The organism is Streptococcus sp. 3.1 (genome assembly GCF_016648915.1).
GTDB classification, from domain to species: Bacteria; Bacillota; Bacilli; order Lactobacillales; family Streptococcaceae; genus Streptococcus; species Streptococcus salivarius_E.
In genome coordinates this window covers 1-57,671 of sequence record NZ_JACLQV010000009.1, presented here as the reverse complement: position 1 = coordinate 57,671, position 57,671 = coordinate 1, and the positions used below count along the sequence as shown (strand labels likewise).

The window sequence follows — 57,671 nt, the reverse complement described above, 5'->3', positions numbered from 1 at the left end:
ATGAAATCAACATGATTCTCCATGCCCCATTTATGGGAGCAGGACTCTGCTTTGAAGAGGGTGAGAATGAGGAGCAGGTTAAATATCAGGCTGCTCACCATGAGTTGGTAGCCTCAGCTATGGTGACGAAATTGGCTCATGAGATTGACCCTGAAAATAAGGTCGGTTGTATGTTGGCAGCAGGTCAATATTATCCAAATACAGCCCATCCACGTGACTACTGGGCAGCTATGCAAGAAGACCGTAGTAGCTATTTCTTTACTGATGTTCAAGCTCGTGGAGAGTATCCAAATTATGCTAAGAAACAGTGGGAACGTGATGGCATTGAGCTTGAGATGACGGAAGAAGATTTGGCCCTTCTTAAAGAGCATACTGTTGATTTCGTTTCCTTCTCTTATTATGCAAGTCGTGTGGCTTCAGGTGATCCAGAGGTTAATGAAAAGACTGCTGGCAATATCTTTGCCTCTATTAAAAATCCATATTTGGAAGCTTCAGAGTGGGGTTGGCAAATTGACCCACTAGGCCTTCGTATTACCCTCAATGCTATTTGGGATCGTTACCAAAAGCCGATGTTTATCGTTGAAAATGGTCTTGGTGCTGTGGATACGCCAGATGAAAATGGTTATGTTGAAGACGATTACCGTATCGACTACTTGGCTGCCCACATCAAGGCTATGCGTGATGCTATTAATGAAGATGGTGTAGAGCTTTGGGGCTACACAACCTGGGGCTGTATCGACCTTGTTTCTGCTGGAACTGGTGAAATGAAGAAACGTTATGGCTTCATCTATGTGGACCGAGATAACGATGGTAATGGTAGTCTTAAACGCTCTAAGAAGAAATCATTTAACTGGTACAAAGAAGTTATCGCAAGTAACGGTGCCTCTGTAGAATAGTGCATTTGAGTTGTGTGCTGGTCTGGCTATAATTTTACGAATCTAGCAAGCACAGAAAGCAAATTGATCTCCGATTGAAGTCAGCCTTTGGGCTGGCTTTTTTGTAAGGGGTAGAAATTGTAATGTTTTCTAAAAAATGATATTCTTATTAGAGTTTGAGAGGAAGAAAACATGGGTAAAAAATCAGTTGTATTTGTAGCTGAGCTATCCTATATGGAAAAGTTAGAGGTAGCTCTTAAATCTTTGTGTGCACATCAAGGGCAGTGGAAAATTTATGTGCTAAATGAGAATTTACCAACAGAATGGTTTACGCTAATGAATCGTCGTTTAGAGGCTATTGATTCTGAAATTCTTAATTGTCGTGTGTCTGCAGAAAGCTTTAAACAATTTTCGCTTCCAAGTGCGCATATTCATTATGCGACTTTTTTCCGTTATGCGATACCTGAGTTTGTTCAAGAAAATCGTGTTCTCTATTTAGACTGTGACATGATCTTCACGCAGGATTTGTCACCACTTTTTGAAGTAGATCTGGGCGGATTTGGTATTGGAGCGGTAGTGGATCGTCCAACGACGACAGATGGTTTTAACGCTGGTTTGATGATTATTGATACCGATTGGTGGCGACAACACAAGGTGACAGAGTCTCTTTTTGAATTAACTAAGGAACATCACCAAAATGTTTATGGGGATCAAGGGATTTTGAATCTTTATTTTAAAGACGCCTGGCACCAACTTCCATGGACTTATAATCTCCAAGTAGGCTCTGACAAGGATCAGTACAGATATGGGGACTTGGATTGGTATGATGTTTTTAAAGGGGTGCCAGCGGTTATTCATTACACCTCTCACAATAAACCTTGGACCTCTAAGCGTTTCAATCGTTTCAGAGATATTTGGTGGTTTTATTATGCCCTATCTTGGGAAGACATCTTATTGAGAAAGCCATCCTTAAAGCTTAGCTTTAGTGATATGGTCGGTGATTTTCCTTACCATACGACTATTTATACTAATACGGCAGACATCTTTGAATTGGAACATTTACTGCAGGCTCTTCCAGATGTAGCTTTTCATGTTTTGGCTCATTCTCATTTCGGGTTTAATTTGGTGAAATTGGAGCAGTATCCAAACCTTATTCTCTATCCGTCCTTTGATCCATTGACCAGTCGAAAGGTTTTGGAAAAAATAGATTTTTATTTGGATATCAACCCATTTGACGAGGTTGATCATATCACAGAAACGATTCATCAGTTGGGTCTTCCAATTTTCTCTTTTGAAGGGACCAATCATGACCACACTGGAAAAAATCAAGTGTTCAAGAATGACCAAGTAGACCAAATGGTAGAGGCAGTTCGAGACTATATAGATACGATTGAGAGATAGACCATGGAAAATAAAGAAGTAGTTAGTATTGTGATTCCCATTTATAATGTGGAAGCTTACCTGAAGCAGTGTTTGGAAACGATAGTGAATCAGACTTATTCAAACCTTGAAATCATTCTTGTCAATGATGGTTCTCCTGACAATTCAGAGGAGATTTGCAAGGAATTTTTCAAGCGAGACCAACGTATTCGCTATGTGCGACAAGTTAATGGGGGCTTATCTGCAGCCCGAAATACAGGAATTGACTTGGCCACAGGTGATTACATCACTTTTGTAGACCCAGATGACTGGGTAACAGAGGATTATGTGGAGACCTTATACACTCAGCTTAAAAAGTATGAAGCAGATGTTTCTATTGCTAACTATAACTTGTTCAATGAGAGTACAAGTAAGTTTTTGATTAAGGTAACGGAGAACGATTATTCTGAAACCCTCTATGAAGGAAGAGATATCATAGATCAGGATGCCATTCAAGAGACACGAGATATGGCTTGGGCTTGTGCCATGATGAAACTCTACAAGATTTCCTTATTCGAGGATCTTCGTTTTCCTGTTGGTAAGAATGTCGAAGATAACTTCCTTATGTATAAACTATTGTTAAAAGCAAATCGTGTTGTCCATACTGAAAAATGTATCTACTGGTATCGAGTGGGACGTAAAGATACGCTGTCACAGGTCTGGACTGAAAAGCGTGTTTTAGATGAGATGGAAGCCAAAAATGAAAAATTAGCTTTGCTAGGTATGTTGGGCTATGATTTGACCTGGCACCGTTATATTTATAAGACGCGTCTAAAACGGGCGATTGAAAAAATGGAAGAAGCTAATCTTCAAGATACTGAGACCTATATGACGGCACAGGTTAACTTGAGATTTTTGGAGCAATAAAGGTCGAGGGTTAAGCTATTTATAGCTTGGATTAGTCAGAAAGGATAACTATGCTCATTATTGCACAAGAACCCAGTCAGGCAACGGAAAAACTGAGAAGATCACTAAACTCCTTTGGTATTCAGTCGCGTGTGTTTTACACGAATTTTGAAACGGATATTGATAAGGACACTATTAGTTTAGCATCGTCATTTATTTATTCCTCTGAGGAAGATTATCAAGGGAAACCACTCTTTTTTAACAATTTGTCAGTTCCTCTATATTGGGAATTGTGGACTTTGGGGATTACGACCTATATTTTTGATGGTCAAGACCGTCGTGCTAGTGTCATTTTTCGTGACAATCTAAAGGAACGTACGGTCAAACAAGTCCAATGGTTTGGACAAGGGGAAAAAGTTCTTGCGATAGACGATTATAATCGCTATGGCTGGCGTACCAAACAGCGTCTTCTGGATGATCAGGGACAAGGCATTATGGATATTTACTTTAATCGTAATCAAGAAGAGGTCTTGCTTCACTATATTCAAGATGGGTACTTGATTGATCAGGGATCTGAAGGAAGAGATAGGATTTTCTTGGGTAGGGAAGAATTAACTAAGGCTGTTTTGAATCGAATCCTAAAGTCAGACGAAGCTATCATCTGTATGGATTCCAAACTAATCTCGATTTTGCAGACCTTGAATGCTAATCGTCTGGTCTATTGCTCCGACAGTCATGATGGTCTTGAGTTTATTCAAAATCAAGTGAATCATGTTTTGATTACTAATTATTATCCACAAGAGGAACGTAGGTCAGGCATGATTTATTTAGCCGGTGCGGAACAAGAAGGTTCTCAGACTTTTGTGCCTCAGGCTATGGTGATGACTGCTTCTGAAAATATTGAGGGACTAGCTGACTTGGTTGATGCTTTTCCGGATATTGACTTTCACATCGGAGCCCAAACTAGTATGGGACCTAAATTGACTTGTCTCGAAGATAAGGGAAATGTCCATCTTTACCCAGGGATTCGTCAGGAGAAATACCAAGAGCTACTAAGGAAATGTTTCATTTATTTAGACTTGAATTATGGAAGTGAAGTGTCTGATGCAACATTGGATGCGATTGAAAATGGGCAGCTACTTTATGGCTTGGAATCAACGGTTCATCGTCACTACTATAAGGACTTACCAACGGTCTATACTTCCTTAGAGGAACTAGAGCAAGATTTCCGACAACTCTTACAGCAACCAGAGTTTTACCCTAAGTCTCTTGAAAGTCAGAAAGAGGTTTTGAAACTCGCCGAGAGAGAAGAAATCTTAGCTTTCTTTACTAGATTGAAGGGGGAAGAAGATGACAATTTACACCTTTAACCTATTGGTGGGCTTTGAGCCTAATGGTGTGGATGTGGCCCAGGCGTCGAGAGCTTTGATGCTACGTGAATTAAATGAGCCTGCTAAGTTTGTCTTTACGACCTGGCCACAACCCTATAAATTAGACTATTATCTTTCTTTAGGGCATCGCTACGAGGAACTCCTCCATGCCTATCTTAGCTTTACAGATCAAGACAGTCATATCCCATCCTTGACAGTGGGGGCCTTACAGCAAAAATTTAAGTTGACACGTCTAGATTTGAAGAGTCAAAGCGAAACAGACTCTGTTTATGTCTGTTCTGATGGCACTTCTTTAGTCTTCAAGATGGATTCCTACCAAAAAGGTTGTGTGCGGTATGTGGATTACCACGTCAATGGTATGCTTTTAAAGCGTGAGTGGTATGGAACAAGTAAATTAGTCACAGAATACTTTGAAAAAGGCATTACCATCAGGAGAAGTTATCACAATAAAGATGGTCGTATCGCCTTTGAAGAACTCAAGCAAGGGACCAGCTGGTTATATAGGTTGGGAACTGAGATTTTAGTAACAAAAACAGAGGTCATGCGTCGTTTTCTAGCAAGACTTCCGCTGACAACTGCGGATACCTTGTTGCTGGATAGGGCCTCCTTGATGGAGTTTATGCGACCGATTTATGAATTGGATACACCTGCAAAGTTAGGCTTCGTTTTTCATTCAGAGCATGAGTTTGAAAATGGCGACCTCTACTATGAGTATTATTACATCTTTAAGTACGCCCAACGTTTTGATTTCTTCATTACAGCTACAGAGGCACAAAAGGCTGTTTTAGAGAATACCCTGAAAAAGCAAGGTGTAACAGATGCTAGTATTCATGACCTAGCAGTGGGACATTTGGATAACCTTAGTTTTCCAGAGGAGCAGAGGAATCCTCTTAGTTTGATGACGGCTTCGCGATTGGATCCACGTAAACGCTTGGATTTAGCTATAAGAGCAGTCGCCCTTGCTCATGAAAAAGAGCCAAATCTTCACTTTGACATCTACGGCAAAGGTGGCGAGCAAGAGAATCTACAAGATCTGATTGATACTCTTGGGGCCGGTGACTTCATCCAACTTCGGGGTCATGCGGATTTGCGTGATGTCTACCCACAGTATGAACTTTATGTCACCGCCTCTCAGTGGGAGACCTTTGGCTTGACTCTGATGGAAGCGGTGGGAGCAGGTCTAGCCTTGGTTGGTTTTGACGCCCGTTATGGCAATCCAACTTTCATCAAAGATGGTAAAAACGGCTTTCTGGTTCCTTATAGCGAAACTATGGATGAGAACCTACTTGTTTCTCAGATGGCAGACAAAATTGTATTTGCCTTAGAAAGTGATCTTGAGTCTATGCACCAAGTCTCATATGACCTGGCAAAACAGTATTTGAAACCAGAAATCCTAGAGGCTTGGAGAAAGCTCTTGATAGCCATACGATAAGTGTTTTGAAAAAGCTCTATCTCTGTAAACTGTAGTAACAAAAAAGTTACTACAGTTTTTTTATCCTCCAAGCAAAATAGGCCTAATTATGGTAAAATAGAACGTATTGAAAAATCATCATTTCACGAAAGGAAGCAAGATGAAAATTACGCAAGAAGAGGTAACCCACGTTGCCAATCTTTCAAAATTGAAATTCTCTCCAGAAGAGACAGCTGAGTTTGCGACAACCTTGTCGAAGATTGTCGACATGGTGGAATTGTTGGAAGAAGTGGACACAACTGGTGTGGCCCCAACAACGACTATGGCTGATCGTAAGACCGTATTGCGTCCGGATGTTGCTGAAAAAGGGACAGACCGTGACCGCTTGTTTAAAAATGTACCTGAAAAAGATAACTACTACATCAAGGTGCCAGCTATCCTAGAAGATGGAGGAGATGCCTAATGTCATTCAACAATAAAACCATTGAAGAGTTGCACGACCTCCTTGTCTCTAAGGAAATTTCAGCAACCGAATTGACACAAGCGACACTTGACGATATCAAGGTGCGTGAAGAAGCGGTCAATGCCTTTGTGACGGTGGCTGAAGAAGCAGCACTTTCCCAAGCTAAGGCTATTGACGAAAAAGGAATTGATAAAGATAACCTCCTGTCAGGGATTCCACTCGCTGTCAAAGACAATATCTCAACAGATGGTATCTTGACGACTGCGGCTTCAAAAATGCTCTACAACTACGAGCCTATCTTTGATGCGACAGCTGTTGCCAATGCAAAAGCCAAAGATATGATTGTCATCGGGAAGACCAACATGGATGAATTTGCTATGGGTGGATCTGGTGAAACATCTTACTATGGGGCGACTAAAAATGCTTGGGACCACAGCAAGGTACCTGGTGGATCTTCTAGTGGTTCAGCAGCTTCTGTCGCTTCAGGGCAAGTTCGTTTGTCTCTTGGTTCTGATACCGGTGGTTCTATCCGCCAACCAGCTGCCTTCAACGGGATTGTTGGTCTCAAACCAACTTATGGAACTGTTTCACGTTTCGGTCTTATTGCCTTCGGTAGCTCACTTGACCAAATTGGTACCTTCTCACCAACCGTTAAGGAAAATGCCCAATTGCTCAATGTCATTGCCAGTGAAGATGCCAAAGATTCGACTTCTGCACCTGTTCGTGTAGCAGACTTTACTTCTAAGATTGGTCAAGATATCAAGGGCATGAAGATTGCCCTTCCAAAAGAATACCTTGGGGAAGGAATTGACCCAGAAGTCAAAGAAACTATCCTTAGTGCAGCTAAGCACTTTGAGAAATTGGGAGCAACTGTCGAAGAAGTCAGCCTGCCTCATTCTAAATACGGGGTTGCCGTCTACTACATCATTGCTTCATCTGAAGCTTCATCAAACTTGCAACGTTTCGATGGTATTCGTTATGGTTTCCGTGCGGAAGATGCCAAGAACTTGGAAGACATCTATGTGAACACTCGTAGCCAAGGCTTTGGTGATGAAGTCAAACGCCGTATCATGCTGGGCACCTTTAGTTTGTCATCTGGTTACTACGATGCTTACTACAAGAAAGCTGGTCAAGTCCGTACCCTCATTATCCAAGATTTTGAAAAAGTCTTTGCGGATTACGACCTCATCCTTGGTCCAACAGCTCCAAGCGTGGCCTTTGATTTGGATTCGCTCAACCATGATCCGGTTGCCATGTACTTGGCGGACTTGTTGACCATTCCAGTTAACTTGGCGGGTCTTCCAGGAATTTCGATTCCTGCAGGTTTTGCGCAAGGACTTCCAGTTGGTTTGCAGTTGATTGGTCCTAAGTATTCGGAAGAGACCATCTACCAAGCCGCAGCGGCCTTTGAAGCAACAACGGATTACCATAAGCAACAACCCCTTATTTTCGGAGGTGACAATTAATGAACTTTGAAACAGTCATCGGACTTGAAGTCCACGTTGAATTGAATACAAACTCAAAAATTTTCTCACCAACCTCTGCTCACTTTGGAAACGAGCAAAATGCCAATACCAATGTGATCGACTGGTCTTTCCCAGGGGTGCTTCCTGTCTTGAACAAGGGCGTTGTGGACGCTGGTATTAAGGCTGCTTTGGCCCTGAATATGGATATCCACCAGCACATGCACTTTGACCGTAAGAACTATTTCTACCCTGATAATCCAAAAGCCTACCAAATCTCACAATTTGACGAGCCAATTGGTTACAATGGGTGGATTGAAGTGCAATTGGAAGACGGCTCAACTAAGAAAATTGGGATTGAACGGGCCCACTTGGAAGAAGATGCCGGTAAGAACACCCACGGAACAGACGGTTTCTCTTATGTAGACCTCAACCGTCAGGGGGTGCCATTGATCGAGATCGTCTCTGAAGCAGATATGCGTTCTCCAGAAGAAGCCTATGCTTATTTGACAGCTTTGAAAGAAGTCATTCAATACACAGGTATTTCTGACGTCAAGATGGAAGAAGGATCAATGCGGGTCGATGCCAACATTTCCCTTCGCCCATACGGTCAAGAGGAATTTGGTACCAAGACGGAGTTGAAAAACTTGAACTCTTTCTCAAACGTCCGTAAAGGTCTTGAATACGAAGTGGAGCGTCAAGCGAAAATCTTGCGTTCAGGTGGTGTTATTCGTCAAGAAACACGCCGTTATGATGAGGCCAACAAGAGCACGATTCTTATGCGTGTCAAAGAAGGGGCAGCGGATTACCGTTACTTCCCAGAACCAGACCTTCCCTTGTTTGAAATCTCAGATGACTGGATTGAGGAAATGCGTACATCATTGCCTGAGTTTCCAAAAGACCGCCGTGCTCGCTATGTGGCAGAGCTTGGCTTGTCTGACTATGATGCCAACCAATTGACAGCTACTAAGGTCACATCTGACTTCTTTGAAGCAGCCGTAGCCCTTGGCGGAGACGCTAAACAAGTGTCTAACTGGCTCCAAGGTGAAGTCGCTCAATTTTTGAACGCAGAAGGTAAAACGCTTGAAGAAATCAAGTTGACACCAGAAAACTTGGTTGAAATGATTGCCATCATCGAGGATGGAACCATCTCTTCTAAGATTGCCAAGAAAGTCTTCGTTCATTTGGCGAAAAACGGTGGAGGTGCGCGTGAATACGTCGAAAAAGCTGGATTGGTACAGATTTCAGACCCTGAAGTCTTGATCCCAATCATCCACCAAGTCTTTGCAGACAATGAAGCAGCTGTAGCCGACTTCAAGTCAGGTAAACGTAACGCTGACAAGGCCTTCACAGGCTTCCTTATGAAAGCAACCAAAGGCCAAGCCAACCCACAAGTAGCTCTTAAACTACTTGCCCAAGAATTGGCGAAGTTGAAAGAAGAGTAATAGATAAAAAACCAGCCGAGAGGTTGGTTTTTTATCTATTATTAGGGTATACAAAAACTCCTAACGAGTGGAGTTCGTAGGAGTTTTTGAAAAAGACTAAGTGGCTTTAGAAATGAGGAAGAGCTGAAGCAACCTTCATTTCTTCAGGAACAGTGACAATAACTTGATGAGCTTTTAAATGATATTCATCAATAATCCATTGACGAAGTTTTTCTTTAGAGACATTAGCAGTTCCTCGGAATTCATGTCCGTTATCATGGACAGTCCAGTCTCCCATTTTCTTAAAATCAGTATTCTTAAGTAAGTCAGGGTATTGATCTAGCTCTTTAAGATGAATAATAGTAAAGGTATTACTATTACGTACAATGACGTTTTTCTTCAAAGTCTTACTTAAGTACCAGAAGAGTATAGCAACAGCGCTAACTCCAACAACAAGTCCTGCAAAAGCAATTAAAAACTGTATGAAATTCATATTATTGCCTCCTTATGAGACATAGTATACTCTTTATCTAAAACGTTTTCAAGCAAAGGATGACCTATTACTTTCCGTAGTATTATGGAAAAAGAATGCGTTTTCATTACCGCTTATGGAGTTTATAATAGAAGTATCAAAGTCAGGAGGAAAAACGATGACTACTTTTAAAGATGGATTTTTGTGGGGTGGTGCTGTTGCTGCTCATCAACTTGAAGGTGGATGGCAAGAAGGTGGTAAAGGAATCAGTGTTGCTGATGTGATGACTGCTGGTCGTCATGGAGTTGCCCGTGAAATTACCCCGGGAGTTTTGGAAGGTAAATATTATCCAAACCATGAGGCTATAGATTTTTACCATCGTTATAAAGGAGATATTGCACTTTTTGCTGAAATGGGATTTAAGTGCTTCCGAACATCGATTGCCTGGACACGTATTTTCCCCAAAGGTGATGAGTTAGAGCCCAATGAAGAAGGTTTGCAATTTTATGATGATCTTTTTGATGAGTGCTTGAAGTATGGAATTGAACCTGTAATTACGTTATCTCATTTTGAGATGCCTTATCATTTGGTTACAGAATACGGTGGGTGGAAAAATCGAAAATTGATTGATTTCTTTGCTCACTTTGCGGAAGTCGTATTCAAACGTTATAAAGATAAAGTTAAATACTGGATGACCTTTAATGAAATCAACAATCAGGCCAATTACCAGGAAGATTTTGCACCATTTACGAACTCTGGTATTGTATATGAGGAAGGTGACGACCGAGAAGCTATTATGTATCAAGCAGCACACTATGAGTTAGTAGCTTCTGCTCGAGCAGTAAAAATTGGTCATGAAATTAATCCAGATTTTCAAATTGGTTGTATGATTGCGATGTGTCCTATTTATCCTGCAACTTGTAATCCTAAAGATATTTTAATGGCTATGAAGGCTATGCAAAAACGTTATTACTTTACTGATGTACATGTTTTGGGGAAATATCCTGAACACATTCTCAAGTATTGGGAACGTAAAGGAATCTCAGTTGATTTTACAGATCAAGATAAAGAGGATTTACTTAGAGGAACAGTAGACTATATTGGATTTAGTTACTATATGTCTTTCGCTATCGATTCTCATCGTGAGAATAATCCTTATTTCGATTATCTTGAAACAGAAGATTTAGTTAAAAATAATTATGTTCAGGCATCTGAGTGGGAGTGGCAGATTGACCCAGAGGGCTTACGTTATGCATTAAACTGGTTTACTGATCACTATCATTTGCCACTATTCATTGTTGAAAATGGTTTTGGTGCTATAGACCAAGTTGAAGCAGATGGCATGGTTCATGATGATTATCGGATTGATTACCTAGGGGCTCATATTCGTGAAATGAAAAAAGCTGTAGTTGAAGATGGTGTTGATTTGATGGGATATACTCCTTGGGGCTGCATAGACCTAGTTTCAGCTGGTACCGGTGAGATGAGAAAACGTTACGGATTTATCTATGTGGATAAAGATGATGATGGACAAGGGACTTATGAACGCTCACCAAAGAAATCATTTAATTGGTATAAAGAAGTTATTGCATCTAATGGTGCAACGGTGGAATAAAACTAAGAAGCTGGGTGTATTCCCAGCTTCTTTAGTAAACATAGGAGAATAAATATGATTGGTAGTATTGCAGCAATTTTAACAACATTTGCCTTTTTGCCGCAAGTTGTGCGTTTGGTAAAAACAAAAGATACTGAATCAATTGCCTTAGGGATGTATGTTATGCAGGTTATTGGTATTGCTTTGTGGCTTGCTCATGGCCTTCATATTGGTGACTTACCTTTGATTTTGGCTAATAGTGTTTCCTTTTTACTATCTGGTATTATTTTGATTTATAAATTAAAGACAAATAATTATTTTCCGTATCGTTGAGGAAAAATCAGAAATGGTAATTGTAAGCGCTTTATTTTATAATTAAAGTGTAAATAAGAAGTAACCCAATCAGGTATCAATTTGATGGGATTAGATTAAAGGAGAAAATCTTATGGCAAAAGCATTGATTATTTGTGCAGCTGGAATGTCCTCATCACTTATGGCAAAGAAAACAACTGAGTTTCTAAAGGGGAAAGGTCAGGATATTGAGGTTGACGCTATTAGTGCCACTGAGGGCGGAAAAGCTATTGCAGCATCAGAATTTGATTTATACCTTGTAAGTCCTCAAACAAAAATGTATTTTAAACAGTTTGAAGAGGCAGGGGCTAAAGTCGGAAAACCAGTTGTTCAAATTCCACCACAAGCTTACATTCCAATTCCAATGGGAATTGAAAAAATGGCTAATTTAATTGTAGAAAACATCTAATTTTTGTTAAAGAAATAGTGTAAAAAAATAGATGTTAGTTAATATTATCTGTTGACTAGATTATAAATGATTCATAATGTAACTTATGCTCGATAAAAAGAAGTAAAGGTGTGAAAATATCCTATAATAGAAGGTGAATATATCATTTTTAGGAGGATATGTGATTGTCAAAAACTAGGGAAAAAAGCATCCTTCAATTCTTGATAAAGCATAGGGAACGTTATGTTACGAGTAAAGAGCTTGCTGAATACTTGTCCTGCTCGGATAGGACTGTACGTAGTTACTTAAAATCAATTGATCAAACCTTAAACCTTCAAGGTGTTAGCTTAGTATCAAAACAAGGACAAGGTTATAGACTGTTTTTTGAAAGCCAAGAAGCTTGCCAAACTTTTCGTCTGATTTATGAATTAGGAGATGATTATAATACAAAATCTTCCATGTCCCAAAGTGATGATCGGCTAGCCTTCATTTTAAATAAGCTCTTGTTTGAACAGGTTCCAGTTCTTTTTGATGATTTAGTTGAGGAGCTATATGTCAGTCGCTCAACCTTGTCTAATGATTTTAAAAAGATACGCCAGATGCTGGCTGAGTATAACCTAACTATAGAAAGTAGAGCGAATAAAGGTGTCTACGTTTCTGGTGAAGAACGAGACAAACGTCGCTTTATTATGAGTTATTTCTTGGAGAACCAGTTTTTTAAAGCATTGCACTCTTATGTGAAATCAAATTTTTTTGACCAAAATCTTCCATTAGAGGAATTGGCAAAGATTGTTTTAGAAGAATGTCAGGAAGCCAATCTAAAGTTGTCGGATTTTGTTTTACAAAATTTAGTTGTTCATATAGCTTTAGCAATAGGCCGTATCAAGTCTGGTTTTGAAATTAGTAACTTAGATTGTCAGATGGCAGATAATGATATTGAACGCCGGGTTGCTAAGAGGATTCTTTCAAGAGTTAGCGAGGTAACCAATCAGGAATTTCCAGTTCAAGAGATTGATTATGTTACCCTACATCTGTTAGCTAAAAGTCAGTTGCCCCAAAACAATCAAACAGAGTTTTCTAAAGAGGCACTGAGAGACTCGGTGGTCCAAAGCTTTAAAACCTTAGGGTTAGAGGACATATATCACTTTTCTTCGGATTTTCAACTTATTGAGAGTCTTATAACTCATTTGATGACCTTACAGGTACGTTTAGCCAGTCATATTAATCTTAGTAATCCATTGGTAGATGAGGTTAAACAGAATTATAGTGACGTATTCTTCATGACCAAGGAAATTCTTGCAAATATGGAAGCTTTTTCACAGGCTACTATATCTGATGATGAAATAGTTTATGTCTGTCTTCATTTCTTGGCTGCCATCGAACGTCGAAAAGAAAACCATAAATTTTCAGTATTGGCGATTTGTGCGACAGGTTTTGGAGCTGCTCAAATGCTCCGAAATCGCCTTGAATCTGAGCTTGGGAATCGTATAGAGGTGGTTGATGTCATAGGTTACTATGAGTTGAACCAAGAAAAGATAGAGGGGATTGATTTTATTGTATCGGCTGTTGATTTATCGAACCTTTACTTTCAGATACCAGTTTTTACGGTGAGTGTCTTTCTTAAATCCGAGGAAATATCTCAGATTCGTCATGCTATGAATCAGATGCAAGTCTCGAAAATTAGGAAACGTTCAGAAGTAGCCCCTATTGAAGACGACAATTTTAAACAGTACTTTAGTCAATATAACTTCTTTGTTTGGACGAAAGGCGATAAAACACGACTATTGGAAGAAATGGTTGAAGGTCTATCTGTCGGTGAATCAGATGATTTCAAACAATCTTTACTTTACGAAATTAAACAGCGTGAGGCATTAAGTTCAGTTGTTTTTTCCAAAAGAGTCGCGGTTCCACATCCCATTAGACCTTTGGGGAAAGAAGTTAAAGTCTCGGTTGCTATCTGTCAAGAACCTGTATCTTGGGATAGTCAAAGCTCACATATTCAACTTGTTTTTCTTTTATCACCATCATTATATGGAAATGATGGATTGAAGGATGTGACGAAGAAAATAGTTTCCTTAACAGAAAATGATGACTTACAAAAGCAATTAATTAATTGCAAGAAATTTGAAGAGTTTATTACAATATTCGAAAAAATAACATAGGAGGTTCGTATGAATCAAGAAGAACTACAGGTTGCAGCCTTTGAAATTATTCTTCATTCAGGTACTGCTAGAACAGAAATTCATGAAGCGTTTGCTGATATGCGAGAAGGTCGCTTTGACGAAGCAGAAGCTAAGTTAGACCATTCAAATGAAGAAATTTTAGAAGCACACCATGCACAAACAAAACTTTTGCAAGACTATGCAAGTGGTGTGGAAATCAAGATTGAAATTATCATGGTGCATGCTCAAGACCATTTAATGACCACAATGACTCTATTGGAAGTGGCAAAAGAAATGCTAGTTCTTCATAGAAAGGTTGGCTAAATAGATATAGTTAAACAAGGAGGAAGACAATGACAAAAAAAGAACAACTAGAAATCGAGCGTCAACGTCGGGAGACAGCATTAAAAAATACTTTCTTTAATCGTTACCTTCTTCTACGTTATACAATAGCACTCTTCTTTTTTGGCAATATTTATTGGCTTTTGAATCAATTTATTCGTCCTTCTTTTGTTATTGTTCTCCCTGTTACGTTAATTGTATTAGCGATTTTGGCTACTGTTGAGCAGTTTCGATTGTATGGCAAGCGTGATGAACGTTTGAAAGTGACTCAGATGTTTGTTCGCTCGCAAGCTGTTATTCAGGTGGGACTACTTGTTCTAACTTGGACAAGTCTGTTTACAACTCTTTTCCCAATTTTCGAAAATAATCAAGCTGCACGTTTCTTTGTTTTTGTCATTCTTTTACTAGGCTTGGGTCTATGCTTGCTAAATCTTAAAAGAATTCAAGAAATATATGAACGTAAAGATAAGGCTTATCAACGCTTTATCCAGTTAGAAAAGAGTTCTATAACCTTATAACATCTTTTAAAAGGATTGCTATTGAAATAAATATATAATTATTATTAAGGAGGTCCGATTATGGATCAACAAAACGGATTGTTTGGTTTCCTTGAAAATCATGTCATGGGACCAATGGGAAAACTTGCCCAGTTTAAAGTTGTACGTGCAATCACGGCAGCAGGTATGGCAGCTGTACCATTTACTATTGTTGGGTCAATGTTCTTGGTATTTAGTATTCTGCCACAAGCTTTCTCATTCTGGCCAATTGTAGCTGATATTTTCTCAGCTTCATTTGATAAGTTTACTTCTCTATACATGGTTGCTAACTATGCTACTATGGGTTCCCTCTCTCTTTACTTTGTTCTCTCACTTGCTTATGAGTTAACTAAAATCTATGCAGAAGAAGAAGAACTAAATATGAATCCTCTTAACGGTGCTCTTCTTGCGCTCATGGCGTTCATTATGACAGTTCCACAAATCATTTTTGACGGTGGAATGATGAAAGCTGTAGGTAGCCTTAAAGAAGGTGCAGTCGTTGTTGACGGTTGGGCAATGGGCAATGGCGTTACTCGTTTTGGTACTACTGGTATTTTCACAGCTATTATCATGGCTATTGTGACAGTTCTTATTTATCGTACATGTGTAAAACGTAATTGGGTTATTAAAATGCCTGAAGCTGTTCCAGAAGGGGTTTCTCGCGGATTTACAGCCTTGATTCCAGGATTCGTCGTTGCATTTGTAGTTATCTTTATTAACGGTGCACTCGTGGCGTTGGGAACTGACATCTTTAAAGTTATTGCTATTCCATTTGGGTTTGTTGCTAACCTAACTAACTCATGGATTGGATTAATGATTATTTATCTTTTAACTCAACTCCTCTGGATTGTAGGGATTCATGGTGCTAACATTATCTTTGCTTTCGTTAACCCTATCGCACTTGCTAACATGGCAGAAAATGCTGCTGGAGGACACTATGCTGTAGCTGGTGAGTTCTCTAACATGTTTGTTATCGCTGGTGGATCAGGTGCAACTCTTGGTCTGTGTCTCTACATTGCTTTTGCTGCTAAGTCAGAGCAACTCAAAGCGATTGGACGTGCCTCAGTTGTTCCAGCATTGTTCAACATTAATGAACCTTTGATTTTTGGTTTGCCAATTATCTATAATCCAGCATTAGCGATTCCATTTATCTTAGCTCCAATGGTTACAGCTACTATTTACTACTTTGTTAATGCATTGCATTTGATTAATCCTGTTATTGCACAAGTTCCATGGCCAACCCCAGTGGGAATCGGGGCCTTCTTAGGAACAGCAGATCTCCGTGCTGTCTTAGTTGCTCTTGTCTGTGCAGTTGCTGCCTTCCTTGTTTACTTCCCATTCATTCGTGTTTACGATAAGAAATTGTTGAAAGAGGAACAAGAAGCTTAATTTATGATTAAAGATCTTAACTTTGTTAAGGTCTTTTTTGTTATACTAATGGTATTCAATAAAACATCTATTAAGTAGGAGGCAACCCTATGAACAAATTCTTAAGAGTCCTATTTATCCTAGTCATCCTGGCCATGACTGGTGCCATTATTTTTCAGCTATTTTTCCCAACCTATATGGGAAGTCATTCAGGATATGGCATTTCCGTTGGCTGGCAGAGAGAGATTGGTATTTGGAATGTGGCGGTTCTGGTCATCCTCCTTGCCGTTAATCTCAAATACGATTGGTTTTATCTGAGAGCTGTACTGATAGCTTTGATTATTGGAGGCCTGGGTATTGGGACCAATCATTTCCTTAGCTATCTTCAACATCATCACTCAGTCAACGCCATAGGTGCTCTTGAAAATTATCTTTTAGTCCTTGGCTGGGTTGTAGGTTGGTGGCTAGAGGTGTCTCGAATCAAAAAGAAATAAGGTAACTATTGTTTAGATTAGGGAGGTACTTCATAGGATACTTCCCTTATTTTTTTGGTCTCTTTTTCCTTGACAAGTAAAAAGAAAACGTTTACAATTTGATGTATAATGTTTCCTGAAAAGAAAACCAAAAATTGTGAAAACAAGGAGATCATCATATGGCTACTATGAAAGCAGCTCGCTGGCATGCAGCGAAAGACGTTCGTATCGAAGAAGTGGAAGTACCTGAAGTACAGCCTCATCAAGTAAAAGTGGCAGTCAAGTTCACAGGAATCTGTGGTACAGATTTGCATGAATATTTGGATGGACCAATCTTCATTCCAACAGAAGAACATGTGTATTCTGGTCAAAAAGCACCGGTTACTTTGGGACATGAATTCTCTGGTGAGATTGTAGAAGTCGGAAGTAATGTGACTCGTGTCAAAGTTGGCGATCGTGTAACCATCGAACCAATTCTTGCAGAGCACAACTTGATTGGCGATTATAACCTTGATCCAAACTTGAACTTCGTCGGCCTCGCTGCAGATGGTGGTTTTGCGAAATACTGTGTCCTTGATGGTGATCTTGTCCATGTGATTCCAGATAGCTTGAGCTATGAACAAGCTGCTCTTACAGAACCTGCTGCTGTAGCTGTGTATGCAGTCCGTCAATCTGCTTTGAAAGCTGGGGATACAGCTGTTATCTTTGGCTTGGGTCCAATTGGTCTTTTGATCGTTGAAGCCCTTCGTGCAGCAGGCGCATCAAAAATCTATGCGGTTGAATTGTCTCCTGAACGTCAAGCGAAAGCAGAAGAATTGGGAGCAATTGTTGTTCGCCCAGAAGAAGGGGAAACAGTCGTAGAGGCTATCCATCGTTTGACAGGAGGTGGAGCAGATGTTTCTTACGAAGTTACTGGGGTTCCGGTTGTTTTAGGCCAAGCCCTTGCAGCTGTTCATAAAGCTGGGGAATGTATGGTCGTATCTATCTGGGAACGTGAAGCCAGCATCAATCCAAATGAATTCGCCATCCAAGAAAAATCTCTCAAAGGAATTATTGCCTACCGTCACATCTTCCCTAAAGTTTTGGAATTGATGGAACAAGGCTACTTCCCTGCTGATAAATTGGTTACTAAGAAAATTAAATTGGAGAATATCGTTGAAGAAGGTTTTGTTGAATTAACCCAAGATAAATCTCAAATTAAAATCTTGGTTCAACCAGAATAAGTTTATAAATGTCGAATGAATAGATAAAGGTCGAAACCGTTTTGTTTCGACCTTTTTGTGTTACAATAACAGAAACAAATAGATTTGGGAGGCGACTATGTCAAAGACGCTAAAAGGTAGTCTGATGGTCATAACTGCAGGAATTGCCTGGGGATTTTCAGGAGTTTCTAGTCAATACCTAATGGCTCATGGTGTTAATGTCAATCTTTTGACGAGTTTACGTTTGCTTCTGTCTGGTATTTTACTAACGGCTTCGGTCTTTTTTAGGCAGCGAGACAAATTAGTACAAGCTATTAAAGATAGAAAAACCTTAGTAAGTATCGCCTTATTTGCTCTCTTTGGTCTGGTACTAAATCAGTACGCCTATCTTAGTGCTATTCAATACACTAATGCTGGGACAGCGACGGTCTTGCAGTATGTCACCCCAGTTATCATCCTGGCTTTTGTATGTGCAAAATATCGTAGGTTCCCAACAGCAGCAGAGCTAGTGGCGATTATCATGGCTATTGTGGGAACCTTTACCATCGCAACGCATGGTCAGATAAGGGAGCTGGCGATTACACCTCTGGGCTTGTTCTGGGGTCTCTTTTCGGCGGTGACCTATGCACTTTATATCTTACTGCCTGCTAAGGCTATTGAAAAATGGGGTAGTTTGATTGTCATTGGTTTAGGCCTGTTGCTCGGTGGTTTAATCTTTCCGATTGTTATCCAAGCCTGGAAGTATAAGCTTCCTTTGACTGGCGGCAATCTCTTAGCGCTTTTTGGTTTGGTCTTCATTGGGACAGTCTTTGCTTACACTGTTTTCCTTAAGGGGACAATCATGGTTGGAGCTGTCAAAGGGAGTCTCTTGGCTTCGGTAGAACCTGTAGCGTCGGTCATTTTGACCGTATTAATTATGGGGGACCGCTTCTTTGCCATTGATGTGGTCGGAATGTTTTTAATTGTTCTTGCTGTTATCATCATATCGCTTAAGAATTTAGTTGCCCTTAAAAAACAAGAAAAAATTCAAAGATAAGAATGGAGCCTGAGTGATTGTGGCTCTTTTCTTTATTGTTCTGTAAAGGATGTTCTTAAAAAATAGGACTTAAGTCCCACACATAAACCTTAAAAATATGGTAGAATAAGAGGTAAACTAACATTTTGGAGAGAAAATGACTATAGACGATTATAGGCCCCATTTTATGGTGGAGGCTGTTTATGATTTGAAACCTGACCAGCTACGTGAACACGGTATTCGTGCCGTCTTGGTCGATTTGGACAATACCTTGATTGCTTGGAACAACCCTGATGGGACTCCTGAGCTACGTGCTTGGTTGGATGAGATGACAGAGGCTGATATTCCGGTAGTTGTGGTCTCTAACAATAAATATGAACGTGTTGAACGTGCGGTTGCCAATTTCCATGTTGATTTCGTGAGTCGTGCCATGAAGCCTTTCACTAAAGGCATTAATGAAGCGATTGAGCGTTACCACTTTAACCGAGACGAGGTCGTTATGGTGGGAGACCAGCTAATGACTGACATCAGAGCTAGCCACAGAGCTGGAATTCGATCGATTTTGGTCAAGCCTTTGGTGAAATCAGATGCTTGGGTAACCAAGTTTAACCGTTGGCGTGAACGTCGCATGTGGAAAAAGATTGAAAAAGCATATGGTCCAATGACCTTCAACAAAGGAATTTAATGGAAGAATTATTTTGTATTGGGTGTGGAGCCCAAATTCAAACAGAAGATAAAGAAAAAGCAGGTTTCACACCTGCTAGCTCTATTAAAAAGGCCGAAGAAACAGGTGAGTTATACTGCCAACGCTGTTTCCGTCTTCGTCATTACAATGAGATTGTGGATGTCCACATCACAGATGATGAATTTTTAAAATTGCTTCATGAAGTTGGTGATAGTGATGCCCTCGTTGTCAATGTCGTTGATATTTTTGATTTTAATGGATCAATCATACCAGGCTTATCACGCTTTGTTTCGGGTAATGATGTGCTCTTGGTTGGAAATAAAAAGGATATCCTACCTAAATCAGTAAAAGATGGTAAGGTAACCCAATGGTTGACAGAACGTGCCCACGAAGAAGGCATGCGTCCCGTGGATGTCATGTTGACGTCTGCCCAAAATCACCACGCCATTAAAGAGTTGATTCAACGTATTGAAAAACTCCGTAAGGGTCGTGATGTCTATGTTGTTGGTGTTACGAATGTTGGTAAATCAACCTTAATCAATGCCATCATCAAAGAAATTACTGGTGATAAAGATGTTATTACAACCTCTCGTTTTCCAGGAACGACCCTTGATAAGATTGAAATCCCATTGGATGACGGTAGCTATATTTTTGATACACCAGGAATTATTCACCGACACCAGATGGCACACTATCTGTCAGCGAAGGATCTCAAGTACGTTAGTCCTAAGAAGGAAATTAAGCCAAAAACTTACCAGTTAAATGCAGGACAAAGCTTATTCCTAGGCGGTCTTGGACGTTTTGACTTTATTGATGGGAATAAGCAAGGTTTTACAGCCTTCTTTGATAATAACTTGAAGCTACATCGTACCAAACTTGAAGGCGCAGATGCCTTCTATGATAAGCATGTTGGAAGTCTTCTCATGCCTCCTGGACCAAAGGAATTGGCTGATTTTCCAAAACTTGTTCGTCATGAATTTACTGTTAAAGATAAGACAGACATTGTCTTCTCAGGATTAGGATGGATCCGTGTCCAAGGAAAAGCTGACCAACCAACCATCGTTGCTGCTTGGGCACCAGAAGGTGTTGGCGTTGCCGTACGAAAAGCGATTATTTAAACTTAATTAAGTAGTTAAAAGGAATAAACATGTCATTAACATCAAAACAACGTGCCTTCCTCAAATCGGAAGCACACACACTTAAACCTATTGTACAAATCGGGAAAAACGGTCTTAACGACCATATCAAAACTAGCGTTCGCAACGCCCTTGATGCCCGTGAATTGATCAAAGTAACCCTACTCCAAAACACTATGGAAGATATTCATGAGGTTGCTGAAATCTTGGAAGAAGAAATTGGCTGTGATACAGTTCTTAAGATTGGACGTATCTTGATTCTCTATAAAGAGTCAGCTAAAAAAGAAAATCGTAAGTTGTCACCAAAGGTCAAAGCTATTCAAAAATAGTTGCTGACTTTGCTTGGTGAAGGATAAACTGAAGTATAGGAACACTTTTGAAGCATCAGCTAGCCTTAAGTCAGTTGTATAATGCTTGAAAAAGAGGAGGCGTACATGGCACTGGATCTCGTAACCCCATTTACAAAGGTTCAACTAGAAGAAGAAATCAAAGATACTGGTCGTAAGCAGGTGGGAATTTTAGGTGGAAATTTCAACCCTGTTCACAATGCTCACTTGGTTGTTGCGGACCAGGTGCGTCAGCAGTTAGGTCTTGACGAAGTTCTTCTCATGCCTGAGTTTGAGCCACCTCATGTCGATAAAAAAGAGACTATTGATGAACAACATCGCCTTAATATGCTTATGTTGGCTATTAATGGTATCGAGGGTTTGGATATTGAAACCATCGAGTTGGAACGCAAGGGAATCAGTTATACTTATGACACCATGAAGCTTTTGACAGAGGCCAATCCTGATACGGATTATTACTTTATTATTGGAGCGGATATGGTCGAATACCTACCAAAATGGCATCGTATTGATGAACTAATCGAGATGGTCCAATTTGTTGGTGTTCAGCGTCCTAAGTATAAGGCTGGAACCTCTTACCCAGTTATTTGGGTGGATGTGCCCCTTATGGATATTAGTTCGAGTGCAGTCAGAGCCTACATTAAGAAGGATCGTACACCTAACTTTATGGTGCCCCAGTCTGTACTTGCCTACATCAAGAAAGCGGGGCTCTATAAATGACCTATGAAAAATATCTAGACTATTCTCGTGAAGAACTCCTTGAAAAAGTTCGAGCAGTCATGAGTCCTAAACGCTTCAATCATGTTTTGGGTGTTGAGCGAGCTGCTATTGCTCTTGCTGAAAAGTATGGTTACGATACTGAAAAAGCTGGTTTGGCTGGCCTCCTTCATGATTATGCCAAGGAAATTCCGGATCAGGAATTCTTAGAGCTAATCGATAAGTATGAGCTCGACCCTGAATTGAAAAAATGGGGGAACAATGTCTGGCATGGCATGGTTGGGATTTACAAAATCCAAGAAGATTTGGGTTTGACTGATTCTGAGATTCTACGCAGTATTGAGATCCATACCGTCGGAAGCCATGAAATGTCAACCCTAGATAAGATTGTCTATGTGGCTGATTATATTGAGCATAACCGTAATTTCCCTTTGGTAGAGGAAGCTAGACAAGTAGCAGAGCAATCCTTGGATAAGGCAGTTGCTTTTGAAACCGTCCATACGGTAGAACACTTGGCTCACCAAGCTCTACCGATTTTCCCACAAACCTTGGAAACCTATAATGCTTTTGTGCACTGCTTGAAAGAGGATTAGTAAGTGAAAACAGCTTTTATTATTATTGATGTACAAAATATCTTAGTAGAAACAGGTTTTGAAACACAAAAGCTGTTAGAGAAAATCTCTTATTTACAAGATCAGGCTAGAAAACAGCAGATTGAAATTATCTATATTCAGCATATTGAAACGGAAGAGGCTCTAACCTCGGAAGATTGGAAATTATCGCCACTATTAAAGAGACAGTCTGATGAAAAGGTTTTTCAGAAGCGATACAATAGCATGTTTAAAGAGACTGGATTAAAGGAATACTTGGATCAACAAGGAATTGAGAAACTAGTCTTATGCGGTATGCAGACGGAGTATTGTGTTGATACATCCGTTAAAGTTGCTTTCGAACATGGCTACAAGCTAGTCGTTCCCGAAGGTACTGTTACAACCTTTGATGGAGAGGACATTCCAGCAGAAACGATTAATGAATTTTACGAGAACATTTGGGATGAACGTTTTGCAGATGTCTTAGATTACAAAACGATTTTTTAATGAAAGAGGATTAAATGAAAGAAGAATTACTTGAATTGGTTGTCAAAGCTGCTGATGAAAAGCGAGCTGAAGACATTGTTGCCCTTGATTTGTACGGCCTTACAAGCCTAACAGATTATTTTGTTATTTTGAGTGCAATGAACAGCCGTCAGTTGGAAGCTATTGCCGACAACATCCGTGAGAAAGTGAAAGAAGCTGGCCTTGATGCTAGTCACATGGAAGGTGATAACAAGGGTGGTTGGATTCTTTTGGATCTTAACGATGTCGTTGTTCACATCTTTACAGAAGATGAACGTGCTCACTATAACCTCGAAAAACTCTGGCATGAAGCACCAATGGTGGATGTGTCAGCTTATTTGGCATAAAAATTGAACTCAGTTGGCGACAACTGGGTTTTGTTGCTTAAACTAAAGATTTAATAGGAAGGATAGAGCCTTGTGTTTGGTTGGTTTGTCAACTGAACACGAGCTAAAAGCTGTGAGAAAAAGATAAACTTTCTTTGTATCTAGCAATACGGCAGAAAGTTTCCTATTTTCTCTGTGCTTTTGACGCTCTTTGTATCTTAGAAAGGATTTGAACGCGTCCTGTAATCGTCGGAAAATAGACAGTTCTATGTCAAATTATCAATATTAAAATTTATTATTTGGCGCAGTAGCTGATTGGACTCTTCATTCGCTTTTCAAGCTCGGAAGAGTACCTAATCAGCCTTGCGGGGGTGAGACAACGAACGATTTTTTTAAGAAAGCTCGTTCTGTCTCACTCCCCCTAATTTTCATTCCGATTACGGACGGACTTGGTATCATCATTATGGCTACTTATGAAACTTTTGCGGCGGTCTACGACGCTGTTATGGATGATAGTCTTTACGATTTGTGGACGGATTTTTCGCTTCGTCATTTGCCAAAGACTAAGGACAAAAAGAAATTGCTTGAATTGGCTTGTGGAACTGGGATTCAATCTGTACGTTTTTCTCAAGCTGGTTTTGATGTAACTGGACTCGATTTGAGTGCTGATATGTTGAAGATTGCGGAGAAGCGTGCGTCTTCCGCCAAACAGAAAATTGACTTTATTGAAGGCAACATGTTGGATTTATCGCAAGCTGGTAAGTATGACTTTGTGACTTGCTACTCAGATTCAATCTGCTATATGCAGGATGAAGTAGAGGTTGGGGACGTCTTCAAGGAGGTTTATAATACACTGAATGAAGATGGCGTCTTTATCTTTGATGTGCACTCAACCTATCAGACGGATGAGGTTTTCCCTGGCTATTCCTACCATGAAAATGCAGAAGAGTTTGCTATGCTCTGGGATACCTATGAGGATGCGGCTCCGCATTCTATTGTCCATGAATTAACTTTCTTTGTCCAAGAGGAAGATGGAAGCTTTAGCCGTCATGATGAGGTGCATGAGGAACGTACCTATGAGGTCTTGACTTATGATATTTTGTTGGAGCAGGCCGGCTTCAAATCTTTCAAACTTTATGCCGATTTCGAGGACAAGGAACCGACTGAAACTAGTGCCCGTTGGTTCTTTGTGGCGCAAAAATAAGAGCTATGACAGTTACAGGTATTATTGCTGAGTTCAATCCTTTTCATAACGGCCACAAGTATCTCTTGGATCAGGCTAAAGGCGTAAAAATCGTTGCCATGTCTGGGAACTTTGTTCAGCGAGGTGAGCCAGCTATTGTGGATAAGTGGACTAGGGCTCAGATGGCTTTGGAAAATGGGGCAGACCTCGTGGTTGAGTTGCCATTCTTGACGGCAGTCCAGTCTGCCGATTATTTTGCTGCTGGAGCCGTCAATATCTTGTCCCGACTGGGAATTGATAGCCTTACTTTTGGAACGGAAGAAGTCATAGACTATCAGACTTTAGCCGATGTCTATGCTGAAAAGTCAGAGGACATGGAAGCCTTTGTGGAAAACTTGCCGAGTGACCTATCTTATCCACAAAAGACACAAAAAATGTGGGAGAAATTTACTGGTGTGGACTTTACTGGCAATACACCCAACCATATTCTAGGATTAGCATATGCCAAAGCTTGTGCTGGTAAAGGCATTAAGTTGAATCCTATCCAGAGACAAGGGGCAGGCTATCATTCCTCAGATAAGGAAGTATTTTTCGCTTCAGCAACCAGCCTACGTCTCCACAAGCAAGATAGTGATTTTGTGGATAAGTTCATGCCCAATAGCAAACTTTTTCAGAATTCTCCACAGGTCTCTTGGGATAATTATTTCCAATTGTTGGTTTATCAGATTCTTACAAACCCTGATTTGACTAGTGTTTTCCAGGTGAATGAAGAGATTGCCAGTCGTTTAAAAGCTGCTATCCGTGAGGCCTCTTCTGTGGAGGAATTGGTGGATAAGGTAGCAACCAAACGCTATACAAAAGCACGGGTACGTCGTATTTTGACTTATATCCTAGTCGGAGCTGTGGACAACCCTCTAGCTGAATCCATTCATGTCCTTGGGTTTTCTCAAAAAGGGCAGTCTCATCTCAAATCTGTGAAAAAGTCTGTGGATATAGTGGCTCGGATTGGAAGGGAACCTTGGGATATGCTTACACAACAAGCGGATAATGTTTATCAATTAGGTAACCCCGAGCTTTGCGAACAAAACTTTGGACGTGTACCGATTAGAGTAAAATAGTTTTATAGAAGGTCTACCTCTGGTAGGCTTTTTAAATCTTTTTCGAATAAATATTGTAGAAAGTATAAACTTGTCAGGAACTTGTACAAGTTTATACTTTTGATATATAATAAAAGAAAAGAGGAAAACGAGGTATGCTAATGGAAGCAGTCGTCTATTCAACGTTTCGAAATCATTTGAAGGATTATATGAAAAAGGTTAATGATGAATTTGAACCTCTAGCTGTAGTCAATAAAAATCCCGATGAAGATATTGTAGTGGTCTCAAAGAGTGAGTGGGATAGCATTCAAGAAACATTGCGTATTGTTCAAAATAAAGAACTATCAGACAAGGTTTTAAGAGGAATGGCTCAGGTACGTGCTGGAGAGACTCAAGAACATGCACTAAAGGAGTAGAAAATGTTACTCACTTTCACTGAAGATGCATGGATGGATTATTGTTATTGGCAAAATCAGGATAGGAAGACACTTAAGCGAATTAATAAGCTAATTAAAGATATTCAACGGGATCCTTTTTCAGGTATTGGGAAACCAGAGCCCTTGAAGTATGACTTTCAAGGAGCTTGGTCTCGGCGAATTGATGCTGAAAATCGTTTGATTTATATGATTGATGGTAAGAGTGTCGCCTTTCTCTCTTTTAAAGATCATTATTAGGTCTACCTCTGGTAGGCTTTTTTTACTTTCCGTAAATTATTTTCCAAAAGGTCAAAAAAGATCAAGCAAAACTATTGACCTATACTGACCAATGGTGTATTATAATCTCATAAGGACTTAGCTTCCTTATAAATCTTGCAGTGCTTGCCTAAATACTTGTCATAAAGTTATTTTGGTTTGACTGCAAAAAAATATGACAAAGGTCAAAAAAAGTCAAAAAAACTATTGACTATTACTGACCAATGTTGTACAATATAAACATAAGGAAATGAAATCCTTATGAAGGCTGTGTCAATAGCCCATATACCAATAAAAAGGATTGCAGCTAGTCTGCAAAAATTTTCATCTGAAAGGTCAGTAAAAGTCAAAACTAAATTCTTGACCCAAGCAGATGAAAGGTATATGATAAAGCTATAAGGAAAAAGGTTTCCTTAATCTACAAGTTTCTTTCTGAAAGAGGCTTAGAAGTTAGCTATATTGAGAGATTCACAGAAAGAAGGTGGCTCTTATGCTAAATGACAATTTATTTAAGACTGTGAAAGTTCTCAGTCTCCTACCAAGAGCAAAACCTGAAATTATTAGAAGAGTAGTTGAAGCTACTAAAAATTTTTAGGGTTTTGGTCAGTAAAAGTCAAAAAACACATTAACATAAAAATAACACTTAAAAAATTTCACAAGAAAACACAAAACGAGGTAATTATATGAACAACAACTTTAACAATATGGACGATCTTTTCAATCAATTGATGGGTAACATGGGTGGTTACCGTTCAGAAAACCGTCGCTATATGATTAACGGTCGTGAAGTGACACCTGAAGAATTTGCGATTTACCGTCAAACAGGTCAATTGCCTGGTAATGAAGGTGAAGCAGTGAACCCAACTCAACAACAAGGTAAAGGACCTAAACAAGATGGTATCCTTGCTAAACTTGGTCGTAACTTGACTGAAGAAGCTCGCGAAGGTAAATTGGATCCTGTTATCGGACGTAACAAAGAAATCCAAGAAGCTTGCGAAATCTTGGCTCGTCGTACCAAGAATAACCCAGTCCTTGTCGGGGACGCTGGGGTTGGTAAAACAGCCGTAGTTGAAGGTTTGGCTCAAGCCATCGTCAATGGTGATGTCCCAGCTGCTATCAAGAACAAGGAAATCATCTCAATTGATATTTCTGGACTTGAAGCTGGTACTCAATACCGTGGTAGCTTTGAAGAAAACATTCAAAACTTGGTAAACGAAGTCAAAGAAGCTGGAAACATTATCCTCTTCTTCGATGAAATCCACCAAATTCTTGGTGCCGGAAGCACTGGCGATGGTCAAGGGTCTAAAGGTCTTGCTGATATCTTGAAACCAGCTCTTTCACGTGGTGAATTGACAGTGATTGGTGCAACAACTCAGGATGAATACCGTAACACTATCTTGAAGAACGCTGCCCTAGCTCGTCGTTTCAACGAAGTTAAGGTCAATGCTCCTTCTGCTGAAGATACTTTCAAAATTCTCCAAGGTATCCGTGATCTTTATGAAAAACACCACAATGTTATCTTGCCAGATGATGTTTTGAAGGCAGCAGTAGATTTCTCTGTACAATACATTCCACAACGTAGCTTGCCAGATAAGGCTATCGACCTTGTCGATGTAACAGCTGCTCACTTGGCTGCTCAACACCCAGTGACTGATGTGAATGCTGTTGAACATGAAATTGAAGAAGAAAAAGCTAAACAAGAAGCTGCAGCTGCCAAAGAAGACTACGAAGCAGCTCTAAACGCTAAGGTTCGTATTGAAGAACTTGAAAAGAAAATTGCTAACCATACAGCAGACCTTAAAGTCACTGCAACTGTTAACGATGTGGCTGAATCTGTAGAACGTATGACTGGTATTCCAGTATCGCAAATGGGAGCAACTGATATCGAACGTTTGAAAGATATGGGCCACCGTTTGCAAACTAAAGTTATCGGTCAAGATAAAGCCGTTGAAGCAGTGGCACGTGCCATCCGTCGTAACCGTGCAGGATTTGACGAAGGTAACCGTCCAATTGGTAGCTTCCTCTTTGTAGGACCTACTGGTGTTGGTAAAACTGAGTTGGCTAAACAATTGGCTCTTGATATGTTCGGAACTAAAGATGCTATTATCCGTTTGGACATGTCAGAATATAGCGACCGCACAGCCGTTTCTAAATTGATTGGTACAACAGCTGGTTATGTTGGTTATGATGACAATAGCAATACTTTGACAGAACGTGTTCGCCGTAACCCATACTCAATCGTTCTTCTCGACGAAATTGAAAAGGCTGACCCTCAAGTCATCACCCTTCTCCTCCAAGTTTTGGACGATGGTCGTTTGACAGATGGTCAAGGTAACACTGTAAACTTCAAGAATACTGTGATTATTGCAACTTCAAACGCAGGCTTTGGTTACGAAGCTAACTTGACAGAAGATGCTGATAAACCAGAACTTATGGATCGTTTGAAACCTTACTTCCGTCCAGAATTCCTTAACCGTTTCAATGCTGTTATCGAATTCTCACACTTGAGCAAAGAAGATCTTTCTAAGATTGTAGACCTTATGTTGGTTGAAGTTAACAAGACTCTTTCTAAGAAAGACATTGACTTGGCAGTTAGCGAAGCTGCTAAAGAATACATGACTGAAGAAGGCTACGATGAAGTCATGGGTGTTCGTCCACTCCGTCGTGTGGTTGAACAACAAATCCGTGACAAAGTCACAGACTTCCACTTGGATAACCTTGATGCTAAACACCTAGAAGCTGATATGGAAGACGGTGTCTTGGTTATCAAAGAAAAAGATGCTGAATAAGAAGCATAAAACCTCCTAATCCTATTATGAAGCAGAGATGTTAGATATCTCTGCTTTTCTTTTTTATAAATTTTTTAGACTTTCCTTGGGTGCTAGGGACGGAAGCGACTTCCTAGCGGAATTCCATTCCTAAGATTTGAGCCTGAGTCTCAAATCTTCCGAGTGATAGAAGCAATATTGCTTCTATCACTTTTAGCACAGGGGAAAGTATCTGATCTATACAGAGTGGGGTGAGTAAGAATTTGATAATAGCAAGCGTATTCAAAATTGTCTGTATAGAGTCAAGCGAGAGAAGAAAATAAAAGTATTAGGTTAACTCATTTGTAATAATCTGAAAAAACATAAAAAAATTTATTTTCTTTTCATAAATAGTTGACAGTTAGTAAAATTAAAAATATAATATATAACGAAAATTAAATAGTGAGGAAATTTTATGAAAAAGATTACTATTCTATTATTGCTTTTGATTGGGATTGTTACATTATCAGCTTGTACAAACTCTAATGAAAGTAAAACGTATGATGGAGCTTTTATAAAGTCTTTAGCCAAGGGTCTAGATGCTCGTTGGAAGTATATTGATAATGAAAAAAGTGACTCGGCTAGTTCGTTTAAAAAAGCAATTAATAAAGAATTAGATGAAATTAGTGAATATAAAGATAAGAAGTTTAAGGATAGTAAACTTCAAGAGTTAGCAATTTCTTATATTAATGAATTAAATAATGGATTAGAAATTGCGAAAACATATGGTTCGGATAGTTTTGAAACCAAGTGGGATGAGCATATTGGTAAAAGAACATCCTTACTTTCTGCAATAGATAAAATAAATTCTATTCCAGTACAAGATAAAGATAGTTTATCAGAGTTACTTGCTCAAGGAAATGAAGTTAAAGATAACAATGCAAAGAAAGAAGCTATTGAAAATCTTGTTAAGAATATCAATTTTACAGTAGATAATACTAAATCTAATGAATATACAAAATATTATTCTGCAACAGTTGAGAATACAACAGAATATTTAATAAAAGATATCTACTTAACAATTAATTTGGTAAATGCTGACGGTGTTACAGTTGGTACGCAGTACGTATCTGCTAATAACTGGGCTCCATCTGGTAAGACTCTGTTTGAGTTCTCTCAGTTTAAGGGTGATAATGAGTTTACAACAACTCAAGTCTCTATAAGTTCTTTTAATGCTGAAAAAACTGAATAACAAAAAGGTAAGTAGCATAGGCTACTTACCTTTATTCTTTATCCTCACCTTGATACTTTTGCAAGCGTTCTTGGATGATATTGAGTCGGGGCTCGAGGTCTTTTTGGAAGACGCGTTTTTTATAGTTGAGGTCTTGTTTGATGTCAGCGAGAACTAGGTTTTGTTCCTTGATGATGTCAAGGTTGCGTTTGATATTGTCCAGATCGTGAGAGATATTTTCTCGTGATTGGTTGAGGTCTAGGATTTCCTCTTTGATGTCTTCACGTCGTTTATAGGCGTAGTAGGCACCGTAGGCAAGAGTTCCAAGAGCTAGAAAGCGTCCGATTTTCATTCTGTTACCTCTTTAGCGATGCTGTCAGCAAGGTCGGCCAGGGCAGCGAAGTCTGGTTCGTGTTCGTCAAATCCCATGTGGATACCATCGTCTGCACCGTAACGAGGAACGAGATGGATATGAGCGTGGAAGACGGTTTGTCCTGCAACTTCTTCGTTGTTATTAAGGATATTCATGCCGATTGCTCCAGTTGCTTTTTGCACCGCACGAGCAATTTTTGGAACACGGCTAAAGATAGTCTCAGCAGTCCCAGCAGACATTTCTAAGATGTTACGAACGTGCTCTTTAGGAATAACCAAGGTATGTCCTTTTGTAGCTTGTGAAATATCGAGGAAGGCTAGAACCTTGTCGTCCTCGTAGACTTTTGATGAAGGAATTTCTCCAGATATAATTTTACAGAAAATACAATTATCCATAATAACGACCTTTCCATGAGTTTTTGTTATAATAGATTATATCATACCAAAGAGAGAAAAGATAATGCTTAAATTAGAAAAGGTGACGGGTGGTTACGCTAATATTCCCGTCCTAAAAGATGTGACTTTTGAGGTGGCTGATGGTGAATTGGTTGGTCTCATTGGTCTTAATGGTGCTGGGAAATCAACAACAATTAACGAGATTATTGGTCTCTTAACACCTTATGGGGGACAGATTGCCATTGATGGGTTAGCTATTCAACAAGATTCAGCTAGCTATCGTCAGAAGATTGGCTATATTCCTGAAACGCCAAGTCTCTATGAAGAGTTGACGCTTCGTGAACATTTGGAAACGGTGTTGATGGCCTATGGTCTTGATGTGACTGAGGGGATGGCACGTGCGGACAAGTACCTCAAACTCTTTCGCTTAGATGAAAAGTTAGATTGGTTCCCGACTCAGTTTTCAAAGGGAATGAAGCAGAAGGTCATGATTATCTGTGCCTTTATTGTGAATCCAAGTCTATTCATCGTTGATGAGCCCTTCTTGGGCTTGGATCCCTTGGCTATTTCGGACTTGATTGAGCTTTTGGCTGAGGAAAAAGCTAAGGGCAAAGCAATTCTCATGTCTACTCACGTTTTGGATTCGGCTGAGAAGATGTGTGACCGTTTTGTGATTTTGCACCATGGACAGGTCCTAGCACAGGGAACTCTTGAAGAACTTCGTCAGACTTTCGGTGATAACAGTGCTAGTCTTAACGATATCTACATGCAGTTAACTAAGGGAGAATTGTCATGATAGCTGAGCTTTTTAAGGAGCGTAGCAAGCGATTCAATGCCCGCTGTGCTAAGTATAGTCGCTACGTCTTTAATGATCACTTTATCTTGGTTCTCCTCTTTCTTTTAGGTTTCGTCTTGGTGCAGTATAGCCAATTGCTGAAACATTTTCCCAAGAATCCATGGGCAATCATTCTTGGCTTGCTTATGCTTTGTCTGTTATTGCCTTTTTGGGGGAATATTGCGACTTATTTAGAACCTGCGGACAAGCACTACCTCTTGGTGAAGGAAGAAGAGGTGCTAGGCCATGTTAAGAAGGCAACAGGGCGTGCTTTTAGATTTTGGGTAATCGTACAAAGCCTGATTTTTATTTTGGTTATTCCCCTCTTTTTAGCCTTGGGACTTCCAGTTTGGGGAGTTATTCTTGTAGCTGTGGCTATGGCTATTCTTAAGTACTTTATTTTCCAGAAAAAGGCCCAACCTTTTTATAAGCAGTCTGGCCTGAATTGGGCTGAGGCTATTGCAGCGGAAAATAAGCGTCAACAATCGATTCTGAAGTTCTTTTCACTTTTTACCAATGTTAAGGGAATTACGTCGAGTGTTAAACGCCGTTCTTATTTGGATGCTATTCTCAAACGTACAAAGAAAGACAAGGAACATACCTGGTACAATCTTTATCTAAGAGCCTTCTTGCGTTCTGGAGATTACTTTGCCCTTAGCCTACGCCTGTTTGCCCTAACACTTCTGGTTCTCTTTTTGGTTCCTGAAAAATGGCTGGCTATGGTGCTTGTGGTTGTTTTTGACTACCTCTTGCTCTTCCAGCTCACGGCACTTAAATCGCACTTTGCTTATCAGAGAATGGCTAATCTTATGCCAGTTGGAAAAGACATGCAGGTAAGCAATCTTAAGCGCTTGATTAGCCAGATTGTACTTGGGATGACTCTGGTACAGGCTGTTTGTCTCTTCGACCTTAAGTTTAGTCTGATTTTGGTTGGAATGATGCTAGTTCTGAGCCTTGTTTACCTACCATCCAAGCTTAAGAAGATGATTGACTAACACCTATTAAATAAGTTAAAATAGAAACGAATGACTAAAGAAAAAGGAGATGCCTAGGTGACATCAACAGATAAAGATTTGAGCCTGACTCCTCTCAAAGGAAATAGTGGTAAGGCCTATATGGGAACCTACCCAAACGGAGATCGCGTCTTTGTGAAGATGAATACAACACCAATCTTGGCAGCTCTTGCCAAGGAACAGATTGCACCACAGCTCTTGTGGGCTAAGCGTCTGGGAAATGGTGACATGATGAGTGCACAGGAGTGGCTTGATGGTCGTATTTTGACCAAACATGACATGAATAGTAAACAGATTATCCAAATTCTTGGTAATTTGCACCGCTCTAAACACTTGGTTAATCAACTCTTGCAGTTGGATTATCATATTGAAAATCCTTTTGATCTTCTACACGAGTGGGAGGAGAATGCCGCTTACCAATTGCGTGAGAATGGTTTCCTTCAAGACGTTGTTAGAGATTTGAAACGTCATCTTCCAGAGTTTCGTGCGGAAATTGCAACAATTGTTCACGGAGATGCTCGTCATAGTAATTTTGTCATCACAACCTCAGGATTGATTTATTTGGTTGATTGGGATTCTGTACGTCTAACAGATCGTATGTATGATGTGGCGCAGATCCTCAGCCATTATATCCCATTGGCACATTGGCCACAGTGGTTGTCATACTATGGCTATAAGAACAACGACCTTGTGATGGATAAGATTTACTGGTATGGGCAGTTTTCATATTTGACACAGATTTCAAAATTCTTTGATAGTCGTGATATGGAACATGCCAACCGAGAAATTTATGAACTTCGTAAATTCAGAGAGACCTTGCACAGATATTAGAAAGTAGACATGCGAGTTAGAAAACGTAAAGGTGCAGAGGAACACCTAGCTAACCATCCTCAGTACGTTATCCTTGAGCCGGAGGCTGCTAAAGGTAAGTGGCATGAGCTTTTTGGTAATGACAATCCTATCCATATCGAGGTAGGATCTGGTAAAGGGGCCTTCATTACTGGAATGGCCCAACAAAACCCTGACATCAACTACATTGGTATTGATATTCAGCTGTCTGTATTGAGCTATGCCTTGGATAAGGTTTTGGCTTCGGGTGCTGAAAATGTCAAACTCTTGCGCGTGGATGGTTCAGCCTTGACCAATTATTTTGAAGATGGCGAAGTAGATATGATGTATTTGAATTTCTCAGATCCATGGCCTAAGAGTCGCCACGAGAAGCGTCGTTTGACTTACAAGACTTTCCTAGATACTTATAAGCAAATTTTGCCTGAAAATGGAGGGATTCACTTTAAGACAGACAACCGTGGACTTTTTGAATACAGTTTGGCGAGCTTTTCACAGTATGGAATGGTTCTCAACAAAGTTTGGTTGGACCTTCATGCCAGTGATTATGAAGGCAACGTCATGACTGAATACGAGCGTAAGTTCTCAGAAAAAGGTCAGGTCATCTATCGAGTAGAGGCCCAGTTTAAAGATTAACTCTTGAAAACTTGATTGAAATAATGATTAGCCATTAATAGGCTAATCGTTTGATGTGGAGAGGTCGCATAGAGGCCGAGTGCGCACGCTTGGAAAGCGTGTAGTCCTTAACGGGGCTCGGGGGTTCGAATCCCCTCCTCTCCTTTGAGAAATAGACAAAGTGTCCCTTCCGTTTTAGAAGGGACACTTTTTAGGTATAGTAATTAAAAAGAAGATGGTTTTAACAGCTTTTTATGATAGGAGGACTCAATCCTTAGTCCCAAGGGCTCTGAATCCCTGCTACCCAACCGGTACAGAGGGCGCTAGTAATGTTAAAGCCACCAGTATGGGCATTGATGTCAAGGACCTCTCCTGCAAAGTGTAGGTGAGGGACTTTTTTACTTTCTAGAGTCTTGGGATTAATTTCCTTAAGGTCAACGCCACCTTTAGTCACAAAGGATTTGGCAAGTGACATTTTACCTGTGATTGGAATTTCCATGCCCTTAAGCTGACTGATAATGTTTTCCAAGTCTTTGGGATGCAGTTGTTTAACCTTGCTATCAGCCTTGTCTTCTGCTAGGAATTCAGCGACACGCTCAGGTACAAGAGCTTTGAGGGTGTTTTTGACAGATTTCTCGCGATTTTCCTCAAAGTAAGCCTTGAGATTTTCTTGGCTTTGGTTGGGAAGAAAGTCCAGATGAGCTATCTCACCACCCTTGACAAAGCTAGATAAACGTAGGGCAGCCGGTCCAGATAGGCCAAAATGAGTGAAAAGAAGGTCATGGGTAATCTTGTGCTTGCCATAGGACAGAGTGACATCATCAAGAGAAATTCCTTGTAAGGCCTTGTGGGGGAAGTCGGTTAGGAGTGGACTTTCCGCAGCTTCAAGATCAGTGACTTGGAGCTTAAAATGGCGGGCAATATCATGTCCAAAACCAGTTGAACCAGTCGATGGATAAGATTTTCCTCCAGTTGTGACGATGAGTTTATCACTGGTAAAAGTCTGGTCTGAAGACTTAACTTGGAATTGCTCATTAACCTTTTTGACGGAGACAACTTCTGTATTGGTGAGGATGCTAGCTCCAAGTTCCCAAATCTTATTTTCCAGAGCTTGGATGATGGTCCGTGATTTATCTGTCCTAGGGAAGACACGCCCGTGATCCTCAACCTTGAGTTTGACACCATTGTCCTCGAAAAAAGCAATGATATCGTGGTTATCAAACTGTGAAAAGACGCTATAGAGGAAACGGCCATTACCTGGAATACCTGCTAGAAGATCGTCTAAAGTCCCGTTGTTAGTAACATTACAACGTCCACCACCAGTACCAGCCAGCTTCTTTCCGAGACGTTTATTTTTTTCAATTAGAAGGGTTTGTTGGCCATAGAAGGCTGAGGCAATAGTCGCCATCATGCCAGCAGGACCCCCGCCAATAACGATAGTATCAAAATGTTTCATGCCTTTATTTTAGCATAATTTAAAAAGGGAGAATAGTTTGTAAATGGTCAGTTTTTTTAGATAATTTATGTTAGAATAGGAGTAGAAGTTTAAATTAGAATAGTTATTAACTATGGAGGAAAATATCGTGTCTGAAAATAACATGAAACACCGTTCATCTGTCTACGATAGCATGGTTAAATCGCCTAACCGTGCCATGCTTCGTGCGACTGGGATGACGGATGATAGTTTTGAAAAGCCTATTGTTGGCGTTATCTCAACTTGGGCTGAGAACACACCATGTAATATCCACTTGCACGGTTTTGGTCAAATTGCCAAAGAAGGTGTTAAAGACGCGGGTGCTTGGCCAGTTCAATTTGGTACGATTACTGTTGCAGATGGTATTGCCATGGGGACACCAGGGATGCGTTTCTCATTGACATCTCGTGATATCATTGCCGACTCAATCGAAGCAGCTATGGGTGGTCACAACGTCGATGCCTTTGTTGCTATTGGTGGTTGTGATAAGAACATGCCTGGTTCTATGATTGCCATTGCTAACATGGATATTCCAGCGATTTTTGCTTATGGTGGTACCATTGCACCAGGTAACCTTAACGGTAAGGATATCGACTTGGTTTCTGTTTTCGAAGGTATCGGTAAATGGAACCACGGTGATATGACCGCAGAAGAGGTTAAAAATCTTGAATGTAATGCCTGCCCTGGCCCTGGTGGTTGTGGTGGTATGTATACTGCCAACACAATGGCGACAGCGATTGAAGTAATGGGGATGAGCCTTCCAGGATCATCATCTCACCCTGCAGAATCAGCTGAGAAGAAAGCAGATATCGAAGAAGCAGGTCGTGCAGTTGTTAAGATGCTTGAACTAGGTCTTAAGCCATCAGATATCTTGACACGTGAAGCCTTTGAAGATGCCATCACTGTCACAATGGCACTTGGTGGTTCAACAAATGCGACACTTCACTTGCTCGCTATTGCTCATGCAGCTAACGTTGATTTGACACTTGAAGATTTCAACGATTTCCAAGAGCGTGTGCCTCACTTGGCTGACTTGAAACCTTCAGGTCAATATGTCTTCCAAGATCTTTACAATGTTGGTGGTGTACCAGCCGTTATGAAGTACCTTCTTAAGAATGGTTTCCTTCACGGTGATCGTATCACATGTACTGGTAAGACTGTTGCAGAAAACTTGGAGGCCTTCGATGATTTGACACCAGGTCAAAAAGTCATCATGCCGCTTGAAAATCCTAAACGTGCTGATGGTCCATTGATTATCTTGAAAGGTAACTTGGCTCCAGAAGGTGCGGTTGCCAAAGTATCAGGGGTTAAAGTTCGTAACATCACTGGTCCCGCTAAAGTATTTGACTCAGAAGAAGATGCCATCGAAGCAGTTCTTTCTGATGAAATCGTTGATGGCGACGTAGTTGTTGTACGTTTTGTAGGTCCTAAGGGTGGTCCTGGTATGCCAGAAATGTTGTCATTGTCTTCAATGATTGTTGGTAAAGGTCAAGGGGACAAGGTTGCCCTCTTGACAGATGGACGTTTCTCAGGTGGTACTTACGGACTCGTTGTTGGTCACATTGCTCCTGAAGCTCAGGTTGGTGGACCTATTGCCTACCTCCGTACAGGTGATATGGTTACAGTTGACCAAGATACCAAAGAAATTACGATGCACGTTTCAGACGAAGAGTTGGCGAAACGTAAAGCGGAAACTGAGTTGCCACCACTTTATAGCCGTGGTGTCCTCGGTAAATATGCTCACATCGTTTCTTCAGCGTCACGTGGTGCCGTTACCGACTTCTGGAACATGGATAAATCAGGTAAAGCCTAATGATATGATATAAAACAAAATCACACCGGACATTTGTTCGATGTGATTTTTTGATATTAAATCCTGAGACAGTTGTTGGCAGTATGATGACAAGTAATGGTTTGTCTGTTGTTACTCTAGTAAAAAACCGGTTGGAAATGTCCAATCGGTTTTCCTTTTATTTTCCGCCTCGAGGTGAGATACCAAGAGCGATACGTCCATAACGACTGATGCGTGTCATCTTCCAGACTGGTGAATAAGTGGTTTCCACCTTGACAGAGTTAATACCGTCAATGGATTTTAGCTTTTCAGCGATTTCATAAGGCATAGTCTCTTCACAGCCACAACCAGTATCAGTAAAGGTCATAAGGAAGTAGCAGTGGCCATTTTCATCGACAGTGATTTCATAAATCAAACCAAGGTTGTAAATGTCTAGCTCAATCTCAGGATCGAATACAGTGGTCATTTGTTCGACGATTGGCTCTAAGAAGGGCTGGGCCAAATCATTGACCTTAATATCATCACGGAAGTTTTTCATAGGACTCATTCTTTCTATTTTGCTTTTGTTTATTATGGCATAATTTAGGGCTTTTTTCAATCTCGGATGGCAATATGAGGCTTTAGTAAGCGAGTAAAGTAACAATAAAAAAACTCCAACAGTCAAACCGTTGAAGATAATGTGATTTATGCTTCAATATCAAGTCGTTTTGCAACCAAGGTTGCTCGAATACCATCAAAAATTGGAGCAAGAATGAAAATCCCAAACCTTGTGGAATTGTTCCCACCATTCCTAGATACAACAGATCTGATACCGATCAAACCCAATTTGGAAGTACCGATTGTTTAAGTCAAAGACTTTCCTTCTATATACATTTATACCCACACATAGTTTACCAAAAGCTTAGCTTCCTATCAAGTAAATTGTTTGAAGAGTGAAAGGAAAAAAGTCCTTCAGGTATCCAGAATAACTAGTCAAATTGACAGAAAGGAGTGATTGTGATATTCTCATAGTAAGACATTTCAAGAGAAAATGAGGCTATTATGAGTATTGAAAAGACAGTCAGCGAGATTGCTGAAATCCTTGGTGTTAGTCGTCAAGCAGTCAATAATCGTGTCAAACAACTTCCAGAAGAAGATCTAGAAAAAAATGCTAAAGGGGTTACTGTCGTTAAACGCAGTGGCTTGATTAAGTTGGAGGAAATTTACAAGAAAACCATCTTTGACGATGAGCCAATCGATGAAGAAACAAAACAACGTGAGTTGTTGGAGATTCTTGTAGACGAGAAAAACTCTGAGATTGCCCGTCTCTATGCTCAGTTGAAGGCTAAGGACGAACAGTTGTCTAACATGGATGACCAATTGCGTGTCAAAGACGTTCAAATCGCCGAAAAGGACAAGCAAATTGATCAACAGCAGCAATTGACCTTGACTGCTATGAAGGACAAGGAAGAGCTTAAACTGGAACTTGATGAGGCTAAGGTTGAGGTTGACGAAGCCAAGGCCCAAGTGGAAGAAATCCAGACCAAACAAGAAGAAGCTTCTAAAAAAGGTTTCTTTGGACGTCTATTTGGAAAATAAAAAAGAAGCTGGGACTCAGTCTCAGCTTTAACTATTGTAGGAGATTAAAATGGAAAATTTAGAAACTTATATTGCCTTTGATTTGGAGTTTAACACGGTGGATGGGGTTAGCCATATTATCCAAGTATCGGCCGTTAAGCTGAATCAGCATGAGGAAGTGGACCAGTTTGATTCTTTCGTCTATTCGGATGTTCCTTTGCAATCCTTTATCAATGGTTTGACTGGAATTACAGCGGATAAGATTGCCAAGGCACCAAAGCTAGAGTCTGTTCTGGCGGATTTTAAATCATTTGTTGGTGACACTCCACTTATTGGCTACAATGCTCTTAAATCAGATTTGCCTATTCTAGCTGAAAATGGTTTAGACTTGGAAGAGCAATATGCTTTAGATGTTTTCGATGAGGCCTTTGACCGTCGTGCTTCGGATTTGAATGGTATTGTCAACCTCAAGCTAACCAGTGTCGCAGATTTCTTTGGAATCAAGGGACACGGTCATAACAGCTTGGAGGATGCTCGGATGACTGCACAGATTTACGAGAAGTTTCTCGAATTAGATGAGAATGCCAAACTTTTGGAGCAACAGGAAGAAGTCAGTAACAATCCTTTTGCTGCCTTAGGTTTGGGTAGCCTTTTCGACTAAAGCTTTACAAGAGCTGTAAAGGCTGTAAAGAGTGATGGCTAACTTTTTCTGTAAGAAGTGAAAATCCTTTAGGGTTAGGGCTTGCTCGTCACCTTGCGTTATAAGGTAGAATCTAGGTATCAAGGGTGGCCAAGGTCCTCCTTTGATGGAAAATCTTAAAAGGAGGTGACTGAGATGTCGCAGTTTTCAACAGGAGAGTTGGCTAAAGCAGCAGAGGTGTCTGTTAGGACTGTCCAGTACTATGATCAACGAGGTATCTTGACGCCGTCTGAAGTCACAGAAGGTGGTCGGAGAATTTATCACGAATCAGACTTGGAACGCCTGCAAGTCATTTGTTTCTTAAGAGATTTGGACTTCTCAATCAAACAAATCAAGAAACTCTTGCAAGAAGAGAATAGGGAACAGGTTTTAGAGCTTTTGTTGACAGACCAAATCGAGAGTTTGGAAAAGTCTTCGAAGGAAATAGAGGTCAAACTAAAACGTGCACATCACTTGCAAAAAGCAACTGCTAAGTGGCGTCAACTTTCGTTGGAAGATTTGTCAGACATTTCACGTCTTATGGAAAATCAAAAATCATGGCGAAATTTGCAGTTGAGAATGTATGGGAGCATCATTCTAGCGAGTCTTCTTTATATCATAGCCCTACTGATAGTCATTTATTATTTTAAGGATCCTAGAGGTTTGTTTGTTGTCTGCCCCGCATTTATCATAGCCACAAATTTAGTGGTGTTTCACTATAGAAAGCAGTTCGAATACCTCTGTCCTAATTGTCATAGGACCTTTGACCCTAGTTTTAAAGAGTTTGCTCTTGCAGGGCATACTCCTAGGACTCGTAAACTGACTTGTCCTCATTGTCATGTAAAGACCTACTGTTTGGAGTTGGCTAAGACTAAAACGAAATAAATTTATCGAATATAAAAACGCTTGAGAATTGCTTCTCAGGCGTTTTTAGCTTATTCAACTGAACTTAGAGCTTCGAGCATATTTAGTTTGGCAAGGCGGTTATTAACAACGAAGCCAAGGATAATAAGAATGAAGCCGATAAGAACAGCTGGTAGAAGGTAGGTAGCCAAACCGATAGATGGATCAAACATGATACGATCTGGCGGAATGATGCTTACCATATATTGGTGGAGTGCTTGTCCAAGACCAAACCCTACGAAGATACCGATGATAGACAGGTAAATAGTTTCACGATAGATGTAGAGGGATACTTCATTATTGTAGAAACCAAGAACCTTAACGGTTGAAAGTTCGTGGATACGTTCTGAAACGTTGATGTTAGTTAGGTTATAGAGAACAACCACAGCAAGGAGAATGGAAACCGTAATCAAAATACCAATAACCTGTGTCAATGAATTGACCATAGTGCTGATTTGCAGTTTAAGGTTGTTGTTTTGAACAACACCGTAAACATCTGGCAAGTTGATGAATTTGGCTGCCATATTTTCAACATTTTGCTTAGTTGGTTCAGCGAGAGTAACAAGGTTGGCGTTGTTCACTGAAGGTGTCCCGAAAGCTTTTTGGTAGTAGCTAGCATTCATAAAGAGGAAATGCCCCATGTACATTTCAGTGATACCAGCTATCTTAATCTTGACAGATTCATCCTGACTGTTTTGCACAGTAATGGTATCTCCGACCTTGAGGTTTAGAAGTTTTGCCATTTTTTCAGAGATAATTGCTCCGTCATTAGATAGCCTGAGAGTCTTATTGCGGTCTCGGTCATGTAAGCTAACGTAACTGTCAATGAGTTTTTCGTCACGGTCGTTAAAGACAAGAGTTGAGATTTCTTGGGTGTCCTTATTGGTACCGGCAATTTTTTGCAAGGTTTCAAAATGGACATTCAAGTATTCTTTGACGTCTTTGCTATCGAGGAGTTTAGTGAGTTCCTCATCCAGAGCACTTGACGCATTTGGTTGCTTGGCAACAATCATATCATAGTGAATGATGTCTTCAAACTGTTGCTGGTTAAGGTTAGATACAGAAGATCGAATTCCTAAACCTGCAAAGAGAAGTGCAATAGAACCTGCGACACCAAAGAGGGTCATAAACATCCGTTGCTTATAGCGGAAAATATTACGCATGGTAACTTTTTCCGTAAAGCTGAGACGATTCCAAAGCGGTGTGATGCGCTCTAGGACAATCTTAGCTCCTGCTCGAGGTGGTTTTGGAAGGAGGAGTTGGGAAGGCTTTTCCCAGAGCTCTTTCTTGGCAACCACAAAGGCAGGTAGCACAGCAGATAAGAGACCTAAAAGGAAGGCCACAAGGGTAAGTCCTAAGTAGAAGTGCAATTCAAAAGCAGGAAGCTGCAAATCGCTCTTATAAGTGTTGTGAATTAGAATCGGAAGTAGTGTATGACCGGTAATAACACCTGCGGTTGTACCAGTAATACTCGTTATCAAGCCATAAATGACGAATTTATGGATAATTCGCGAATTACTGTAGCCTAGGGCGTTGAAAATACCAGCCTTACCACGCTCTTCTTCAACAAAGCGTCCCATGGTTACAAAGGTAACCAAAGCTGCCATAAAGTAGAGAGCGACAGGGAAGATGTTACTCACATCGTGAATGATGTTAATATTACTTTCATAAGCAACATATCCCTCAGAACCCGGAATCTCTCGACGAGAGTAGAATTGATAGCTAGGCGCTGGTAAATTATCGACCATTGCTTGACTTTCTTCGAGTTCTTTTTGCTTGGCTTCAATCTTGGTAGTAGCTTCTTTGACACTAGTAGCTTCAGCAGCGTTGCTTGTAGCCATTTGCTGGGTCTGTGCGATGGCTGTTTCAAGTTCTTGTTTAGCTTGAGTAATTTGAGCTTGAGACTGAGACTTGATCTCAGTTAGGCGTTTCTCAGGTTCATCTTTAAAGAGTTTCTTAAGTTCAGCCTTTCGTTCAGAAATCTTATTTGCGTATTCCTCACTAAAAGGACTAACATTTTCCAAATCCTTGTAGCGGATGCGGGCAATCATGTAATCATTAGAGGTGAAGTCCGTCTCTGGCACAATGGCGTAGCCATCTAGTTTCCCCGTACCAGCGCTGGCATTACCAAGACGGTTCCTAGAGAGAAGTTCAGAGGAATTAACAAAACCAGTAATGGTATATGTTTGTTCCTTTAACTGCTTTTGCCCTGAGCTATCTACTGGCTCAGAAAAGTTAATCTTATCTCCGACGCTATATTCTTCTTTATAAGTTGAGGAAAGAGCGATTTCCCCGTCCTTGGTAGGAAGTTTCCCCTCAATAAGGTCGTAAGTGGAGATTTTCTTAGGTTTAGAGAAGATACGAAATGCCGTATTCGTCCCCTTGACGACAGCATCTTTGAAATAACCATACTCGATGTCTACATTCTTCTTTTTTATTGTATTGAGAAGGTCCTGATCGGTTTGGTTGATACTGTAAGTACTGATTAAGCTCAAGTCAGCTGTTTGATGCGTCTTGAAGAAGTGTTCCCCAGTTTTCTTCATATTAGGAGAAGTTACTTTAAGACCAATCAAGGCAAAGGATCCCAGTGCCATAAGTAAGGCAATAGAGAGCATACGCCCTTTAGAAGCTACAAAGGTTCGCCAAACATCTTTCCAATAAGTTGTTTTTTTCATGACGTTGCTCCTTTCTAGTATTCCAAGTCCTCGATTTTTTGTGGATTAGGATTAAGTTCCACACTCTTAATCTTGGCATCGTGCATTCGAATGACACGATCGGCAATTGGAGCTAGAGAAGCATTATGGGTCACGATAATAACAGTTGTTCCCTGTTTGCGAGCCATTTCTTGAAGGAGGGTCAGGATTTGTTTTCCTGTTTGATAATCCAGAGCCCCTGTTGGTTCATCACAAAGAAGAATCTTTGGATTTTTGGCAACGGCGCGTGCAATAGCGACACGTTGTTGCTCCCCACCAGATAGTTGTGATGGGAAGTTGTCTAAGCGGTCTCCCAAACCGACTTCGACGAGTGTTTGAGTAGCATCTTTAGCGTTTGGAACGATTTCAGATGCTAGTTCGACGTTTTCCCTAGCCGTAAGGTTAGAAACTAAGTTGTAAAATTGGAACACAAAGCCAACGTCCTCACGACGATAGGTTGTAAGTTCTTTGGCTGTGTATTCAGAGATATCCTTACCATCAATAATGACGCGGCCTTCGTCATTGGTGTCCATACCACCCAAGATGTTAAGAACGGTTGATTTCCCAGCGCCAGAGGCACCAAGAATAACGACAAGCTCCCCTTTTTCGATATCAAAGCTTACGTCGTTGTTTGCGATAATTTCCAGATCACCGGTTTTATAGCGTTTATAGCTATGCTTCATTTGAATATAAGCCATGAATTTCCCTTTCATACGAAAATAATGATGCTGATAATTACCTATCTTTCCGTACTCTATTGTAACGGATTTTCCTTGGAATATCTAGGTTTTGAGGGAAAAAAAGGTTTAAAAGTGGAGAAGTTCTTCTTACATGTGACAGAAATGTGGACGAAGCGCTTACATATGAGAAAATACTATTTCAAATGAGCTTTGAGTAAGGTGAAGATTTGGTGAAATAGTTATAAAGTTAGGTTATTTTTAGTCTTTTACGGAGTGGATATACTATTTTTTTCAATTTCCATAATTATCGGAGAGTTTAGGTCGGTAAATACTTCATCATAGGGGTGCCAAAGGGGATCTAGTTTTCCGTCAAAGTTGATGATAGATAAAGAGTTTTTTCATAGTTTCTAGCAATGAAGTATCCAGAATACGGACATTTTTTTGAATTTGGAGGATACATTTTCTATATGGGGAAAGTTATTTATGGGGAAATAGAGGGCTTTTCGTAATGATTTTTTTGTGTGTTAGTTATTTTTAAAGAAGTTATAAACACCTTAAAAATATATATCTAAATGAGAGATGTGTATCTTTGGGATTAGTTATTTATTATGGGGTATTCCATAAAGTTACCCTTAAATCCTTTTGTTGTGGCATTCTTTTGACTAATAGAGGAATTCTAGTTCCTAATCTTATTTTAGGATATTTAGAATTCGACTTCCTGTCTCAAGAATTCTTTTTTATAGTTACATTTAAAGTGTTTTGACAAAATTTTCTTATCCGATAAATTTTTTTGGAGATAAGTCAGCAAAAGTGCTTTCTGAAGAATCCTTCTAAAAAACAACTATTATTTCCCTAAGTACTACTTAAAGAAATTACCATTTGCATAACGTAAAAAAGCTAATCTGATAATAGATTAGCATCAATTTTAAGACATGAAGTTGTCATTTATTTAAAATGCTTAAAAATTAAAGAAACACTTGAAATCAAGGGGGTTGCATGCTAAGATTGTTATCTGGGTGAAAGGTTGGTCAAACAGCCAACCAACCTTTTACCTCCTACAGCAGTAAATAGGACGCCTTGTTAGCCAGTTAGAGCTAACCAAATAAATAGTGAGGGATTTATGATTAAGAACAAAGATAATGGTTTTATCGGCAAAGCAATAATCAGCTTGATTGCTACTTTGGGGACTCTGGCTCTATTCATGGGTACCAGTGGGGCCTCGGCTGACGTCAAAGAAACTCCTAAACTTGATTTAGATGCCAATATGACTAAGGTTCAAACCGTTAGTGATGAGGACTTGAAGAATCATGGCGGGCAAGCTCAGGATACGAAGAAGCAAGAAACACCTGGACAAAAACAGCCAGAAACTGAAGAATCTAAGACTACAGATGAGGAAACTCCTGACTACATCGTTATCACCGAGGTAGTGGATTCGTCGGAGCATAAGCAGGACTCTAATCAAGTGGTTGATGGAGTAGCTCAAACGCTTGACCCAGACTTGTTGAATGAGATTTTAGCTCAAACTAGCGAAGTTGGGGAATACCAGATTTATGTCAAGAATGATGATGAGCTATTAATCTCAGGACCTGTACCTACTCAAACAGCGAATGAGGATGTGAATTACCCTACTTTAGAAAGTTCATTGGATTCAGCGAGTATCTACTTAGGTCAAAAGAATCGCTATAAATTGGCAAACGAAGAAGACGCACAGTCAGGTCTTGCTTTGGTTGAAGAATAAAATTTTTATATGACTAACACAAAAAGACTTGGATTTCTTGTCCAAGTCTTTTGTATGTTATGACTGAGTTGCTAGATGAGTATATAGAAAAAGGAACCGTGAGATTCCTTTTCATTTTTTAGAATGGCAATTTACCTGCAAAGGCACCCATTGATTTTTTAGTCGCTTCGTCAATTTGTTCAAGAGCATTGTTAAGTGCTTGAACAGTCATATCTTGGAGTGTTTCCACATCATCAGCATCTACGACAGCATCAGCGAAAGTGATGTTAACTACTTTTTTGTCACCAGTTAATTCAGCAACGACCAAGTCTTGTGCTGATTTTCCAGTGAAGGTTGTAGCAGCCAATTCAGCTTGACTTTTTTCCATTTGTTTCTGAAGCTTTTGAGCTTGCTTCATCATGTTTTGCATGTTCATCATAATATTTTCTAGATTCCTTTCATACCAAGGGTTTAGCCCCTGTTTCTTAAATTTTACTGCCCACTTCTGCCCAGAAATAAGTAGTATAAAAATCTTAACTATTATACCATGTTTAGCTTGATTAACAAAGTGAGGAGAAGTATTGGAGGAATTTGTTAAGACTTGATTTTTTCTTGTTCATAAAAATGTTAGATCAGTTACAAAGCTACCAATCCTTAAATTATGAGACTTGTTAAAAATAGTGTACAATGGTTTGTTGTTAATCCGATCAAGAGATTGTTTGGTTGTAGAAAAGGAAAGAGAAGATGACAATGCAAAAAAGAAATATTTTAGGGCTCTTTGTAGGACTAATTATAGGGCTGTATACAATCTTGGGAATGAGCCTATTTATCTTTATTAATTTAAAATTTAACTCTGTTTATTATGCTCAGCATATCCCTCATAAGGAGGGGACAGAGCCGGATCTCGTTATGTTGATAGAGAATATGGACTGGATTTATACACCAGAGATTGATGGTATTCGATACGACAATGATGGAACAAATGCTATTATAAATACTAAAAGCAAATCTTTTCTAACAAAATCCTTAGGAAACTTTTTATATGATAAGGATAATATGACTATCGGTTTTGACAGTACGTTTAGATTTGATCACGTCAGTTATTTTTCAGAAGAAGCAAAAAGAATTCAAGTTAATGAATCGAAAATTAAACAAGAGATTAGGGAAGATTTTTCTCCAATTATGAAGGTTCAAACAAAACCTTTTATCAATCTTCAGTGGTTGTTTAATTTAATTTATCAAAGTAGGTTTAATTAGAGAAAAAGAAAGAGAAGACAGGAATGCAAAAAAGAAATATTTTGGGGCTCTTTGTAGGACTAATTATAGGGCTGTATACAGTCTTAGGAATGAGCCTATTTATCTTTATTAATTTAAAATTTAACTCTGTTTATTATGCTCAGCACATCCCTCATAAGGAGGGGACAGAACCAGACGTCATTATGCTGATGGAGAATATGGGTTGGGCTTATACACCGGAATTAGATGGTATTAGCTATGATGAGGACGGGATGTATGCTATAACTAGAGAAAAAGGAACAGAATCGTCTGTATTAGGTTTTTCAGATGGTACTCTAGTCTTTTACCCGGACTCAGGTGAAAGTTATATGTTTAATCGTAATTTTTCTCTCCAAGATGCTTTTGATGAACATTATCATAAGATTAAGTATAGTCAACGAAAAGTCCAAAAAGAAATTAGAGAAACTGTTCAACCTGTGATTGATGTTCAACCAAAACCCTTCATCAATCTTCAATGGTTGTTTAATCTAATTTATCAAAGTAGGTTTAATTAGAGAATAAGAAGCATAGAAGCATTTTGTAAGATTGATTATGCTTGTGAAGTCTATATAGTTACGCTAGTTAAAAGTATAAACGAAAACGCTTTGCAGTTTGCAAAGTGTTTTTTTACGGTTAGAGGATAGGTGCTAATTCTTCCGAAATAAAAAGTAGTAGAATTGAAAATTATAAGGATGTGGGACTAGGATGTTTTACTTAAATCTCACTTTTGATAGTCAGTTTCAAGTAATCTAATTTTTCATTTGAAGAGGATGAGTGAAAAATGTTTGTATATAGTATAATGATTTTAGAAGAGTTATGGAATGGGGGACCTTGAAAAATAAATTAATATAGTGGGAGGCAACAGTGACATGAAGTCGAAAAGATATACAATTATTGGAATAGTTGCCATTGTGAGTTTAATTTTCTTTGTAGTAGTGACTTTTTGTGGAAAAGGGCATCAGTGGAGTAATAATGTCGTACAAGGATTTAAATCGCTTGGTCTTAAAGGTAATGTAAAAGTAATTAGAACATATAAAGAAATTGAAGCATTTCACGGTACTGTTGTTGAAGTGAATTATACTGAGAGATTTTCTGATGGATATTTTTTAGATGAGAATCTGAGAGCAGATATACGAGAATATAATGGGGAGCATATTTCAGATTTTTATCCTCCGTTATCTACAAAGATCGAAGCATTGCTCAATGACAAAGAAAAAGACTTGTTTGATACTGTCAAATTTAACGAGTTTAGCTTCTTGTTAGATGTTTATAAAATGAGACCAGGTTTTCAACGAGAAGAAGATGAAATCAAAAAAGATGTTGCCAATAAAATTAATAAACTATTTGACAGACAAGTGACGTTTGATTATAGTTATAAGTTTGAGCCAGTATCTAGAGAAAAAATCTACGCTACTATTCTTTCACAGGCAGTCAGGAATCGTGATAATGGAGACTTTGAAGCGGCTGGCTTTTATAATATTAGACCTAAAAATTTAATGAAGAGTAAAGCAGTGAGTCTTCATTTGGATTGTATTTTTGCTTCTCTTGATCCTAACGCTAGCAAGTCATTTTCGAGAGAGCATATTGATTATTTTAAAACGAAACTCTTATCTTTGCCCAAAGGCTCATTTTCTGATGGAATCTATGAAATACGCGGTAATTATTATAGTGAAGAAGGGGAAAGTATTGATGTGACTTGTATATTTGTTGTTGAAGACGGTGTTGGTCACTTTGAAGAAGATAAAATGAACTAAAAACAGAAAATACACCTGAATGAAATTTGGTATAAAAAAGTATCTATACTTGGGTTGTCACTTAAAAGGTATTTGCCATCGTGATGGTAATCAAGGGAACAATATTGCTGCTATTTTTATAGCTTTACAAAGAGGTAAGATTCAAGAAGATTCAAAATCGATATTAGAACAACAACGGTTTATTGTTTTGGATGAATCTATTGACAAAGATTACTTTTCATCAAGTGCAAAATATTGCTTTTGTGGATATGAGATCTTTCTATACTAGTGTTGAGTGTGTGGAACGTGGATTGCATCCTTTAAGGACCTCGCTTTGTGTGATGATTAGAGCAGATAATTCAAACGGATTTATCTTAGCTTCCTCTCCAATGTTCAAGAAAGTCTTTTGAGCACCACAAGAGGCGAAGTCACAAACTCCGCCTCCTTCTACATATTTTTTGTTGTAATAGAATATTTTATTTGAAATATCAAGACTTATGCTTGATAAAGCTAGAAAACTTACCCTTTTCCAGCAAGAATATCTGATACTTTATACAATCCTGGGGAATATGTCCGACCAAATAGTTTTTTCGTCAAGGCATTAAACGTATAATGGTCATCTAAAATCAAGACTTCGTCATACGTTTTTAAGAGTGCAATAAAGTCATCGTCTGTTAAATTGGAACCATCTCTAGTATCGATATTTTCATTGCTGAGGTAATAACTTGTTGCGCTGTCGCTGTATGATGCCATTAAATCTAAAAATTCTTGGTCAACCGACACAAAATTTTCTCTGGCATCAACATTGACATCCCACAGATAATAACGACTAGCATATTGGACAAAATAATTATCTACATTCTCCTTATCTGCTGTTACAACCAAAATTCTATCCGTTGACGAATTACTCTGACTTCCAGTAAACTGATGAATTTCTTTTACGACCTTGTTTGTTTCCTGATTGTTATTGTAAACAATGCTATTATTTTCTGACAAGAACATTCCAATGGCATAAACTGTCAAAACAAGGCTCGCGTATTGGTACAAGTGTTTATTAAATAAGCTCTTGTAAGACCTAGCATTACGTTTACTAATGATTTTTTCATACAGACACTTGTCCATTACCCATGCTAAAGCCATGGTCAAACAACCAAAAGCAAAGATAACGATGCTCGAAGCATAGCGCTCAAATCCTGCTAATTCTAACGCTTCATCAGTCGGCATTGCTGTCAGATACATGAGTAAAATGCCAATATAGTAAGTCACAATCGAAATATCAACAAATCCCCAAGTCAACAAGACAAATTTCTTATATTTCAAACGAATGCCAATCACAATAAAGGCAATCAGCATAATCAGATTGATTATCAAAATTCCATTGCTTGCCAAACTGTCAAACGTAAACACCGATTTGACAAAAAGAGTGATAATTTTTTGTGGGTCGCCTGACAGATTTCCAGTCAATACCTGATCAAGTTCTGACATGGACACCGCATGCTTGGCACTTGAGGCATTTGGGAAATTATCCGTCACATGCTTTTGCCAAATAACAAAAGGAAGACAGCTGACTAGCAAGGTCATTATGAGCAGCACTAGTGCTTTTAAACGTGCTCTTTTACGAACAAGTAAACGCACAATACAAACCACATAAACTACTAAAACGAGAGCGACAAAGAAAAGTCCACTTACTTTGACGATACTTAATAATCCAAGAATTACCGCCGTATTTAGCGACAAAAGCCAGAAACGATTACGATAGACAAAACAACCTGCTATGGCTGCCAAGGCCAAGGCCGGAAGCAGAAAATCAACCAGCAAATTATTTAATCGAATAGCAACGTTGAACGTATTAAAAACAGCAAACGAAGCAAAAATCATGCTAACCATTAAGACACGTCGATCATCACGAAGTGCCGCAAACATGGCATAAAGACTGGAAGCAATCAAGAAGAATTGCCCGACCAACATACTACCTTCTGAAAAGCCTACGATAGTCGTGAAAAAATAAATGAAAAGTGAACTTCCAACAGGATAGGTATAATAACTAATAATCGTATCCTGCTGTGTTGGCAAAGCATTATTGATATGGAAAAATTTTACAATCGTTGCCCAATGCGTAAAATTATCATAATGTAAAAGCGGTGAATGCCAGAGCGTTATTCCAAACAAAAGCAAATAAGCCATCATTCCAAGCGCAATATAATCAAGTCTCCTAAAGCGATATTTCTTTTTCCATACCGCCCAAAGATAATAAAGACTCAAAAGACAGCCCAAAACAGAAATGGCATACACGGTTTGCAACATAAAGCCTAACAAACTACCAAGGTACAATACCAATGTAATGACTGAAAATGTAAACACCCATGTTAGACTGCGATTCATCTTCACAGTATTACGGAAAAAGGCATTATACCCCATGGTAATCACAAAGAACAACAGTAATCTAGCAATACTAATCATACTCTCCCTCTCCATTCATTTGCTAAGGCTTTAAAAGCAGGTAAGCTATCCAAATCCGCTAAATTGGTAACTCGATAAAGCGATTCGTCTCTATCAATATCATAGGACACAAAAGTCAACTGAATTGGCAAATCTTTGTAGGTAAATGCGACATTCGGTTCTTTTTTAGGATTTGTCAATTTTCCAGAAAATGTCATGTAATAATAATCTGTCTTTCTAAGCTGGCATTTTTTTCCAGCAACCTGAACCTCTTCATTAACACGAACTTTCGGAAAAGCTACTTGGTCATAGGCTGAAACAGGACGTTCATTATTTTGGAAACGTTGACTAAAGTTCTCAAATAAATCATCCCATGTTGTCATCCAAGGGTCTTTTTCCTTCGGAAGATTGTGATTAATGCGGTCATAAATGTACTGATAAAATTCGCGCTTATCAGCTTCAGGAATTTCTGAAAATTGAACGCCGTAGCGCCAACCATTATCAATCGCAAAAACACGAACAACATGACCTTTTACCCTCGCATGGTAATCACGTGATTGCAAATTAAGCGTCAGTTCTTTTTCTTTTGGCAAATACAATGGTAAATCCGTATAGAATGAAATCCCCGTTTCTGAAATATCACAGACTCTCACTTGGTAAGAATCATCATCAACCTCAATAACCATAGCTTCATCAACAGTAAAACGCTCACTTGAGCGATAAATCGGACGACCAAGCGCACAGAAAATCGCAAAGGTCAAATTGATGATATGATAAATCAACCAAAAACTGATAATACTTCCATAAAAAAGCTCTGAACCAAATTTTCCATAGTTAAAAGTCACCAAACCATAAACGGCTAATCCCCATAAAACAAGATAAGGAAGCGCATAAAGGTACAACGTCCACGACGTATCATTTCCCTTACGTGTCACCTTAAATTTTTTATCGCTAATGCCAAAGGACTCCAACATCATGGGAATAAACAAATACGGAGCAAAAATCGTTTCCACAATTTCTCCCCAAACCTGTGTTCGGTATTGTTTTGAGACTTCTCGCATTGACAAGTGTGTCAATGCGTAACTTGGCAACCAGAATAGGAACAGTAGCCAGATATTTGACACCACCACACGCACATGGAAAACTGTATATAAAATCGGTGCCAAGATATACAATAACCGTCTAAAGAAAGACCACCAATAAAGATAGCCATTAATATAAATAATTCTTTGCCCCTTTGTCAATTTGGGATTAAAGAAGATATTCATATTGTAGCTACTGCGAATAACGCCACGTCCCCAGCGCGCGCGCTGTTTGAGGACACTCTTCAAATCTGTTGGCGTTAACCCGCTAGCCATTGGACTTTTCGTCGAATAATTTACATAACCAGCCGCATTCATCCGAACACCTAGCTCGAAATCCTCCGTAATGGTATCTGTCGGAAAACCACCAACATCTTCAATCGCCTTGCGGAAAATAAGCGTATTAGACCCCGTATAAACCGCTGCACCGTGCGAATTATTGCAAACATTAATTTCTTTGGAAAAGAAATCTTGTTCGTTTGGTAAGGTTGATTCTGAAAACAAGTTAAATTGGAAAATATCAGCATTGTAAAAACTTTGTGGCGTTTGAATCAAACCAACTTTTGACTTATCATAATCGTCACCATTTTCATAAGCCTCAACTTGTTCAACAAAATAAGGCACAGTTTCCAACAGGAATTCACGATAAGGAATCATATCCGCATCAAATGTCGCCACCAAAGGTGATGACGTCTGACGTAAAGCATTATTGTAGTTTCCTGATTTGGCATCTTTATTATCCGCCAAACCAAAATAACCAACACCAAGCTCATCAGCCAATTTGGCAACTTCTAGACGATTGGTATCATCACAGACGTAGATATGCACCTTAGACTTATCAGGATATTCCATAAAAGTGCAGGCATTAATCGTCTTATAAAGCAACTCTGGATCCTCATTATGCGTTGCAATCAAAACATCCACATCTGGGTAACGATCCTTAGCAATCTCAGGCTTTTCAAGCTCAAAGTCCTTTTGCTTATTCCAAATGAGAATGTAGCCTGTAATGGCTGAAACTACCTCACTTCCCCACAATAAAATCCCAAAGATCAGCGCAAACCATGAATCATGCCACGGAATAGTCGCCACCAAACGCCAAGTTAAATAAAAGGCAGTCGTTACAAATGCAACGAAATAGAGTATCCTCTTACTAGTCTTCATTCTCACCTCCACTAAAAATCAAATGTTTTTGCACAAAATAACTGACAATGAAAAGTGTACCGTCAACTAAAATCTTCACCAATGAAATTGGCAGCGTCGTCAAGGCATTTCCTAGAACTGTTACCAATAAACTTGACAAAACAATCTGTACTACCACCAAAGTGAAGTATTTTATCGCACTATTTGATTGACCTTGTTTAAAGACCACCTTATGATTCAGGGTGAAATTAACAACAGATGATATCACACGCGCTAAAATCGAAGCTAACGTCACCGCACTAAAACTCAATCCATTAAACAAAGAAATTAAAATCGTAAAAGCAACAATATCAACCAAGAAGGAAAACAATGATGAAAAAATGTACTTGAAGAAAACCTTGTAAATTCTAATCGAGTCACGAATCGCATCAAAATGCGACGACTGATTTTCATCCAAATAAATCGTTGCAATGCCAACTTCACAAATCAGAATATTGTCCTCTTTTGCCTCAAGTAACATATTCATCTCAAATTCATACCGTTCACCCTCCACGGTTAAGAGTTTTGGCAACCATGACATAGGAATCACACGAAGTCCCGTTTGCGTATCAGAAACGTGCACACCTGTCATAGCCCCCAAGACGTCTCTTGTCAATAAATTTCCAAATTTACTACGTAAAGGAACAGATTTTTCAAATGTTCTAACACCCAGCACCAAACTATCAGGATGTTGCAAAAATTCAGCCAAACATTTCATCATGTCTTCGTAGGTGTGTTGACCATCAGAATCAATCGTCACAATTCCTTTGGCATTAGGGAAATTGTCCAAAGTATATGAAATAGCCGTTTTTAAAGCACGACCTTTTCCTTTATTATCAGCATGTCTTTGTAAATGACATGCATAGTTACTCTGCGCTATTGCAAATAACGGTGCAAAATCAGCTCCACTACCGTCATCGACTAGAATAATGTCAAACATTTGATTTTCCTTATCCCGAATATTTTTCAAAAGTTCTAACAAACGGTCATCAGGTTCATAGGCAGGAATGACAATAACAACATCTTGAAACATCATCGACGTTCTCCTTTCTGACTTTTAATTTCGTACATTTTCTTATCAGCTATTGCAAAAAAATCAACGAAGTTTTTATGTGATTGATAAGAGTCCGTATAAGCACCTAAAGATGCTGTAATCCCCATATCTTTGAGAGTCATTTCTGCTTGAACAAGTTTTATTAAAAATTCAGCTTGATTTTCAGAAACTCCAGGGAGTAAAACCGCAAATTCATCTCCACCTAACCTTGCTATTACAGCACTTTCAGGCATTATCTTCGTTAAAATATCACCAAATTCAATTAGAATCTTATCTCCCGTAGCATGTCCAAAGGTATCATTTGCTTCCTTGAATTTATCCAAATCAGATATAATAACCGTAATTTGTTCTTCTTTACGTGTCAGACATTCCTCAAAAGCAAGCTCAATATATCGTCGATTATGAACCCGTGTTAAAACATCTTCGTATGCCATCCTCTGTATTTCAAGTTCATGAAGTCTCTGCTCTGTAACATCAAGAACAAAACAAAAAACACCAATCACTTTTTGGCGATTGTTATAAATGGGAGAATACATATTTTGCCAGTAAAGCGTTTTGTCGCCTGTCTTAATAGTATCCATAAATATAAATGTTTCACCCTTTTTCGCACGATCAACATTTGCTTTTAAACGCGCAGCATCTTCACTATTAAGATAATTCATTGGAAAGTCACCAATTTTGGGAGTGAAATAAAAGATTTCTTCCATGAGCCGAATATTATTCTTATTAACCGCAATAAAACGATAATCTAAGTCTACAGCATAGACGTTAATAAGTTTCGAACTCTGTAAGATAAAGTGGGATAGCATATGCTGTCTTCGATTAAGGTAAGATGCTAGGGTCCAAAGAACTAGTATTCCTATAAAGATTGCTAAAACGATGGGATTATCATGGTCAACCAAAACATCATCATACACTAAGCGCATTAATAACATTAACGCAGCAAAAGTACTTAAGTACGTTAACAATCTTTGATGCTTGATTAAAAAATCACTTACTTTTCCTAATACCATTACAGCCTCACCATTCTAAGTAGTTTTAATACCTTCAGCATCCAAACTGTCTGTAACAAAACGTCCTGTAAAACCACCGATGAAGCCCGTAGCAGTATTGTCAATTCCTAAACGTTGTAGAATACGGCTGACATTAATACCCTTACCGCCAGCGAATTTATCATCACTCTCTATACGGTTAACTTCACCAATCTCTACCTTGTCGATACGAACAATGAAGTCGATTGATGGGTTTAGCGTCACAGTATAAATCATACTTCAATAACCCTCGTTTTCTCTTTTAATTATTTAAGGAGCCCTTCTTCCGAAGCATTTGTGATTATGGTTACTTTCTCAACCTCGGCTACCTTAGCATAGGTAACCTGACCAAGTTTAGAGGCATCAGCTAGAACATAGGCTTTTTGCGCATTAGCTATCACTGTTCGTTTAATGACCGCCTCTTCCATATCTGGCGTTGTGAAATAATTGGCATCAACTCCATTAGCACCAATGAAAGCACAATCAAAATTCAGTTGTCTGATTTGTTCCAGAGCTGTACTTCCAATAGAGGCATCTGTTGAATGTTTAACCTTACCACCAATAATCCTAGTACTAATACCGAGATCTATCAGCTTAACAGCATGATGGATAGAATTAGTCACAACCGTCACCTGACGATTCATTTCCTCTGGATATGGTGAATATTTGTCATAAGTTCTAAGCCCAGCCTCAACGTGACCAATACTTACTTTATTGTAAAATGCAACCAATCCAGCAGCAAAAGTTGTTGTAGTATCACCATGAACTAAAACCAAATCAGGTTGTTCTTTCTTAACAACTGGATCAAAATTAGCCAAAATTTTAGAAGTAATTTCCTGAAGTGATTGATTTTTTTCCCATGATATCCAAATCATAATCAGGAACTATTTCAAAAGTCTCCAAAACCTGGTCAAGCATTTGACGGTGTTGAGCTGTGACTACTGTAATAGTATTAATGGTTTCTTGATGTTTTTCAACTCAAGAATTAACGGCGCCATCTTAATTGCCTCTGGTCTTGTCCCAAAGACAACCATAATATTTAATTTTCCCGTAAGATCCCCCCTATGACCTATACGAAATCAATATAATATTGACAAATAAGACTCTACATTATCACTTTATTATCCCCAATAAAAAGGAAAATGAGTTATCCTTTCTCCAAAAGCATTAAAGGGAATGCCCTCGCTATTGGTCTTGTTTTGCAAATGATGTAAAGTAGATAAAGAAAAAGGTCTCAATAAAAAGACTATCATTACGTATAAAATTCAAGAAGTAAGACAAGAAAACTAAGTCATATCATCCAAGGATATCAATTGTTTTGAGATTTTCTAGTCTTCTCCACCGAATTTAAAAATACACTATTTAATAAATAAAAAAACTGCAGGAGAAAAAACGCTTTGCTAATAAAAGTGTTTTTGAATCCAGCAGTATTGCTAATTTACATATATTTCATAAAAACTTCTCCCCATTTTAAAGAGCGTCCCCTTTACTTACGCTCTACCCCTATCTTACAAATCAAAATATCGGTATGATAACCCTATCCCAATACCATATCATATAGTACCAAGCACCAACACGTAATCGTATAAAACTCTCCCTAAAAGAGTTGAAAGATTACAATCAAGTTGGCTTCAAGTTACTACTACCAATATTCTCTATTCATATAGACGCTATAATTATAACATGTTATTTTTATTTTTCAATCTTTTTTAAATTTTTTATTGTTTTAATGTATGTGACAACCATTATAATGAGGTCGTTTGAATTAAACACTCCTACTTAACAAATACTAATCAAGTGATATTTATCTATATTTTAATAAATAATAATTAAAC

General features: G+C 39.2%; 57 protein-coding genes, 1 tRNA gene and 2 pseudogenes (1 of these 60 running past the window's edge). 46 read left to right on the top strand and 14 right to left on the bottom strand.

Features of this window, described 5'->3' with window-relative positions; genetic code table 11:
• From H7U02_RS06630 to gatB, 8 genes are all read left to right on the top strand, one after another.
• Positions 1–896 carry the 3' portion of a 6-phospho-beta-glucosidase gene (locus tag H7U02_RS06630; protein ID WP_110981254.1) on the top strand. 544 nt of this gene lie to the left of the window's left edge, so only the last 896 of its 1,440 coding nucleotides appear in the window; the start codon falls outside the window, past its left edge; it ends in the stop codon at positions 894–896.
• 171 nt (positions 897–1,067) lie between these two features.
• Entirely contained in the window at positions 1,068–2,276 is a 1,209-nt protein-coding gene (locus H7U02_RS06625) for a glycosyltransferase (protein ID WP_073689521.1), read from the top strand.
• A 3-nt stretch (positions 2,277–2,279) separates the two neighbouring features.
• The gene (locus tag H7U02_RS06620; protein WP_073689522.1) at positions 2,280–3,161 is read left to right on the top strand and encodes a glycosyltransferase family 2 protein; all 882 of its coding nucleotides are present in this window, start codon (positions 2,280–2,282) and stop codon (positions 3,159–3,161) included.
• 50 nt (positions 3,162–3,211) lie between these two features.
• Positions 3,212–4,510, top strand: coding sequence for an accessory Sec system glycosyltransferase GtfB (locus tag H7U02_RS06615; protein ID WP_073689523.1), 1,299 nt, complete (start codon positions 3,212–3,214; stop codon positions 4,508–4,510).
• The gene (locus H7U02_RS06610) at positions 4,491–5,963 is read left to right on the top strand and encodes a glycosyltransferase (RefSeq protein WP_073689524.1); all 1,473 of its coding nucleotides are present in this window, start codon (positions 4,491–4,493) and stop codon (positions 5,961–5,963) included. Before H7U02_RS06615 ends, H7U02_RS06610 begins: the two co-directional genes overlap by 20 nt.
• A 139-nt stretch (positions 5,964–6,102) precedes the next feature.
• Positions 6,103–6,405, top strand: a complete 303-nt coding sequence (gatC, locus tag H7U02_RS06605) for an Asp-tRNA(Asn)/Glu-tRNA(Gln) amidotransferase subunit GatC (RefSeq protein ID WP_002884769.1) — start codon at positions 6,103–6,105, stop codon at positions 6,403–6,405.
• Positions 6,405–7,871: an Asp-tRNA(Asn)/Glu-tRNA(Gln) amidotransferase subunit GatA gene (gene gatA, locus H7U02_RS06600; RefSeq protein WP_110981255.1), complete on the top strand. Its 1,467-nt coding sequence runs from the start codon at positions 6,405–6,407 to the stop codon at positions 7,869–7,871. Before gatC ends, gatA begins: the two co-directional genes overlap by 1 nt.
• On the top strand, positions 7,871–9,313 hold the full coding sequence (gene gatB / locus H7U02_RS06595; protein ID WP_084915358.1) for an Asp-tRNA(Asn)/Glu-tRNA(Gln) amidotransferase subunit GatB: 1,443 nt from the start codon (positions 7,871–7,873) through the stop codon (positions 9,311–9,313). The genes gatA and gatB overlap by 1 nt, the downstream gene beginning before the upstream one ends.
• Before the next feature lie 106 nt (positions 9,314–9,419).
• Here the strand turns inward: gatB and H7U02_RS06590 are convergent, their stop codons facing one another.
• Positions 9,420–9,785, bottom strand: coding sequence for a hypothetical protein (locus tag H7U02_RS06590; protein WP_073690247.1), 366 nt, complete (start codon positions 9,783–9,785; stop codon positions 9,420–9,422).
• A gap of 157 nt (positions 9,786–9,942) precedes the next feature.
• Here H7U02_RS06590 and H7U02_RS06585 point away from each other — a divergent pair, with 157 nt between their 5' ends.
• The 23 genes from H7U02_RS06585 (at position 9,943) to H7U02_RS06475 (ending at position 30,492) form a co-directional block, all read left to right on the top strand.
• Positions 9,943–11,379 carry a 6-phospho-beta-glucosidase gene (locus H7U02_RS06585; protein ID WP_073690246.1) on the top strand — a complete coding sequence of 479 codons (1,437 nt, stop codon included), beginning with the start codon at positions 9,943–9,945 and terminating at the stop codon, positions 11,377–11,379.
• A 54-nt stretch (positions 11,380–11,433) separates the two neighbouring features.
• Positions 11,434–11,691: a SemiSWEET transporter gene (locus tag H7U02_RS06580; protein WP_073690245.1), complete on the top strand. Its 258-nt coding sequence runs from the start codon at positions 11,434–11,436 to the stop codon at positions 11,689–11,691.
• 112 nt (positions 11,692–11,803) lie between these two features.
• Positions 11,804–12,118 (top strand): PTS cellobiose transporter subunit IIB, encoded by a 315-nt coding sequence (locus tag H7U02_RS06575; RefSeq protein WP_003096262.1) that lies wholly within the window; start codon positions 11,804–11,806, stop codon positions 12,116–12,118.
• A gap of 164 nt (positions 12,119–12,282) precedes the next feature.
• The gene (locus H7U02_RS06570; RefSeq protein ID WP_110981256.1) at positions 12,283–14,259 is read left to right on the top strand and encodes a BglG family transcription antiterminator; all 1,977 of its coding nucleotides are present in this window, start codon (positions 12,283–12,285) and stop codon (positions 14,257–14,259) included.
• Between the two features lie 9 nt (positions 14,260–14,268).
• Positions 14,269–14,583, top strand: a complete 315-nt coding sequence (locus tag H7U02_RS06565; RefSeq protein ID WP_003096270.1) for a PTS cellobiose transporter subunit IIA — start codon at positions 14,269–14,271, stop codon at positions 14,581–14,583.
• 29 nt (positions 14,584–14,612) lie between these two features.
• Positions 14,613–15,119, top strand: coding sequence for a hypothetical protein (locus H7U02_RS06560; RefSeq protein WP_048790341.1), 507 nt, complete (start codon positions 14,613–14,615; stop codon positions 15,117–15,119).
• 60 nt (positions 15,120–15,179) lie between these two features.
• Positions 15,180–16,526 carry a PTS cellobiose transporter subunit IIC gene (gene celB, locus H7U02_RS06555; protein ID WP_048674742.1) on the top strand — a complete coding sequence of 449 codons (1,347 nt, stop codon included), beginning with the start codon at positions 15,180–15,182 and terminating at the stop codon, positions 16,524–16,526.
• Positions 16,527–16,615: 89 nt separating this feature from the next.
• Positions 16,616–16,999: a hypothetical protein gene (locus H7U02_RS06550; RefSeq protein WP_201042980.1), complete on the top strand. Its 384-nt coding sequence runs from the start codon at positions 16,616–16,618 to the stop codon at positions 16,997–16,999.
• Between the two features lie 158 nt (positions 17,000–17,157).
• The gene (locus H7U02_RS06545; RefSeq protein ID WP_037602457.1) at positions 17,158–18,201 is read left to right on the top strand and encodes a 2,3-butanediol dehydrogenase; all 1,044 of its coding nucleotides are present in this window, start codon (positions 17,158–17,160) and stop codon (positions 18,199–18,201) included.
• A gap of 97 nt (positions 18,202–18,298) precedes the next feature.
• Positions 18,299–19,216 (top strand): DMT family transporter, encoded by a 918-nt coding sequence (locus tag H7U02_RS06540; RefSeq protein ID WP_201042979.1) that lies wholly within the window; start codon positions 18,299–18,301, stop codon positions 19,214–19,216.
• Positions 19,217–19,352: 136 nt separating this feature from the next.
• Entirely contained in the window at positions 19,353–19,880 is a 528-nt protein-coding gene (locus H7U02_RS06535) for a YqeG family HAD IIIA-type phosphatase (RefSeq protein ID WP_002891674.1), read from the top strand.
• A complete protein-coding gene (yqeH, locus tag H7U02_RS06530) occupies positions 19,880–20,998 on the top strand; it encodes a ribosome biogenesis GTPase YqeH (protein ID WP_002891673.1) in 1,119 nt (372 codons plus the stop codon). Before H7U02_RS06535 ends, yqeH begins: the two co-directional genes overlap by 1 nt.
• A gap of 29 nt (positions 20,999–21,027) precedes the next feature.
• Positions 21,028–21,345, top strand: coding sequence for a ribosome assembly RNA-binding protein YhbY (gene yhbY / locus H7U02_RS06525; RefSeq protein WP_002884193.1), 318 nt, complete (start codon positions 21,028–21,030; stop codon positions 21,343–21,345).
• 105 nt (positions 21,346–21,450) lie between these two features.
• Positions 21,451–22,083, top strand: a complete 633-nt coding sequence (locus H7U02_RS06520) for a nicotinate-nucleotide adenylyltransferase (RefSeq protein WP_021143701.1) — start codon at positions 21,451–21,453, stop codon at positions 22,081–22,083.
• Positions 22,080–22,673, top strand: a complete 594-nt coding sequence (gene yqeK, locus H7U02_RS06515; RefSeq protein ID WP_198463659.1) for a bis(5'-nucleosyl)-tetraphosphatase (symmetrical) YqeK — start codon at positions 22,080–22,082, stop codon at positions 22,671–22,673. The genes H7U02_RS06520 and yqeK overlap by 4 nt, the downstream gene beginning before the upstream one ends.
• Positions 22,674–22,676: 3 nt before the next feature.
• Positions 22,677–23,177 (top strand): cysteine hydrolase family protein, encoded by a 501-nt coding sequence (locus tag H7U02_RS06510; RefSeq protein ID WP_201042978.1) that lies wholly within the window; start codon positions 22,677–22,679, stop codon positions 23,175–23,177.
• Positions 23,178–23,191: 14 nt separating this feature from the next.
• Entirely contained in the window at positions 23,192–23,542 is a 351-nt protein-coding gene (gene rsfS / locus H7U02_RS06505; RefSeq protein ID WP_002891669.1) for a ribosome silencing factor, read from the top strand.
• 442 nt (positions 23,543–23,984) lie between these two features.
• Positions 23,985–24,725 (top strand): class I SAM-dependent DNA methyltransferase, encoded by a 741-nt coding sequence (locus H7U02_RS06500; RefSeq protein WP_073689583.1) that lies wholly within the window; start codon positions 23,985–23,987, stop codon positions 24,723–24,725.
• Positions 24,726–24,730: 5 nt separating this feature from the next.
• Entirely contained in the window at positions 24,731–25,822 is a 1,092-nt protein-coding gene (locus H7U02_RS06495) for a nucleotidyltransferase (RefSeq protein WP_201042977.1), read from the top strand.
• A 140-nt stretch (positions 25,823–25,962) separates the two neighbouring features.
• Positions 25,963–26,217, top strand: coding sequence for a type II toxin-antitoxin system Phd/YefM family antitoxin (locus tag H7U02_RS06490; protein WP_060971904.1), 255 nt, complete (start codon positions 25,963–25,965; stop codon positions 26,215–26,217).
• A gap of 3 nt (positions 26,218–26,220) precedes the next feature.
• Positions 26,221–26,475, top strand: coding sequence for a Txe/YoeB family addiction module toxin (locus H7U02_RS06485; protein ID WP_021143706.1), 255 nt, complete (start codon positions 26,221–26,223; stop codon positions 26,473–26,475).
• 701 nt (positions 26,476–27,176) lie between these two features.
• Positions 27,177–29,282, top strand: coding sequence for an AAA family ATPase (locus tag H7U02_RS06480; protein ID WP_002891663.1), 2,106 nt, complete (start codon positions 27,177–27,179; stop codon positions 29,280–29,282).
• A gap of 433 nt (positions 29,283–29,715) precedes the next feature.
• The gene (locus tag H7U02_RS06475) at positions 29,716–30,492 is read left to right on the top strand and encodes an FxLYD domain-containing protein (RefSeq protein WP_049546038.1); all 777 of its coding nucleotides are present in this window, start codon (positions 29,716–29,718) and stop codon (positions 30,490–30,492) included.
• 31 nt (positions 30,493–30,523) lie between these two features.
• On the opposite strand, the gene H7U02_RS06470 is transcribed toward H7U02_RS06475, so the two are convergent.
• A complete protein-coding gene (locus tag H7U02_RS06470) occupies positions 30,524–30,823 on the bottom strand; it encodes a hypothetical protein (protein WP_049546039.1) in 300 nt (99 codons plus the stop codon).
• Positions 30,820–31,239 (bottom strand): HIT family protein, encoded by a 420-nt coding sequence (locus H7U02_RS06465; RefSeq protein WP_110981264.1) that lies wholly within the window; start codon positions 31,237–31,239, stop codon positions 30,820–30,822. Before H7U02_RS06465 ends, H7U02_RS06470 begins: the two co-directional genes overlap by 4 nt.
• Before the next feature lie 64 nt (positions 31,240–31,303).
• On the opposite strand from H7U02_RS06465, the gene H7U02_RS06460 reads away from it, so the two are divergent.
• The 5 genes from H7U02_RS06460 (at position 31,304) to H7U02_RS06440 (ending at position 34,713) form a co-directional block, all read left to right on the top strand.
• On the top strand, positions 31,304–32,035 hold the full coding sequence (locus H7U02_RS06460) for an ABC transporter ATP-binding protein (protein ID WP_038676648.1): 732 nt from the start codon (positions 31,304–31,306) through the stop codon (positions 32,033–32,035).
• Positions 32,032–33,069, top strand: coding sequence for an ABC transporter permease (locus H7U02_RS06455; RefSeq protein ID WP_038676646.1), 1,038 nt, complete (start codon positions 32,032–32,034; stop codon positions 33,067–33,069). The genes H7U02_RS06460 and H7U02_RS06455 overlap by 4 nt, the downstream gene beginning before the upstream one ends.
• Positions 33,070–33,126: 57 nt before the next feature.
• On the top strand, positions 33,127–33,918 hold the full coding sequence (gene ccrZ, locus H7U02_RS06450) for a cell cycle regulator CcrZ (RefSeq protein ID WP_002884270.1): 792 nt from the start codon (positions 33,127–33,129) through the stop codon (positions 33,916–33,918).
• A 9-nt stretch (positions 33,919–33,927) separates the two neighbouring features.
• The gene (trmB, locus tag H7U02_RS06445; RefSeq protein ID WP_038676644.1) at positions 33,928–34,569 is read left to right on the top strand and encodes a tRNA (guanosine(46)-N7)-methyltransferase TrmB; all 642 of its coding nucleotides are present in this window, start codon (positions 33,928–33,930) and stop codon (positions 34,567–34,569) included.
• Positions 34,570–34,626: 57 nt separating this feature from the next.
• Positions 34,627–34,713, top strand: a tRNA-Ser gene (locus H7U02_RS06440).
• A 109-nt stretch (positions 34,714–34,822) separates the two neighbouring features.
• On the opposite strand, the gene H7U02_RS06435 is transcribed toward H7U02_RS06440, so the two are convergent.
• The gene (locus tag H7U02_RS06435; RefSeq protein WP_110981265.1) at positions 34,823–36,004 is read right to left on the bottom strand and encodes an NAD(P)/FAD-dependent oxidoreductase; all 1,182 of its coding nucleotides are present in this window, start codon (positions 36,002–36,004) and stop codon (positions 34,823–34,825) included.
• A gap of 112 nt (positions 36,005–36,116) precedes the next feature.
• On the opposite strand from H7U02_RS06435, the gene ilvD reads away from it, so the two are divergent.
• Positions 36,117–37,835, top strand: a complete 1,719-nt coding sequence (gene ilvD, locus H7U02_RS06430) for a dihydroxy-acid dehydratase (protein ID WP_155198240.1) — start codon at positions 36,117–36,119, stop codon at positions 37,833–37,835.
• Between the two features lie 157 nt (positions 37,836–37,992).
• Here the strand turns inward: ilvD and H7U02_RS06425 are convergent, their stop codons facing one another.
• A complete protein-coding gene (locus tag H7U02_RS06425; protein ID WP_037598415.1) occupies positions 37,993–38,352 on the bottom strand; it encodes a metal-sulfur cluster assembly factor in 360 nt (119 codons plus the stop codon).
• Between the two features lie 503 nt (positions 38,353–38,855).
• On the opposite strand from H7U02_RS06425, the gene H7U02_RS06420 reads away from it, so the two are divergent.
• From H7U02_RS06420 to H7U02_RS06410, 3 genes are all read left to right on the top strand, one after another.
• Positions 38,856–39,392 carry a DUF536 domain-containing protein gene (locus tag H7U02_RS06420; protein WP_002884601.1) on the top strand — a complete coding sequence of 179 codons (537 nt, stop codon included), beginning with the start codon at positions 38,856–38,858 and terminating at the stop codon, positions 39,390–39,392.
• Between the two features lie 49 nt (positions 39,393–39,441).
• Positions 39,442–40,032 (top strand): 3'-5' exonuclease, encoded by a 591-nt coding sequence (locus tag H7U02_RS06415; RefSeq protein WP_110981266.1) that lies wholly within the window; start codon positions 39,442–39,444, stop codon positions 40,030–40,032.
• Between the two features lie 174 nt (positions 40,033–40,206).
• Positions 40,207–40,935: a MerR family transcriptional regulator gene (locus tag H7U02_RS06410; protein WP_110981267.1), complete on the top strand. Its 729-nt coding sequence runs from the start codon at positions 40,207–40,209 to the stop codon at positions 40,933–40,935.
• Between the two features lie 50 nt (positions 40,936–40,985).
• On the opposite strand, the gene H7U02_RS06405 is transcribed toward H7U02_RS06410, so the two are convergent.
• Both H7U02_RS06405 and H7U02_RS06400 read right to left on the bottom strand, forming a co-directional pair.
• Positions 40,986–43,628, bottom strand: coding sequence for an FtsX-like permease family protein (locus H7U02_RS06405; RefSeq protein ID WP_201042975.1), 2,643 nt, complete (start codon positions 43,626–43,628; stop codon positions 40,986–40,988).
• Positions 43,629–43,642: 14 nt separating this feature from the next.
• Entirely contained in the window at positions 43,643–44,344 is a 702-nt protein-coding gene (locus tag H7U02_RS06400; RefSeq protein ID WP_002884692.1) for an ABC transporter ATP-binding protein, read from the bottom strand.
• 1,102 nt (positions 44,345–45,446) lie between these two features.
• On the opposite strand from H7U02_RS06400, the gene H7U02_RS06395 reads away from it, so the two are divergent.
• Positions 45,447–46,064, top strand: coding sequence for a hypothetical protein (locus tag H7U02_RS06395; RefSeq protein ID WP_110981269.1), 618 nt, complete (start codon positions 45,447–45,449; stop codon positions 46,062–46,064).
• Between the two features lie 118 nt (positions 46,065–46,182).
• Here H7U02_RS06395 and H7U02_RS06390 read toward each other — a convergent pair whose 3' ends face one another.
• Positions 46,183–46,482, bottom strand: a complete 300-nt coding sequence (locus H7U02_RS06390) for a YbaB/EbfC family nucleoid-associated protein (RefSeq protein WP_110981270.1) — start codon at positions 46,480–46,482, stop codon at positions 46,183–46,185.
• A 311-nt stretch (positions 46,483–46,793) separates the two neighbouring features.
• Here H7U02_RS06390 and H7U02_RS06385 point away from each other — a divergent pair, with 311 nt between their 5' ends.
• The 5 genes and pseudogenes from H7U02_RS06385 to H7U02_RS06365 all read left to right on the top strand — a co-directional run.
• A complete protein-coding gene (locus tag H7U02_RS06385; RefSeq protein WP_073689591.1) occupies positions 46,794–47,300 on the top strand; it encodes a hypothetical protein in 507 nt (168 codons plus the stop codon).
• Between the two features lie 23 nt (positions 47,301–47,323).
• Entirely contained in the window at positions 47,324–47,833 is a 510-nt protein-coding gene (locus H7U02_RS06380; RefSeq protein WP_110981271.1) for a hypothetical protein, read from the top strand.
• Between the two features lie 354 nt (positions 47,834–48,187).
• Positions 48,188–49,072: a hypothetical protein gene (locus tag H7U02_RS06375; RefSeq protein ID WP_110981272.1), complete on the top strand. Its 885-nt coding sequence runs from the start codon at positions 48,188–48,190 to the stop codon at positions 49,070–49,072.
• Between the two features lie 19 nt (positions 49,073–49,091).
• On the top strand, positions 49,092–49,340 hold the full coding sequence (locus tag H7U02_RS06370) for a hypothetical protein (RefSeq protein ID WP_181419176.1): 249 nt from the start codon (positions 49,092–49,094) through the stop codon (positions 49,338–49,340).
• Positions 49,264–49,458: pseudogene (locus H7U02_RS06365) on the top strand (hypothetical protein); the annotation flags it as partial. The gene H7U02_RS06370 and the pseudogene H7U02_RS06365, both read left to right, overlap by 77 nt.
• A gap of 112 nt (positions 49,459–49,570) precedes the next feature.
• On the opposite strand, the gene H7U02_RS06360 reads toward H7U02_RS06365, so the two are convergent.
• From H7U02_RS06360 to H7U02_RS06335, 6 genes and pseudogenes are all read right to left on the bottom strand, one after another.
• Entirely contained in the window at positions 49,571–51,511 is a 1,941-nt protein-coding gene (locus tag H7U02_RS06360; protein ID WP_110981273.1) for a hypothetical protein, read from the bottom strand.
• Positions 51,508–53,733, bottom strand: coding sequence for a glycosyltransferase family 2 protein (locus H7U02_RS06355; RefSeq protein ID WP_110981274.1), 2,226 nt, complete (start codon positions 53,731–53,733; stop codon positions 51,508–51,510). Before H7U02_RS06355 ends, H7U02_RS06360 begins: the two co-directional genes overlap by 4 nt.
• Positions 53,723–54,787 (bottom strand): bifunctional glycosyltransferase family 2/GtrA family protein, encoded by a 1,065-nt coding sequence (locus H7U02_RS06350; RefSeq protein ID WP_110981275.1) that lies wholly within the window; start codon positions 54,785–54,787, stop codon positions 53,723–53,725. The genes H7U02_RS06355 and H7U02_RS06350 overlap by 11 nt, the downstream gene beginning before the upstream one ends.
• Positions 54,784–55,818 (bottom strand): GGDEF domain-containing protein, encoded by a 1,035-nt coding sequence (locus H7U02_RS06345; protein WP_110981276.1) that lies wholly within the window; start codon positions 55,816–55,818, stop codon positions 54,784–54,786. Before H7U02_RS06345 ends, H7U02_RS06350 begins: the two co-directional genes overlap by 4 nt.
• Before the next feature lie 21 nt (positions 55,819–55,839).
• A pseudogene (locus tag H7U02_RS06340) lies at positions 55,840–56,073 on the bottom strand (PfkB family carbohydrate kinase); the annotation flags it as partial.
• Positions 56,074–56,102: 29 nt separating this feature from the next.
• Positions 56,103–56,711, bottom strand: a complete 609-nt coding sequence (locus tag H7U02_RS06335; protein ID WP_173017848.1) for a DeoR/GlpR family DNA-binding transcription regulator — start codon at positions 56,709–56,711, stop codon at positions 56,103–56,105.
• Between the last annotated feature and the right edge of the window lie 960 nt (positions 56,712–57,671).

What these genes read in the sequence shown, in the direction of transcription:
- H7U02_RS06410 (WP_110981267.1), top strand. Translation starts at nt 40,207, where the DNA reads ATGTCGCAGTTTTCAACAGGAGAGTTGGCTAAAGCAGCAGAGGTGTCT.
- H7U02_RS06460 (WP_038676648.1), top strand. Translation starts at nt 31,304, where the DNA reads ATGCTTAAATTAGAAAAGGTGACGGGTGGTTACGCTAATATTCCCGTC.
- H7U02_RS06500 (WP_073689583.1), top strand. Translation starts at nt 23,985, where the DNA reads ATGGCTACTTATGAAACTTTTGCGGCGGTCTACGACGCTGTTATGGAT.
- H7U02_RS06535 (WP_002891674.1), top strand. Translation starts at nt 19,353, where the DNA reads ATGACTATAGACGATTATAGGCCCCATTTTATGGTGGAGGCTGTTTAT.
- H7U02_RS06335 (WP_173017848.1), bottom strand. Translation starts at nt 56,711, where the DNA reads ATGATTTGGATATCATGGGAAAAAAATCAATCACTTCAGGAAATTACT.
- H7U02_RS06435 (WP_110981265.1), bottom strand. Translation starts at nt 36,004, where the DNA reads ATGAAACATTTTGATACTATCGTTATTGGCGGGGGTCCTGCTGGCATG.
- H7U02_RS06625 (WP_073689521.1), top strand. Translation starts at nt 1,068, where the DNA reads ATGGGTAAAAAATCAGTTGTATTTGTAGCTGAGCTATCCTATATGGAA.
- H7U02_RS06610 (WP_073689524.1), top strand. Translation starts at nt 4,491, where the DNA reads ATGACAATTTACACCTTTAACCTATTGGTGGGCTTTGAGCCTAATGGT.
- H7U02_RS06580 (WP_073690245.1), top strand. Translation starts at nt 11,434, where the DNA reads ATGATTGGTAGTATTGCAGCAATTTTAACAACATTTGCCTTTTTGCCG.
- gatC (WP_002884769.1), top strand. Translation starts at nt 6,103, where the DNA reads ATGAAAATTACGCAAGAAGAGGTAACCCACGTTGCCAATCTTTCAAAA.
- rsfS (WP_002891669.1), top strand. Translation starts at nt 23,192, where the DNA reads ATGAAAGAAGAATTACTTGAATTGGTTGTCAAAGCTGCTGATGAAAAG.
- H7U02_RS06620 (WP_073689522.1), top strand. Translation starts at nt 2,280, where the DNA reads ATGGAAAATAAAGAAGTAGTTAGTATTGTGATTCCCATTTATAATGTG.
- H7U02_RS06400 (WP_002884692.1), bottom strand. Translation starts at nt 44,344, where the DNA reads ATGGCTTATATTCAAATGAAGCATAGCTATAAACGCTATAAAACCGGT.
- H7U02_RS06560 (WP_048790341.1), top strand. Translation starts at nt 14,613, where the DNA reads ATGACAAAAAAAGAACAACTAGAAATCGAGCGTCAACGTCGGGAGACA.
- H7U02_RS06490 (WP_060971904.1), top strand. Translation starts at nt 25,963, where the DNA reads ATGGAAGCAGTCGTCTATTCAACGTTTCGAAATCATTTGAAGGATTAT.
- celB (WP_048674742.1), top strand. Translation starts at nt 15,180, where the DNA reads ATGGATCAACAAAACGGATTGTTTGGTTTCCTTGAAAATCATGTCATG.
- H7U02_RS06485 (WP_021143706.1), top strand. Translation starts at nt 26,221, where the DNA reads ATGTTACTCACTTTCACTGAAGATGCATGGATGGATTATTGTTATTGG.
- H7U02_RS06545 (WP_037602457.1), top strand. Translation starts at nt 17,158, where the DNA reads ATGGCTACTATGAAAGCAGCTCGCTGGCATGCAGCGAAAGACGTTCGT.
- H7U02_RS06420 (WP_002884601.1), top strand. Translation starts at nt 38,856, where the DNA reads ATGAGTATTGAAAAGACAGTCAGCGAGATTGCTGAAATCCTTGGTGTT.
- H7U02_RS06480 (WP_002891663.1), top strand. Translation starts at nt 27,177, where the DNA reads ATGAACAACAACTTTAACAATATGGACGATCTTTTCAATCAATTGATG.
- H7U02_RS06425 (WP_037598415.1), bottom strand. Translation starts at nt 38,352, where the DNA reads ATGAAAAACTTCCGTGATGATATTAAGGTCAATGATTTGGCCCAGCCC.
- H7U02_RS06415 (WP_110981266.1), top strand. Translation starts at nt 39,442, where the DNA reads ATGGAAAATTTAGAAACTTATATTGCCTTTGATTTGGAGTTTAACACG.
- H7U02_RS06405 (WP_201042975.1), bottom strand. Translation starts at nt 43,628, where the DNA reads ATGAAAAAAACAACTTATTGGAAAGATGTTTGGCGAACCTTTGTAGCT.
- yqeH (WP_002891673.1), top strand. Translation starts at nt 19,880, where the DNA reads ATGGAAGAATTATTTTGTATTGGGTGTGGAGCCCAAATTCAAACAGAA.
- H7U02_RS06360 (WP_110981273.1), bottom strand. Translation starts at nt 51,511, where the DNA reads ATGATTAGTATTGCTAGATTACTGTTGTTCTTTGTGATTACCATGGGG.
- H7U02_RS06550 (WP_201042980.1), top strand. Translation starts at nt 16,616, where the DNA reads ATGAACAAATTCTTAAGAGTCCTATTTATCCTAGTCATCCTGGCCATG.
- H7U02_RS06495 (WP_201042977.1), top strand. Translation starts at nt 24,731, where the DNA reads ATGACAGTTACAGGTATTATTGCTGAGTTCAATCCTTTTCATAACGGC.
- H7U02_RS06390 (WP_110981270.1), bottom strand. Translation starts at nt 46,482, where the DNA reads ATGATGAACATGCAAAACATGATGAAGCAAGCTCAAAAGCTTCAGAAA.
- H7U02_RS06345 (WP_110981276.1), bottom strand. Translation starts at nt 55,818, where the DNA reads ATGGTATTAGGAAAAGTAAGTGATTTTTTAATCAAGCATCAAAGATTG.
- H7U02_RS06585 (WP_073690246.1), top strand. Translation starts at nt 9,943, where the DNA reads ATGACTACTTTTAAAGATGGATTTTTGTGGGGTGGTGCTGTTGCTGCT.
- H7U02_RS06455 (WP_038676646.1), top strand. Translation starts at nt 32,032, where the DNA reads ATGATAGCTGAGCTTTTTAAGGAGCGTAGCAAGCGATTCAATGCCCGC.
- H7U02_RS06465 (WP_110981264.1), bottom strand. Translation starts at nt 31,239, where the DNA reads ATGGATAATTGTATTTTCTGTAAAATTATATCTGGAGAAATTCCTTCA.
- H7U02_RS06395 (WP_110981269.1), top strand. Translation starts at nt 45,447, where the DNA reads ATGATTAAGAACAAAGATAATGGTTTTATCGGCAAAGCAATAATCAGC.
- H7U02_RS06575 (WP_003096262.1), top strand. Translation starts at nt 11,804, where the DNA reads ATGGCAAAAGCATTGATTATTTGTGCAGCTGGAATGTCCTCATCACTT.
- yqeK (WP_198463659.1), top strand. Translation starts at nt 22,080, where the DNA reads ATGACCTATGAAAAATATCTAGACTATTCTCGTGAAGAACTCCTTGAA.
- H7U02_RS06475 (WP_049546038.1), top strand. Translation starts at nt 29,716, where the DNA reads ATGAAAAAGATTACTATTCTATTATTGCTTTTGATTGGGATTGTTACA.
- H7U02_RS06350 (WP_110981275.1), bottom strand. Translation starts at nt 54,787, where the DNA reads ATGATGTTTCAAGATGTTGTTATTGTCATTCCTGCCTATGAACCTGAT.
- H7U02_RS06520 (WP_021143701.1), top strand. Translation starts at nt 21,451, where the DNA reads ATGGCACTGGATCTCGTAACCCCATTTACAAAGGTTCAACTAGAAGAA.
- H7U02_RS06590 (WP_073690247.1), bottom strand. Translation starts at nt 9,785, where the DNA reads ATGAATTTCATACAGTTTTTAATTGCTTTTGCAGGACTTGTTGTTGGA.
- H7U02_RS06380 (WP_110981271.1), top strand. Translation starts at nt 47,324, where the DNA reads ATGCAAAAAAGAAATATTTTGGGGCTCTTTGTAGGACTAATTATAGGG.
- H7U02_RS06385 (WP_073689591.1), top strand. Translation starts at nt 46,794, where the DNA reads ATGCAAAAAAGAAATATTTTAGGGCTCTTTGTAGGACTAATTATAGGG.
- gatA (WP_110981255.1), top strand. Translation starts at nt 6,405, where the DNA reads ATGTCATTCAACAATAAAACCATTGAAGAGTTGCACGACCTCCTTGTC.
- yhbY (WP_002884193.1), top strand. Translation starts at nt 21,028, where the DNA reads ATGTCATTAACATCAAAACAACGTGCCTTCCTCAAATCGGAAGCACAC.
- H7U02_RS06540 (WP_201042979.1), top strand. Translation starts at nt 18,299, where the DNA reads ATGTCAAAGACGCTAAAAGGTAGTCTGATGGTCATAACTGCAGGAATT.
- H7U02_RS06355 (WP_110981274.1), bottom strand. Translation starts at nt 53,733, where the DNA reads ATGAAGACTAGTAAGAGGATACTCTATTTCGTTGCATTTGTAACGACT.
- ilvD (WP_155198240.1), top strand. Translation starts at nt 36,117, where the DNA reads ATGGAGGAAAATATCGTGTCTGAAAATAACATGAAACACCGTTCATCT.
- H7U02_RS06375 (WP_110981272.1), top strand. Translation starts at nt 48,188, where the DNA reads ATGAAGTCGAAAAGATATACAATTATTGGAATAGTTGCCATTGTGAGT.
- trmB (WP_038676644.1), top strand. Translation starts at nt 33,928, where the DNA reads ATGCGAGTTAGAAAACGTAAAGGTGCAGAGGAACACCTAGCTAACCAT.
- H7U02_RS06615 (WP_073689523.1), top strand. Translation starts at nt 3,212, where the DNA reads ATGCTCATTATTGCACAAGAACCCAGTCAGGCAACGGAAAAACTGAGA.
- H7U02_RS06470 (WP_049546039.1), bottom strand. Translation starts at nt 30,823, where the DNA reads ATGAAAATCGGACGCTTTCTAGCTCTTGGAACTCTTGCCTACGGTGCC.
- H7U02_RS06370 (WP_181419176.1), top strand. Translation starts at nt 49,092, where the DNA reads ATGAAATTTGGTATAAAAAAGTATCTATACTTGGGTTGTCACTTAAAA.
- H7U02_RS06565 (WP_003096270.1), top strand. Translation starts at nt 14,269, where the DNA reads ATGAATCAAGAAGAACTACAGGTTGCAGCCTTTGAAATTATTCTTCAT.
- gatB (WP_084915358.1), top strand. Translation starts at nt 7,871, where the DNA reads ATGAACTTTGAAACAGTCATCGGACTTGAAGTCCACGTTGAATTGAAT.